A 56519-nucleotide genomic window follows, 5' to 3' on the forward strand; every position below is an offset into this window, starting at 1 on the left:
GCTCGGCTGGACAGGCCATGTCGAGCGCCTGATGTGGGCGTTCTGAGTTGAACTCATTGATGAAGTCATCGAACCTGGCCTGCTGCTGCAGGAAATTGGAGCCAGCCGGTTTGGTGGTTTCCTTCTTGAGAGTCAGGTGCATGCGCTCATGGCGCCCGTTCTGCTGCGGACAGCCCGGCTGGATGCGCTCGATGTCGATGCCCAGGCGCAGCCACCAGACCGACAGTTTGCTGAGATTGAACAGCGCGTTTGGGCTGGCAAAGGGAACGCCATTGTCGGTCCTGATGGCGCTGGGCAGGCCGAACTCTTTGAAAACGCTCTCGAACACCGTGAAGGCATAGGCTTCCTTGGTAGTCGACAACGCCTCGCAGGCGATGAGATAGCGGCTGGCGAAGTCGGTGATCGTCAGCGGATAGCAATAGCGCCGATCGGCGAGCATGAACTCGCCTTTGTAGTCGGCACACCACAGATCGTTGGGCCGATAGCCGTTTGAAAGTGGTGTTCCCATCGCCCTGTTGCGCCTTCGCTTGCGGCGCTCGACCAGGCCATGGCTGTCGAGAACCGCATGCACCGTCGAGATCGCAGGCCGGTGAACGTCAGGATACAGCCGGGCCAACCGTTCGCGTATCTTTGGCGCACCCCAGGTCGGCTTGTCTTGCTTGAGGCGCACAATCAGCTTCTCGATTTGAAACGGAAGCTGATTGGCGTGGCGGTAGGGTCGGCGTGATCGATCCGTCAGCCCCTCAAGGCCACTGTCATTGTAGCGTGTGAGGATCTTGTAGCCGGTCTTGCGCGAGATATCGAACTCACGGCAAAGCACCGCCATCTTCTCGCCGTCCAGCAGCCGGGCAATGAACTTCAGCCGCTCTTCCATGACGTTACACTCCTTCCAAGGCACCTTGCTCTCCTTGCAAAGGCCGAAAGTGTAACCCATGTCTCCGGAATGAACTGTCACCCATCTCTCGGGAAGGGCACTGAACATCAAGGGCTTGACTTCCTGGCGCCGCACCGACGGATTCCTGATTTCGGCCTGCCGGCTGTGCCGGCAAGCCTGCGCAACCGAGTTATGAACTTTCGGGGCGCACGGTCTCCACGCGCAGCGAGCCGGCTGGAAGCGGCTGCAGCAGTTCGGGTTCCGGCTTCGTCAGACTGAGCCAAGCCGCCCAATCGCCGGGCCGAAGCACCACGACGTGCCGACTGTGATAGGGCGCAATATCCGGTCCAGGCTCGGTTGTCAGCATGGTGAAGGTTGGCGGCTTGTTGCCGGCAGCTTCACGCCAAAGCCCTGCGATGGCCATGAACGGCGAGCCGTTGAGCGTGAAGCGATGCTTTGCCTTCGGATACTTCGTGCCCGTGAACTCGAAGAAGGCGGATGCCGGAACGAGGCAGCGTTTGCTGCCGGCGAATTGCCTGCCTTCGGAGCGGAAGTTGAACACTGGTCCGCCTTTCGGGCCGGCCGGCGGAAATCCAAACGTCATCGACGTCAGTTCAACGACGCCAGTGTCGCCGGCGGCGCGCATGATCGGGGCTGGATCGTTGATATGGATGTCATCAACCCGCGGCAGGTCAAGTTCGGTCTGATGGGTCGGGATCTCAAGTGCCAGCGACTCCAGCATCCGGCAATATTCAGCCCAGAGAATATGCTGCTCATAGTCGTTGCACATGGAAGGCTCCCGACCGGTCTGCCAGTTTACCTCACGCCAAACAAAGAGGCGATGGACCGCTCAACCCTCGCGGTCGCGCTCAACCAGTATATCGGCCTCGATCGCCGCGTTGACGAAGGCGGCGCGGGCATAGCGCGCCTCTTGAAGGCCTTCCAGAACGCCAAGGCAGGCTTTGCGGGCGGCGACGTGATAGCCGCCTGTCTTCACGGGCCATCGGTTCATCAGGATATCGGCGGCCTGCGCGACACGCTCCACCTTGTAGATCTTGTTTCTGGATCTGCCGAGCGCCACGCGAACCGGCTCATCGAAATGCTGATCTTGCATGCTTCCCCTCCCGAACGCGATCGCGAGTCAATTCGGGGAGGCAAGTTCGGTTCCACGGGAGCGATCTGCCAACGCAATAAACCCGCCTTCTGAAATCACTTTGCGCGCATAGGCCAAATGGCGGATTTGATTTGCTTGGTGATCCCCTCTCCTTGGGGCAAACTACCTGCCGGGGCTGCAGGAGGAGAAATGCGAGCACGCGCAGCTACGATCGGCGATCTCGAAAGTGTCTTCCGTGATCTGTCCACGCGGATGTCGGACGAGTATGTGGCCGCCGGCAAGGACAGCAAGGTCGCCTACGACAATCTGATGATGAATTTGAAGGAAGGCCGGGCGCACGCGCTGGTCGACGGCGACAAGACGGTGGCGATCGTCGCCTGGCACGAAAACAGCGACGCCGCCGACACGCTGTTTGCCGCGCAGGAGGGTTTCTTCAGCGCCGCGACGGTCCGCTTCTGCAGGCGCCACATCCGCCACATTCAGGCGCTGGCCGGCAACCTGCCCATCCACTCGCGCAGCTGGCTGCAGCGGGCCGACGTCGGCAAATGGTTCCGCGTCATCGGTTATGTCGAACGCGGCCGAGAGAACGGCGCCACTGTGTTCGAATTGCCGCCGGCACGGGGAGCGTCAGCTGCGCGGGCTGCCTAGGGCTGCGCACCCACGGATGCCATCACGGAAAAGCCCCCGCCAGGATGGCGATGGGCCAATATCGCCTGCAATGGGCTCATATCGGGGGCTCAGATGTCGGGGCTCAGATATCGGGCTGATCCAGCGCCTCGAAAATCACCCGTTCCAGCGGACCGAGATCCTCTTCGATCTCGCTGACCTCAAGGCCTAAATGCCGAGCATCCAGGGCAGCTCGCGTGGTTAGGGTTCGAGCCGTTGCCTTGTCGGCAGGCAGTTCGCCCGGCAGGTGCTCGTGGATCCAGCCCTGCAGGAAATCAACGCCGCGCTCGCTCATCGATTTATCCCTTCCGTTATCTGGGGGATCATTCCCCCAGAATGACCCCAGAAGCGACGATCTGAGCCGTCAGGCTGGTGAGCCTGCCTCGCTTCACGAGCGTCGGCTTTTGGTAGATTTTCTTCATGGCGGTGCCTTTCGCGACAAATCGCTCGTCGGCAACAACGTCCGTCGCGGGGCAGCGTTCCATGGCGGGCTGTCAGGTCGCGCCAAGCACCTCCCAGGCCGAACCTCAGCTTCAGGCGGGTCCCGGACCGCCGGCTGGGGATCGACCCAGAGCAAGATCCCGAAAAGTGGAATCCGGTTTTCGGAAAAGATCATGCTCAAACTAGAAGATAGGGCTCCATCCCGATTTCCATCGGGATGGACCGGGCTCTAGCCGCGAAACCGGTTTGCCAAGCGCTTCTTGAGCCCGCGCAACGACAGGCTTCGCCTGAGGGAAAACCAGGCGATGCGCCGACGCACTTTGCGCATGGCATCGGCGTGGATTGCGTCAACGCTGCGGCTTCCGTCCCCAAGCTTCAGTGGCGGGGCGGATGATGCCGACCGGATGATGCCCTGCAGCGCCTTTGCGTGCAGATCGGCGTATCGGCCGTAATTGGCGCCCGCATCCCAGCCGGGAGGCCGCGCCAGGACGGTCGGGTTGTTGTTGATCTCGAAGGTCTGAATGCGGCCGCCGATCATGCCGTAGTCGATGCGGCCATAGTCGATCCCGGCTAGCGCGAACACCCCCTTGATCTCGGCCGCGTGCGGATTGTCAGCGACATAGGCGCGGCTTTCAGCCCTGTCCGCCTCAGTGAAGCGGGTGCTTGGAAACTTGATGTACCAGTTCTCGTTGATGAAGCAGTGCTGCGGATAAATGGTAGAACCGACCTTGTAGGCCGAATATTTGCGGAAGCGCCCATCGGCCGAGGGGGCGGCGCCATATTCGACGATCATCAGGTCCGGGTCATGCCGGATAGGCTCCGGCAGGGCGGCGATTGCCACTTCCAGCGCTTGCGCGCTGTCCAACAGTCCGGTCAGCGGCGGATCGTGCCGGCTTTCCCAGCGCACGAACACCGGAAAGCGCGAAATGGCCTGGCGCTGATCGAGGCGATGGACATCGAAACCGTTGAGGCTGGCTCCCTTCAACCGCTTCAGCAGGTCAAAGCGGCCAAGCGCCTTGGCGGGGTTGTTCAGCAGGAGCAGGCCGGGATCCTGGGCAGCGACGCTGTCGAACAGGTCAGTCGCCGCCTGCATCTGAACCGGCGTGAGCCTTTCGAAATCGGTAAAAATGAACGTTCCCGGCGCGACCGAGCCAAGACTGCCGGTCTCTTCATAAGGGATTATCCGCAAGACATCGCCAAGCCCATGCGGGTAATAGCCAAGGAACACACCTATCGTGTAAGCGTGCTGGCGGGTACAAAGGTAATAGACCGGGCTGAAGCCCGCGGCAACGGTCATGGCCATGACCCTGCCCGCCGGTCATAGTTCGACGGGTGGTTGTGATTCAGGGTGAGGTAACCGGGGTTATTCACAAGAAAATGCATGGAGAATTTCCATCGGCCGACCACAGCTGGCGGCAAGTACGCGCCGGTTGCTTCAATGGTTCTACAGACATCTACGCGATCTACGATGAGATGCGCCAGCAGGCGCCTGTTTGGCAGGCGCCGTGGGGCGACGTCTACGTAACGAAATACGATCTTGTTTCGGCCTGTCTTGTCAACCGGCAGCTGTCGCATGTCCCGCCGAGCGGCGAAGCCGATACCGGCCGATCAGCCATCAATGACTGGCTGATGTATCAGGAGGGACGCGCGCACGCCGCTATCCGGCAAGCCCTGCAGCAGCCCTTTGTAGGCAACGGCACGGCAGTTCTGGCGCCCGTGGTCGACGAGGCCATCGACCAGCTCGTTTCAAAGGCGGATCTGTCCGGCACGGTCGACGTCGTCGCCGCCTTCACGCGCGCGGTGCCGGAACGCATCATCGGCCGGCTGCTCGGCGTTCCAGCCGAAGACATGCCGACGCTGCGCGCCTGGTCGGCGTCGATCCGCACCATCCTCGACACTGGTTTCGATGACGCCTTCGGCTCGGCGCCGAACGCCGCCCACGAAATGTCGGCCTATTTCGCCGAGCTGTTGCGCAGCCACCTTGCCGGCGCCGTAATGCCGCCGTTGCTGGTCGGATTGCCGGCGCTGGTCGATGCCGTCGGGCTGACGGTTGCCGGCCGCAACATCGCCTTCCTGGCTTTCGCCGGGCACGAGACCACCGTGCATCTGCTTGGCAACATGCTGTTCCATCTCGCCCACGCGCCCGCCCAATGGGCTGCCTTGCGGGCCGATCCGCATCTAGTTGCCACTGCGGTTGCCGAGACCCTGCGGCTTGAAAGCCCGGTTCAGAAAATCTGCCGCTGGCCGCTGCAGCCTATCGAACTGAACAATCAGCCGATCGATAAGGAGCAGATGGTCGTCCTGCTCGTCGGCGCAGCCAATCGCGATCCGGCCCGGTTCAGCCAGGCCGAGCGCTTCGACATCAGCCGTTCGGGCAAGCAGAACCTCGCCTTCGGCCGCGGCGCCCATGTCTGCATCGGCAAGGCGCTTGCCGAAATGGAGGGAAAACGGCTGCTGGAGGCAGTGCTCCGTCGCTGGAGCAGCATCGAACCCGCCTCTGGACAGCCGACATGGATGGACAATTCGTCGATCCGCGGGCTGGAATCACTCGTCTTGCGGCTGGCTGCCTGACCGGCGCGGGGTCAAGCCCCGGTCGCCTCCAGCGCGGCGATGAGCTCACTGTCGGCCTGCCGCAACAGCACCGGCGCCTTCATCCCCGCAATGCTTATACCGCCTTTCAGGCGATGGCGTTTCAGCCGGCCATAGAGATCCTCGACCGGCGTCGCCTGGACAGGGCCAAGCTGGCCGATCCAGCGGGCATATTCGTATTGCGGGTTGGCGGCGAGTTCGGCATCGAGCTTTTCGTTAAATGCCGCAGCGGCCGGTCCGGCTTCGAGGAAGAGACGGTAGTGCGGATGCGGCTCTGTTGCCGCAACGACCAGCGCATAGGCCTGCTGCTGGCCAAGCCCGATCTTACCGATGCAATGAGCGACGAATGCCTCGGTCAGCTTCTCGCCGCAGAGATCGGAGACCATGCCGGCGCGACCGACGAATTGCAGACGCGGCGTGTCGCCGTCGAAGCCGACGACCTTCACCATGTCCTGCGTGTCATAGCGATAAAGGCCGGAGCCGGTGGTGACGATCAGCCGATAGGCCTGGCCGATCTCCAGCCGCCAGGCAAAATGGCTGGTGCCGCCATCGTCGACAAATTCGAAGAAGCCGCTTCGCGCGGCAAGGATCGATCCGGGACCGTCGCCATAGGGAAATGAAACGGCGGCTTCCGTCGACATCAACCCTTTCGACTGGATGAAGGCGGCGGGGAACAGGGCCTGCAGTTCGGCGGCGAAACCTTTGCTCGATGCATCGGTCCAGCAGCTGACGGTGTCAAGCTGCGGCCAGATAACCGAGAGGTCGCCTTGTGGGTCACGGAGCGCTTTCTCCAGCGTTTCGATACGGGTGCGCACCGCGGCGGCGGGGTGCGTTGCCGTCAACATCGAAGTCAACTGGGGTAAGAGGATGCCGGCATCGCGCCGCATCGCGCGGAGGATTTCGGTGAAATAGGTAGGGCTCCACACCCAGACCAGGGCAAGATCCTCGCAGGCCAGAAGATGCAGGCAGGTCTGCCGCTGCCAGCTCTCGAAATGGGCGAGCAGCCGCAGCTCCATGGGCACGGCAGACAGGGCGATCAGGCTGTCGCGCAAGGCGCCGAAATAGGCGAAAGGCACGGGGCTGCCGACCCGGTGCACGCCGATGCGCTGATCCAGCGACCGGCCGACGGGGCTGAGCGCGAAATAACTGCGGCCTCGCGTGACGCCGGGCCGGCGGCGGATCAAGTCGGCAAGCCAGGGATAAAGGCAGTCGGTGAACGATCTCAACCCGGTGTCCGTATAGGGGATGTTCTTGGAGCCGCCCGAACTGCCGCCGGTCTGCTCGATGAACCGGATCGGCTCGGTTGTCAGCACCCCATCCTCGCCGCCGATCGCCCGGTGGATGTAAGGCTGGAGCGCGGCATAGTCGGCGATCGGCACCAGATCGCGAAACGCTTCCGCCGAACGGATTTCGGCGAACCGGCGGTCCTTGCCGAACGCGGTCGAACCATTGGCACTGATGAGACCAGCCAGGGTGCCGCGCTGGGCCGTTTCGACGCCGCTCAGCCCGGCGCGGAACCCGGCGTCGGTAGCCGCGGTGAGATCGGCAATCCGCGACCAGGCGTCAATGACCATCCGCCAGGCCTTCGGCAAAGCTGGTCGCCCCGTAGCGCTTCAGGTTGGCGATGTCGAATTCGGCCAGGCAGGCAAGCTCGACACCACGAAAATGCCAGGGATTGGCCTTGAGGAAGAAGGCCGCGTAGCGGTTGCGCGCGGCGGTTTCCTCGACGCCTGCCCATTCGTGCCGCAGATGCCCATGCGACTGGCCGAAATCGATCAGCCCGGTCTCGGGATTGAAATACTGTCCATAGCGCACTGCGGCGATCTCGTTGCGTATCCGCGCCAGACCGCTGGTATCTCGTCCGTCGATCGAGGGAAAGAAGTCGCGGAAAAAATTGGGCAGGATGCGGAACGTGCGGTGGCCCATCATGATGGAAAACCAGAACAGCCGGCCCTCGCCGATCCTTGCCTTGACGGCGCCGGCAGCGCGAAACCAGGCGCGCAGCAGCACCGGATCGCCCCAGCGTGATGAATCCAGAACCGTGTCGCCGGAAAAGAGATAGTGAACCGTGTCGTCGGCAATCTCCTGGCTTCCGACGAAAATGGTCGAGAAGCCGATGATCTCGTGCCGGCGTCGGATAAGGACGACGACCTCTTTTTCAGCGAGATCGCGATCGAACCGGTCGCGATCGGCAGCATCGTAGTATTTCTCGTAAAGGCGGAACATCTCGTCACGATCGTCTTTGCTGAGATCGCGCACCGGCATCGTTCCGGATTCGGTCGAACCGGCGTCATGCGCCACGGTTTTCCCCCCGTCAATCGATGCCATGCGTGCGACATACGGGACAAGGCAGCGACACTTCAACCGAAAAATGCCTTCGATCCACGGTAAACGATCCCACCAATTGTCGGCAGGTTGCGAAGCCAATGCGGGGCGTGGCATTTGTCGATGCCGATCATTGGGATGGCAAGCAGGACATGGCACGGCCACCAGACACCGCCCAACACCAGACCGCGAGCGCAGGCGTCAGCCTGAACCGGGCGCTTTCTAAACTCGGCCTGTGTTCGCGCAAGCAGGCCGAGCTGCTGATAGCCGAAGGGCGCGTGCGGGTTGGCGGCAAGGTGGTGCGCGATCCGTCGCTGCGTGTCGATCTCGGCCGCGACCGCATCGCTGTCGACGGCGAGCAGATCGTCGGCGAGGCAAAAGTCTACCTGATGATCAATAAGCCGCGCGGACAGGTCACCACGCGCGATGACCCGCAGGATCGTGGCACCGTCTATAACTGCCTGGTGGAACTGGAGTTGCCTTTCGTGTCGCCGGTCGGCCGCCTCGACAAGGCCAGCGAAGGCCTGTTGCTGATGACCAACGACACGCGCTGGGCCAACCGCCTGCTCGATCCGGCCTCGCATGTCGCCAAGACCTATCATGTCCAGATCGGCACCGCGCCCGACGAAGCGATGCTGGCGCGCTTTCGCGACGGAGCGATCGTCGACGGCGAACTGCTGACCGCAAGTTCGATCGAACTGCTGCGCAGCGGCGGCCGCACTGCCTGGCTGGAAATCGTGCTCGACGAGGGCCGCAACCGCCAGATCCGCCGCCTGCTCGGGGCATTCGACATCGAGGTGCTGAGGCTGGTTCGGGTGGCGATCGGCGGTTTGCAGCTCGGCGAACTCGCCAAGGGCAAGGCGCGGCATCTGACATCGGAGGAATTGGCGGTGCTCGCGCGTTAAGAGGCAGGCTTGCCGCGAAACCCTACTTCTGGTTCCACCTGCGTATCACCGGCTCGCTCAGATCGTGCTCGTAGCCGAGGATGCTGATACTGGCGGTGTCGAGCACGAAGTGCGCACCGCCCTCAGGCGGCAGGCCGAGCCAGCGCGCTGCCAGTACTCGCAGGAAATGCGAACTCGAAAACACCAGCACGTTGCCCTCGATGGCACGCAGTCCGGCGATGATCCTGTCGGCCCTGGCGCCGACATCCGCCGCCGACTCGCCGTCGGGACAGCCATCACGGAACAACTGCCAGCCGGGGCGCTGCACAAGAATCTCCTTTGTCTTTACGCCTTCGTAGGCGCCATAGTCCCATTCCTGCAGGTCCGGCTTCTTCACGGCGGTGGCGCCGAAGCCGGCAAGCGTGCAGGTGCTGAAGGCGCGCTGCGACGGGCTCGACCATACAGCCTTGAAGGACAGGCCCTTGAGCCGGTCCGCCACGCTGCGCGCGGCCGCCTCGCCCTTTGGCGTCAACGGTATGTCGGTACGGCCGGTGTGTTTTCCCGAAGCGCTCCACTCCGTCTCGCCGTGACGGACCAGATAGATTTCGGGATACGGATTGCTCATGCGCCGGCCTTTCGGTTTTACGCCGGCACTTTAGCCGGGAAGGCCCAGCCAGCACCAGCCGTTGCTCCGGCTGGCGAAAAGGAAAGCCGCAACCGGCGAAACCGGCTGCGGCCTTGAGGTCGAACGCCCTAGGGGTCAGGCGGGCTGCAGATCGCCCGACAGCGCGAGGTCGGCTTCCTCGGACAATGTGCCGGCCATGGCGGCGGCGAACTTGGTCTGGTCGAGTTCGCCTTCCCAGCGCGCCACCACGATGGTCGCCACTGCATTGCCGACGAAGTTGGTCAGCGCCCGGCATTCCGACATGAAGCGGTCGACGCCGAGGATCAGCGCCATGCCGGCGACCGGCACCGTAGGCACGACCGAGAGCGTCGCGGCCAGCGTGATGAAGCCGGCGCCGGTGATGCCGGCCGCCCCCTTGGAGCTCAGCATGGCGACGAGCAGCAGCAGGATCTGGTCGCCATAGGTGAGCGGCGTGTCGGTCGCCTGGGCGATGAACAAAGCGGCCAGCGTCATGTAGATGTTGGTGCCGTCGAGGTTGAAGGAATAACCGGTCGGGATGACCAGGCCGACCACCGAACGGTTGCAGCCGGCGCGCTCCATCTTGGCCATCAGGCCGGGAAGTGCCGCTTCGGACGACGAGGTGCCGAGCACCAAAAGCAGCTCTTCCTTGATGTAGCGGATCAAAGCGAGGATCGAGAAGCCGTTGTACCAGGCGACGGTGCCGAGCACGACCAGCACGAACAGCAGCGACGTCAGGTAGAAGGTGCCGATCAGAAAGGCGAGGTTGGCGATCGCGCCGATGCCGTATTTGCCGACGGTGAAGGCCATGGCGCCGAACGCGCCGATGGGGCGGCCTTCATCAGAATGGCGACCAGGCGGAAGATCGGCGAGGTCAACGCCTGCAGGAAATCGACGACCGGGCGGCCGCGCTCACCGACCAGAGCGAGAGAGATGCCGAACAGCACCGAGAAGAACAGCACCTGCAGGATGTCGCCTTGCGCGAAGGCGCCGGTGATGGTGTCGGGGATGATGTTGAGCAGGAAGGCGACGATGGTCGTGTCATGCGCCTTCTCGGTGAAGGTGGCGACCTTCGAGGGGTCGAGCGTCGCCGCATTGATGTGCATGCCGGCGCCCGGTTGGACGACGTTGGAGACGACCATGCCGACGACCAGCGCCAGGGTCGAAAAGACCAAGAAATAGATCATCGCCTTGCCGGCGACGCGGCCAACCTTTTTCAGGTCGGAGACGCCGGCAATGCCTGTGGTCACCGTCAGGAAGATGACCGGCGCGATCACCATCTTGACCAGCTTGATGAAGGCATCGCCGAGCGGCTTCAGCGAAGCACCGAGTTCGGGATAGAAATGACCGAGCAGGATGCCGGCCGCGATCGCCGTCAGGACCTGCACGTAGAGATGACGGTAAAAGGGTAGCTTGCCGCGCGGTTCGGCGGCAGCGAATGCTGGCTGCATGACGTCCTCCATGGCGCCCCGATCGAAAGCTCGACCTCCCGGGGCAAGTTGTTTCCGCAGCCTCGCGACTGCTGTACTGGTCACTGCAACTGCCGTGCCAGACTGAGCGGCATTACCGTATCCATTGATTTTGTTGGAGATCTTTGTCGACCGAGCTGGTGCGCCGCAACCGCAAGTGCGGACATCCGCATGACTGAATTGTGCTTTGTGCGAAATCATGCACAAATAGGGAATGCTGCAACGCCCTGCCGCGGTCCTGTCGCCGACGCCCGAGCAACTCGGCAAACGCGCGCGTCGCGCCTGGCTGCTGTTTGCGGCGATCGCGCTGGTGATCGTTGCCACGGCGCTCACCGGCGCCGGCCTCTACGCGCGCCGCGCCGAGGTCGCGGCACTGGCGGCGCAAGGCCGCACCGATGCCAATCTGAAGGTTGCGTTGCTGCGCGCCGTGCTGGAAAGCCCGCGGGGGCTGCCGCTGCTCTTGTCCGAGGACCAGCAGGTGCATGACGCCCTGCAGAACAAGGGCGCTGTCACGATCGACGTGCTCAACCGCAAGCTCGAAGGGCTGGTCTCCGGCACCAAGGCTTCGGTGCTTTACGTCACCGGCGTCGACGGGTTTGCGATCGCCTCCAGCAACTGGCGCGAAACAACCAGCTTCGTCGGCAACGACTATGGTTTCCGCGCCTATTTCTCCGGCGCCATGCAATCCGGAACGGCCGAATATTTTGCGCTGGGCAACATCAGCAAGCGCCCGGGCCTCTATATTTCGCGTCGCGTCGGCAATGCGGCGGCGCCGCTCGGCGTCGTCGTCGTCAAGATGGAATTCGACCAGCTTGAAGCCGACTGGCATGAGGCCAACCGGCCGGCCTATGTCAGCGACGACCACGGCGTCGTGCTGATCACCAGCGTGCCGTCCTGGCGCTTCATGACCACCGCGCCGCTGGCCGGCCCGGTGGCTGCCGCCATCCGGAGCAGCCAGCAATTCGGCAACGCGCCGCTGATCCCCTTGCCGATCACACGCCCCGAGGCATTGAGCCCTGACGTGTCGATGGTGCATGCGATAACACCGGGCGGCAGCGATGCCGAATATCTCAGGCTTTCGACACTGGTCCAATCGACGCCATGGCGGCTCGATTATCTCGTGCCGGTCGAAGCGCCGATCGCGGCTGCGGTGCGTGAGATGCGGCTGCTGGCGCTGGGCGTCGTGGTGCCGTTGCTGGCGCTGGCCGGCTATCTCCTGTGGCGCCGTCAGTCGGCGCAGATGCGCATCGCAGCCGAACAGGCAGCGCGCATCGAGCTCGAGCGCCGCGTCGTCGAGCGTACGCATGACCTCAGCCTGGCTCGCGACCGGCTGCAGGCCGAGATCACCGATCACCGCAGCACCGAAGCCAAGCTTCAGGTCATGCAGCAGGAACTGGTGCAGGCCAACCGTCTTGCTACCCTCGGCCAGGTTGCCGCCGGCGTCGCGCATGAGATCAACCAGCCGGTGGCAACGATCCGCGCCTATGCCGACAATGCGCGTGTGTTCCTGGAGCGCAAGCAGACCGCCTCGGCCGAGGAGAACCTTGGCGCGATTGCCGCGCTGACCGAGCGCATCGGCGGCATCACCGAAGAGTTGAAGGTCTTTGCCCGCAAGGGGCGCACGGCAGCCGAACCGGTCGAACTGCGCGGCGTCATCGAGGGCGCCGTGGTGCTGCTCAGAAGCCGCTTTGCCGGTCGGCTGGACGCACTCGATATCACGCTGCCGCCGGTAACGCTCAAGGTGATGGGCAACCGGCTGCGGCTCGAACAGGTGCTGATCAACCTGTTCCAGAATGCGCTGGAAGCGCTGGACGGCCGCGACGGCGCCAGGGTGGAGGTTTCGGCCCAGGAGACGGCCGAAGGCGTGGCGCTTGCCGTCGCCGACAATGGGCCGGGCATTTCGCCTGCCATCCTCAAGTCATTGTTCACGCCGTTCAACACCTCGAAGGAAAAAGGCCTCGGGCTCGGCCTCGTCATCTCGCAAGACATCGTCGCCGACTATGGCGGACGCATCGAGGTGGCGAGCGACCAGGCCGGCACGCGCTTTACCATTCACCTCGCCAGGGCAGCATGATGGACACCGCACCGGTCGTATTGATCGACGACGACAGCGAATTGCTGAGGGCCACGCGGCAGACGCTGGAACTCGCTGGTTTTTCCGTCTCGGCCTTTGCGGTGGCGAACGAGGCGCTGGCCGGGCTCGACGCCAATTTTCCCGGCGTGGTGGTGTCCGACATCCGCATGCCCGGCATTGACGGCCTGCAGCTCTTCGACCGCGTCTTCCAGCTTGATGCCGACATTCCGGTAATCCTGGTCACCGGGCATGGCGACATCGCGGTTGCGGTCAAGGCGATCAAGGATGGCGCCTACGACTTCATCACCAAGCCTTTCGCCGCCGACCGGCTGGCGCAAAGTGTGGCACGGGCGGCGGAAAAGCGCCGGCTGGTGATGGAGAACCGCGCCTTGCGCGAAAGCGCCGAACAGGCGCAGGACGGCCTGCCGCTGATCGGGCAGACGCCGGCGATGGAGCGGCTGCGCCGCACGCTGCGGCAAATCGCAGACACCGATGTCGACGTTCTGGTGACCGGCGAGACCGGCTCAGGCAAGGAGGTGGTGGCGGGCCTGCTGCATCGCTGGAGCCGCCGCGCCAAGGGCAATTTCGTGGCGCTGAATTGCGGCACGCTGCCGGATACGGTGATCGAAAGCGAACTGTTCGGCCATGAGGCCGGCGCCTTCACCGGCGCACAGAAGAAGCGCATCGGCCGCATCGAGCATTCGAGCGGCGGCACGCTGTTTCTCGACGAGATCGAAAGCATGCCGGCCTCGACCCAGGTGCAGATGCTGCGGGTGCTGGAAATGCGCGAGGTGACGCCGCTCGGTACCAATGAAATCCGGCCGGTCGACCTGCGCGTCGTCGCCGCCGCCAAGGTCGATCTCGGCGATGCCAGCCGGCGCGGCGCCTTCCGCGAGGATCTCTACTACCGGCTCAATGTGGTGACGATCTCGATCCCGCCGCTGCGCGAACGCCGCGACGACGTCGCCCTGCTGTTCTTCTACTTCGCCGAGCGTGCAGCCGCCCGCTTCCGCCGGCAAATGCCAGCCGTGCCTGCCTCAGTGCACCGCCATCTGAGCCAGCACGACTGGCCGGGCAATGTGCGTGAACTCGCGCATTTCGCCGAGCGTTTCGTGCTTGGACTGGAGGAAGCGGCGCAAGCGCCACCTTCCGCCCCGGCGGAGCCGGATGACGCCAGCTCACTGCCGGAACGGCTGGAACGCTATGAAGCCAATGTCATCCGCGAGGCGCTTGGCCGCAATGACGGCGATGTCCGGCGCACGATTGAAGCGCTCGGCATTCCGCGCAAGACCTTCTACGACAAGCTGCAGCGGCACGGCATCGTGCGCAGCGATTTTTCCAGGTAATTCATTTTCCAGGTAATTCAGGCGTGTGGACCCGAAAGCAGGGTAGATTTTGTGAACCGGCGCAAAAAAACCGTGGCAAGTCGGCATCAGAAAGTGTTGAAGACCGCATCGGCGGCCTTCGGCACGGCGCGATCCGGTTGCGCTCGGCAGATGTTGATGATTTGTTGCCGGTCAGCGGAGAATGAATGATGCGAGAACCTGTCGGTCAAGATGAATATGGATCGACCAATCCGTTCGATCCGGACGATCTGACGAATTTGAACGCGATCGGCCCGGCCATGGGCGGCGGCAATGACTTCGAGAAATACGCCGTTGCCGTGATCATCGTCTTCGGCGCGCTGATCATTGGCGGGCTGATGGCCGCTTCCATGACCTTTGGTCACCGGAACGGCTTCCTGTTTGCGCTTGGCGGCGCAACCGCGGCCTGGATATCGGGCAATGCGCTGCTCCTCGACCGTCCCCGCATCTACGCGGCGTTCGTCGTGATCGCGGCGCTGATGCTCGTCGGGTCGACGCTTACGCTCGTCCTCTGATCAATCTCTTGTTTTGATCAGTAGCCAATCGCCTCGCCGGATGCGGCGCGGCTGTCGATGGCGCCGTTGTAGCGGGCGCCGCCGCCCTTCTCGATTTCCGCCAGGCTCTTGCCGCCGACAAGAATGCCGGCCGCCTGACCCCAGGTAGAATCCGCGAGATCGAGGTGGTAGCCCATGCCGGCCAGCAGTTTTTCAGTGTCGGGCGACAGGCCGAACGGTTCGAAATAGATCGTGTCGGGCAGCCATTGATGGTGGATGCGCGATGCGTCGATCGCCTCCTGGATGTTCATGCCGTGGTCGATGACGTTGACGATGGCTTCCAGCGTGATGGTGATGATGCGCGAGCCGCCGGGGCTGCCGATAACCATGAACGGCTTGCCGTCCTTGGCGACGATGGTCGGGCTCATCGAAGACAGCGGCGTCTTCTTCGGCTGGATGGCATTGGCCTCTCCCTGGACGAGACCGTAGAGGTTGGGCACGCCGGGCTTCTGGGTGAAATCATCCATCTCGTTGTTGAGCAGGATGCCGGTGCCGTCGGCGACCACGCCGGCGCCGAACGAACCGTTCAGCGTATAGGTGACCGCGACCGCATTGCCGTCATCGTCGATGATCGAATAGTGCGTCGTTTCCTTCGACTCGCCGAAGCCCTTCGGCATCAAATCGTGCGAGACGCCGGCGCGGAACGGGTCGATCTTGTCGCGGGTCTCCTTGGCGTAACCCTTGTCGAGCAGTTTCGAGACCGGATTGTCGACGAAATCGGGATCGCCGAGCGCCGAGTTGCGGTCCACATAGGCGTAACGCATCGCCTCGACCATGACATGCACCGTCTCGGCCGAGCCGGCGCCAAGATAGGACAGCGGGTAGCCCTCCAGCACGTTGAGGATTTCGCAGATGATGACGCCGCCCGAGCTTGGCGGGGGCGAAGAGACGATCTCGTAACCGCGATAGGTGCAGCTCACCGGTTGCAGCTCGCGTACCTTATATTGCTCGAAGTCTGCCTTGGCCAGAATGCCGCCCCTGGCGCCGCTCGCCTTGACGATGGCGCCGGCGATGGCGCCTTTGTAGAAGGCGTCGGCGCCTTTTTCGGAGATGGCGGCGAGCGAGGCTGCAAGATCGCGCTGGAGGAGACGCTCGCCGGCGCCATAGGGTTTGCCGTCCGGCTTCAGGAAGATGGCGGCGGCGGCAGGGTCCTTCGCCAGCCGTGCGGCATTGCTTGCGAATGAAGCAGCGTCGCCCTGGTCGAGGATGAAGCCATCCTTGGCATAGGCAATTGCCGGCGCCATCAAATCCTGGCGTGGCAGCGTGCCATATTTTTCACGAGCCATCTCGAACCCTGCCACGGAACCCGGTACGCCGACCGCAAGGTAGCCATCAAGGCTGGCGCCCTTCACCGGATTGCCGTCCTTGTCGAGATACATGATCTTGGTTGCCGCCAGCGGCGCGCGCTCGCGGAAATCGAGGAAGGTCGATTTGCCGTCCTTGAAGCGGATGGTCATGAACCCGCCACCGCCGATATTGCCGGCATTAGGGTAGACGACGGCGAGCGCATAGCCGACGGCGACCGCCGCATCGACGGCATTGCCGCCCTTCTTCAGCACCTCGACGCCGGCTTCCGACGCCAGATGCTGGGCGGTGACGACCATGCCGTGCTCGCCCTTCGCCGGTTGAGGCGAGGCGGCATGGAGCGCGCCGGATGGCGCGAGCGCAATTGCGAGCGAAAGGGTGACGCCAATCAGCGTCCGGCGGGTCAAGGGCATGGCGGTGCTCCAAGTGCGGTGTGCCTAGAAGAGCTACATGGAGCGGCCGAGTCCATCATCAATATGAGCGAACACATATTGGTGTTCGCCTGCCGGCGGAGGCAAGCTGATCTCCCCCCTGTGGTGGAGATTAGCCAATCTCAAACAATCCCGCCTGAACCGCCCACAACCGCCGGCCGTTCCGCCGCGACCTTCGCCCGGTAGCCCGCCGCGCGATATGCGGCGACTGGATCGATGGCGCCGCCTGTGTTCAGCCGCGCCATGGCAAGGATCGGCTCGACATCGGTGCGGTAGGCAGCTTTCAGCGTCTGCGTCGCCATCAGCGCATCATTGCCGTCCTGGAAACCCTCGAGCGCCTTGCGGTCGACCAGCAGCGCCTGCGCATAGGCGCGCTGCACCTCGACTGCCGACAGCATCAGGCTTTCGATCGGGTCGGTGACGTTGTGGCTCTGGTCGAGCATGTGGGCGGGATCGAAACCCTCGGCGCCGGAAAGCTCTGCATCAACCAGTTCGTTGAAGACCAGGAACAGCCGATAGGGATCGATCGAGCCGGCATCGAGATCGTCGTCGCCATACTTCGAATCGTTGAAATGGAAGCCGCCCAGTTTCTTGAACTGGATCAGCCGCGACACGATCATCTCGATGTTGACATTGGGCGCATGGTGGCCCAGGTCGACCAGGCAGTAGGCCTTGTCGCCCAGCTCCTTGGCGATCATGTAATTGGTGCCCCAGTCCTGCACGACCGTGGAGTAGAAAGCCGGCTCGTACATCTTGTGTTCGGTGAACAGTTTCCAGTCGGCGGGCAGTCCGGCATAGATCTCCTTCATGGCGTCGAGATAGCGCTCGAAGGCTTTGGCGAAATTGACCTGGCCGGGGAAATTCGAGCCGTCGCCGATCCACACTGTCAGCGCCCTGGACCCCAGCGTCTTGCCGATCTCGATGCATTCGAGATTGTGCTCGACGGCCTGGCGGCGCGTGCCGGCATCGGCATGCGAAAGCGAGCCGAATTTGTAGGAGAGCGTCTGATCCCTGGCATCCGAAAAGGTGTTGGAGTTCATGGCGTCGAAGCCGAGGCCGAAGCGCGAGGCGGCCTGCTTCAGCCGGTTCGGATCGGCCTTGTCCCACGGGATGTGCAACGAGACGGTCGGTGTCGCCTGCGTCAGTTGGCTGATGACGGCGCAGTCCTCGATCTTGTCGAAAATGTCGCGCGGCTCGCCGGCGCAGGGAAAACGGGCAAACCGCGTGCCGCCTGTGCCGACGCCCCAGGACGGAATGGCGACGGCGAATTTCTCGACCTTGTCGCGGATGGCATCGATGGCGATGCCGCGGCGGTCGAGGCGTTCGCCGAGAGAGGCGTAGTCGCGCTCGAGGTCGGGTTTGCGCTGGGCGTTGTGGCTGGAGACGAGATCGGCGGCGATGATGGTTTCGGACAAGTGCTATTCCTCCCAATGCGTTCAGTCAGCGCTGCCCCTCATGCGGCCCTTCGGGCCACCTTCTCCCCTTATAGTGACGGGGAGAAGAGAAGCGCTCCGCTCTTAACTCAGCGCGTAAAGCTCTGCGCGTTGCCGGCGTCGACGTTGATGATGTTGCCGGTGGATTTGGCCGACATGTCGGAGGCGAAGAAATAAATCGCTTCGGCAATGTCTTCGGGAAACACCGAGCGCTTCAGCATCGAGCGCGAGCGGTAGTGTTCTTCCAGATCGTCGGTCGACATCTTGTAGGCGGCGGCGCGCTGTTCCTTCCACTCGCCGGTCCAGATCTTCGAACCGCGCAGCACGGCGTCCGGATTCACGACATTGACCCGGATCTGGGCTTCCGCGCCTTCCAGCGCGAGGCAGCGGGCGAGATGGATTTCGGCGGCCTTGGCGGTGCAATAGGCGGCGGCGTTGGGTGACGCGGCAAGGCCGTTCTTGGAGGCGACGAAGACGGCATTGCCGCCGATCTTCTGGGCGCGAAACAGCCGGAAGGCTTCGCGCGAGACCAGGAAATAGCCGGTCGACAATATGTCCATGTTCTTGTTCCACAGCGCCAGCGTTGTCTCCTCGATCGGCGCCGAGGAGGCGAGGCCTGCGTTGGAGACGAGAATATCAATGCCGCCGAACTCGACGGCTGTCTGGGCGAAGCCGGAAATCACCTGCTCCTCCGCGGTGACGTTGATCAGCACCGGACGGACGAAGTCCTTGCCATAGGCTTTCGCCAGTTCGTCGTTGGCGTTGGCAAGTGCGGTCTCGTCGATATCGGCCAGCACGACGCAGGCGCCTTCGCGCAGCAGGCGATTGGCGGTGGCGCGGCCGATGCCGCCGGCGCCGCCGGTGACCAGCGCGATTTGGCCGGCGAGCGACTTCGGCTTCGGCATGCGCTGCAGCTTCAAATCCTCGAGCAGCCAGTATTCGATGTCGAAGGCCTCCTGCGCCGGCAGGCCGACATAGGACGAAACGGTCGAGGCCCCGCGCATGACATTGATGGCGTTGACGTAGAATTCGCCAGAGATGCGGGCGGTGGCCTTGTCGCCGGCGAAGGTGAACATGCCGACGCCGGGCATCAGGTAGACCACGGCGTTGGGGTCACGGATCGGGGGCGAGTCCGGATGCTTGCAGCTGTCGTAATAGGCCTGGTAGCCGACACGGTACTCAGCAATATCGTCGGCGAGGCGCGCAATCACGGCTTCGACGTCGGGCTTCGCTGGGTCGAACTCGATAACCAGCGGGCGGATTTTTGTGCGCAGGAAATGATCCGGGCATGAGGTGCCGAGCGCCGCCAGCGGGCGCAAATCCCTGGAGTTGACGAATTCGAGCACGGCGGCGGAATCGTCGAAATGGCCGAGCTTGTGGCTCTTCTCCGAAATCAGGCCGCGGATTCTCGGCATCAGTCTCGCCGCGATGGCGCGGCGCTCAGCGGCGTCTAGCGATTTGACGACTTCGCCGCCGAAGATGGCGAGACCCTCGGAGCGGCGCTCGAACCATTCGATCGCCTGGTTGATGACCGAGATCGTCGTCTCGTAGCACTCCTTGGGTATGTCGCCCCAGGTGAACAAGCCGTGGCTTTCGAGGATGACGCCCTTGGCCTCGGGGTGTTCGACGCAGAATTTCTCCAGCCAGAGGCCAAGTTCGAAGCCCGGCCGCTTCCACGGCAGCCAGCCGATGGCGTCACCGAATATCTCCTTGGTCAACGCCTTGGAATCCTTGGCCGCGGCAATCGCGATAATGGCATCGGGATGCATGTGATCGACGAACGGCTTCGGCACATAGGCGTGCAGCGGCGTGTCGATCGAGGCCGCGCGCGGGTTGAGGTTGAAGGTGCAGTGGGGAAGATAGCCCACCATCTCGTCCTCATGCGCGACGCCACGATAGAGGCCTTTCAGCGCCTGCAGTTTGTCCATGTAGAGCGTGGCGAAACCGTCCAGCTTGATCGAGGCGCTGTCGCCGCCCGAGCCCTTGACCCATAGCACTTCGACTTCGGCGCCGGAGAGCGGGTCCTTCTGCCGGATCTTGGACGAGGTGTTGCCGCCGCCATAATTGGTGACACGCTTGTCGGAGCCGAGCGTGTTGGAGCGATAGACCAGAAGCTCAGGCTCGCTCAGCCCCTTGGCTTTCGCATCGTCCCAAAGGTTGGCAAGGCGCGAGCCGGAGCGCTTGTCGAGCATGATTATCCTCCCTGGGACGCAAAAGGCGCGGTCCATTTTGCCGGAAATGTCTACGCAAGCATCTCGGTTGTCAATCATAAACGATCAAGATCGATCATATTGCACTGCACAATGAAATTATATGATCGGAAATGATTGACACTGCTTGTTTTCTAGTGCCTCATGACCAGGCAGGGAGGAACCATGCACGAAAAAGAGCGCCACAGGATCATTCTGTCCGCCGTCCAGGAAAAGCCTGTGGTGACGGTGCAGGAGATGGTCGACCTGACGGACTCCTCCGAGGCGACGATCCGGCGCGATATCGCGGCTCTTCATGTGCAAAAGCGCCTGCGCCGCGTGCGCGGCGGCGCCGAAGCGATCTCGCCACCGCAGTTCATCGGCCTCGCCGGCCGGCCCTTTTCCGTCAACGAAACGCTTAATGCTTCGCAGAAGCGCGCGATTGCGCGCGAAGCGGTGGAGCTGTGCAAGGACGGCGAGCCGATCATCATCAATGGCGGCACCACCACCTTCCAGATGGTGCATTTCCTGACCGGACGCCGCATGCCGATCTTCACCAATTCGTTCCCCATCGCCGAGCATCTGCTCAAGCATTCGAAGAACACCGTCATGCTGTCGGGCGGCACCATCTACCGCGAGCAGAACATCATCCTCTCGCCCTTCGACAATGACGTGACGCGTAATTTCTACGCGCGCCGCATGTTCATGGGCGCTCAAGGGCTCGGGCCGCTTGGCCTGATGGAAGGCGACCCGCTGCTGATCCAGGCGGAGCAGAAACTGATCGACCAGGCCGACGAACTGGTGGTGCTGGTCGACTCATCGAAATTCCGCCAGCGCTCGAGCCTGATCCTGTGCGGGCTCAAGCGCATCGCCACCGTCATCACCGATGACGGCATCGAGGATCGCGAAGCCAACATGCTGGAGGCCGCGGGTGTGACGCTGATCGTCGCCCGCAAGTCGGCAAAGGAAGAATCCTCGCTGCAGGCCTGAGGCCAACCGCAGCGACGATGGAATGCAACGCTCAAGGGAGGAAATACGATGAGCTTTCTGAAGAAATTGATGGTGACGGCCGCGTTCTCGGCCGCCATGTTCGTGAATGCCGCCTATGCCGAGAACGTCAAGATCGCGCTGGTGGTGAAGTCGCTCGGCAACGGCTTCTTCGACGCCGCCAACAAGGGCGCCGAAGAGGCGGCCAAGGAACTCGGCGATGTCGACATCATCTACACCGGCCCGACCAAGGCGACCGCCGAAGCGCAGATCGAAGTGGTCAATTCGCTGATCGCGCAGAAGGTCAACGCCATTGCGATTTCGGCCAATGACGCCGACGCGCTAGTGCCGGTGCTGAAGAAGGCGATGGAGCGCGGCATCACCGTCATCTCGTGGGATTCGGGCGTCGCCAAGGAAGGCCGCCAGTTGCACCTCAACCCGTCCGACACCGGCCTGATCGGCGAGACCATCATCAAGCTTGCCGCCGACTATCTGCCGGAAGGCGGCGAAGTCGCCATTCTGTCGGCTTCGTCCACCGCGACCAACCAGAACGCCTGGATCGACGCGGCCAAGAAAATCCTGCCGGAAAAATTCCCCAAGATCAAACTCGTCGCCACCGTCTACGGCGATGACGATTCGGCCAAGAGCACCGACGAAGCCAAGGGCCTGCTGAAATCCTATCCGAACCTCAAGGCGATCATCGCGCCGACCACCGTCGGCGTCGTTGCCGCTGCCCAGGTCGTCACCGACGCGAACCTGATCGGCAAGGTCAATGTCACCGGTCTCGCGCTGCCGTCGGAGTTCAAGAAGTTCATCGACAACGGTTCCAGCCAGGCGGTTGCCCTCTGGAATCCGATCGACCTCGGCTACTCCGCCGTCTACCTCGCTCATGATCTGGCGGTGAAGAAGGAAGAGGCAAAGCCGGGCGCAACGCTGTCGATCGGCCGCGTCGGCAAGGTCACGCTCGACGACAGCAACTCGGCTGCGATGGCTCCGCCCTTCCAGTTCGACAAGTCCAACATCGAAAAGTTCTCCAAGATCTATTGATCTCGGACGTCTCGGACCAAGCGCGGCGGGACCAAAATCCCGCCGCGACTTTAAACGGACCTTGTTTCAGGGCTTGATACGGATATGGACACGACAGCCCAGCACGGCAATGCGAAGGAGGAGCCCACGGGTCCTGCCCCGCGCCTGACGCTGTCCGGCGTCTCCAAAAGCTTTCCCGGCGTGCGCGCGCTGCACAATGTCAGCCTGTCGCTTTACCCCGGCCAGGTTACGGCGCTGATCGGTGAAAACGGCGCCGGCAAGTCGACGCTGGTCAAGATCATGACCGGCATCTACCAGCCGGACGCCGGCACGATCAGCATTGACGGCCAGGCCGTCACCCTGCCCAGCGCGCATGCCGCCTTCGGCCACGGCGTCACTGCCATTCATCAGGAAACCGTGCTGTTCGACGATCTGAGCGTCACCGAAAACATTTTTCTCGGCCATGCGCCGCGCACGCGGCTAGGCACCATCGACTGGCGCACCATGCGAAAACACGCGCGCGAAGTGCTCGACACCATGCATGCCGGCCATATCGACGCCGATGCGCGGCTGAAAGACCTCGGCATCGCCAACAAGCATCTGGTAGCGGTTGCTCGCGCGATGTCGATCGATGCGCAGATCGTCATCATGGATGAGCCGACCGCAGCCCTTTCGATGAAGGAGATCGAGGAGCTTTTCCTGCTGATCGAATTCCTCAAGCAGGAAGGCAAGGCGATCCTGTTCATCAGCCACAAGTTCGACGAGATCTATCGGATCGCCGATCGCTACACCGTGTTCCGCGACGGCGAGATGGTTGGCGAGGGCCTTATCAAGGATACCGGCCAGAGCCAGATCGTGCGCATGATGGTCGGCCGCTCGGTCGATCACATCTTTCCGCAACGCAAGGCCGAGATCGGCGCGCCGGTGCTGTCGGTCGCTGGCCTTTCGCACCCGACCGAATTCAACGACATCGGCTTCGAACTGCACAAGGGCGAGATCCTCGGTTTCTACGGCCTTGTCGGCGCCGGGCGGTCAGAGGTGATGCAGGCGATATCGGGCATCACCCGCATATCGGGTGGAACGATCACGCTGGAAGGCAAGACGATCACGCCGAAATCGGCGGCGGATTCCATCGAAGCCGGCATCGTCTACGTGCCGGAGGAACGCGGCAAGCAGGGCGTGGTGATCGGCCTGCCGATCTTCCAAAACGTCTCGCTTCCCTCGCTCAAGCGCACCTCCAAATCCGGCCTGCTGCGATTGTCGGACGAATTCGCGCTCGCCCGCTCCTACACCGAGCGGCTAGACCTGCGCGCCTCGTCGCTGAGCCAGGATGTCGGCACGCTGTCGGGCGGCAACCAGCAGAAGATCGTCATCGCCAAATGGCTGGCGACAGCGCCCAAGGTGATCATCCTGGACGAGCCGACCAAGGGCATCGACATCGGCTCCAAGGCCGCCGTGCACGGCTTCATGGCGGAGCTCGTCGCGCAGGGCCTGTCGGTGATCATGGTGTCGTCGGAACTGCCGGAGATTCTGGGCATGTCCGACCGCGTCGTCGTCATGCGCGAAGGGCTGGTTGCGGCGGTCTACGATAGTAAGGGGCTGGACGCCGAAACGCTGGTCCGGACGGCAGCGGGGATCGCGGCATGAAGGCTCTCCTGAAATTCCGCGAGATCTGGCTGGCAGCGGCGATCGTCGTTTTGATTGCTCTGATCTCGACGCGCTTCCCGGCCTTTGCCGACCCCGGCAATCTCGCCCAGGTGTTCAACGACACCTCGATCCTGATGATCCTGGCGCTGGGACAGATGGTCGTCATCCTGACCCGCTCGATCGACCTGTCGATGGCCTCCAACCTGTGCTTCACCGGCATGGTGGTGGCGATGCTGAACGCCGCACATCCGGCGATCCCGATCCCGCTGCTGATCGTCATTGCGCTGGCCGTCGGACTGGTGCTCGGCGCCATCAACGGCCTGCTGGTGTGGCGGCTGAACATCCCTTCGATCGTGGTGACATTGGGCACGCTCACCATCTATCGCGGCGCCACCTTCGTCCTCTCCGGCGGCGCCTGGGTCAATGCCGACAAGATGAGCCCGGACTTCATCGGCTTCCAGCGCGCAGCTTTCCTGGGCATTCCGGTTCTGTCCTGGATCGCCATACTGGTCATCGCGCTGTTCTTCGTGGTGATGACGCGAACCGCGCTTGGCCGTTCGATCTATGCCATCGGCGTCAACCCGACGGCGTCGGTCTATGCCGGCATCGATGTCGGCCGAACCAAATTCATCGTCTTCTGCATTTCCGGCATGATCGGCGGGCTCGCCGGTTATCTCTGGATTTCTCGTTATGTCATCGCCTCGGTCGAGGTCGCCAATGGCTATGAACTCAATATCATCGCCGCCTGCGTCATCGGCGGCATTTCGATTGCCGGCGGCATCGGCTCGGTCGGGGGCGCGGTGTTAGGGGCGCTGTTCCTCGGCATCATCTCCAACGCACTGCCGGTGATCAACATCTCGCCCTTCTGGCAGATGGCGATTTCAGGCAGCGCCATCATCCTGGCCGTCGTGCTCAACGCGCGCGGCGAACGCCAGCAGGGGCGGATCATTCTGAGGAAGGCGGAGGCGGCATGACCGACACCCCCGCCCCGCGCCACATTCCCGACCGGCTCGACAAGCCGCTCTCTTCAGCGATCTTTTCCTGGGAAGCGCTGCTGGTCTTCGTGGCGGTCGCCATCTTCGCCATCAACAGCTTCGCATCGCCCTATTTCCTCGATGCCTATTCGCTGTCGGACCTGACCTTCAATTTCACCGAGAAAGGCCTGATCGCCTTCGCCATGGCGCTGCTGATCATTTCGGGCGAGATCGACCTGTCGGTCGCCGCCATCATCGCGCTCGCCTCGACCATGATGGGCATGGCGGTACAGGCCGGCGCCGACACGCCGGTGCTGGTGGCTATCGGCATCGTCGTCGGGCTCGGTTGCGGCGCCTTCAACGGCCTGTTGGTGACGAGGCTCGGCCTGCCGTCCATCGTCGTTACCATCGGCACGATGAGCCTGTTTCGCGGCATTGCCTTCATCATCCTCGGTGACCAGGCCTACAAGGGCTATCCCGAGAGCTTCGCCTTCTTCGGCCAGGGTTACGTCTGGTGGGTGGTGTCGTTCGAACTGGTGCTCTTCCTCATCGCGGCCGTCGCCTACTGGTTCCTGCTGCATCGCACCAGCTTCGGCCGCCGTGTCTTTGCCATCGGCAACAATCCGGTCGCGGCACAGTTTTCCGGCGTTCGCGTCGGCCGCATCAAATTCATCCTGTTTTGCCTGACAGGGCTGATGGCCGGCATCGCCTCGGTGCTGATCACCTCGCGGCTCGGCTCGACGCGACCGTCCATCGCGCAGGGTTACGAGCTTGAGGTCATCACGATGGTGGTGCTGGGCGGCGTCAGCATTCTGGGTGGCTCCGGCAGCATTGTTGGCGTCGTGCTCGCCGCCTTTATCATGGGGCTGGTGACCTTCGGCCTCGGCCTGCTGAACGTGCCCGGCATCGTCATGTCGATCTTCATCGGCCTGCTCTTGATCGTCGTCATCGCGCTGCCGATCGTCTGGCGACAGCTGCGTGGTAACAGCTGATGCCTGAGAAATACGCCTTCAAGATGCAGCTCAAACCCGGCATGAAAGCCGAGTACAAAAAGCGCCACGATGAGATCTGGCCGTCGCTGGTGGCGCTGCTGAGAGAGGCCGGCGTCGCCGATTATTCGATCGATCTCGATGAAGACACCAACATCCTGTTCGGCGTGCTGTGGCGGCGCGACGACCATGGCATGGCCGACCTGCCGAAGCACCCGGTGATGCAGCGCTGGTGGGCGCACATGGCCGACATCATGGAGACCAGCCGGACAACCAACCGGTGGCCATCCCCCTGGAAACAATGTTCCATATGGCATGAGTGCGCTGCGCCACATCGCCGTCATCGACATCGGCAAGACCAACGCCAAGGTGGCGCTGGTCGATCTCGTCACGCTGAGCGAAGTGGGGTTGCGCCGCATGGCGAACGCGCCGCTGCGGCAAGCGCCCTACCCGCATCACGATGTCGAGTCGCTGTGGAGGTTCATCCTCAACAGCCTTGCCAGCCTCAACCGCGAACAGCGTATCGAAGCGATTTCGATCACCACGCATGGTGCGACCGGCGTGCTGGTCGACGCAGCGGGCGAACTGGTGCTGCCTGTCCTCGACTATGAGTTCGACGGCCCCGACAGGCTGGCTACAGAGTATAGTGCGATCCGTCCGCCCTTCATTGAGACTGGGACGCCGCGCCTGCCGCTCGGCCTCAATCTCGGTGCGCAATTCTTCTGGCTTGAGAAGCGTTTTCCCACCGAATTCGCCAGGGCCGCCGCGATGCTGATGTATCCGCAATACTGGGCGCTGCGCCTGACCGGCGTTGCCGCCAACGAGGTGACCTCGCTCGGCTGCCACACCGATCTGTGGAGCCCTTGGGAGGCGGACTTTTCCTCGATGGTCGACAGGCTGGATTGGCGCAGGCTGATGGCGCCGGTGCGGCCGGCAAGGGACCAGCTCGGCCCGATCCTGCCGGCGCTTGCCGCGCGCACCGGGCTCGATCCGCAGACCCCGGTTTTCTGCGGACTGCACGATTCCAACGCCTCCCTATTGCCGCATCTTCTGTCCGACGAGCCGCCCTTCTCGGTCGTCTCGACCGGCACCTGGGTGGTATCGATGGCGGTCGGCGGCAGAGAGATTGCGCTCGATGCTGCGCGCGACACGCTGGTCAATGTCAGCGCGCTGGGCGACCCCGTGCCCTCGGCGCGTTTCATGGGTGGCCGTGAGTTTTCCCAGCTGACCAAGGACAAGCCGCAGGACTGCAGCGGCAGCGAGGTGCTGGCCGTTCTGACAAAAAAGATGCTGCTTTTGCCTTCTACCCAGCAGGGATCAGGACCGTTCCCGCACCATGCCGCGGCATGGCTTGGTGCCGAGGGCATCAGCAAAGGCGAGCGGTTCGCCGCCATTTCCTTCTATCTAGCACTGATGACGGCGACCTGCCTCGAGCTGATCGGCGCCGACGGCCCGACCACCGTGGAAGGACCGTTTGCTCGCAACCGGCTCTTTGTCGGCATGCTGGCGGCAGCGACCGCGCGCATCGTCATCGCCTCCGAGGCGGCCACCGGCACCAGCATCGGCGCGGCACTGCTCGCATCCGATCAGCCAGTGACGCACGGCAAGGGCGAAAGAATTGAGCCGCAGACCGACCCGGTCTGGGCGGCCTATGTCACCGCGTGGCGCGCGGCAGTCGACGCGCAAGGCTGATCACAAAATCCGCTTGCCAAAGGCCGACATGACGAAGTTGATGGCGTCGGCGCCGATCCGCGGCTCCAGACCGGCGGTCAGCCCGGAAACATCCATCGACAGCAGACCGCCGGACAGCGAGATCGCCTCCATTGCCTGATGCGTCTCGCGCACCGTCAGCCCGCCCGAGCCCGCAGCCCAGCCGGCGAATTCGGTCGCCGTCGGCGAATAGCTGAGATGGAAGCCTTGCGTGCCCGAGGTGGCGATGCGGATCGCCTCGTGCATGAGGTCGCGCATGCCCATGGCGTCGATGTCGGTCATGGTGAAGGCCGACGATGACGACATTTTCCGGCGACAGCTGCGGCTGCAGCGCGCCGGGCTTGTGATCGAGACCGAGCGCGCGGGCCAGCACCGAGACTTCAGGCATGTCTTCGGCCTCCTCGTCCTCGGGCATCAGGGCGGCGAGGGAATCGATCCAGATCAGGCCGAAGGAATGCGTGGCGCGCGCCGTTGCGGTCAGCGCCTTGTGGGCGATACGGCGATCTGCGCCGGCGGCGAGACGGACGAGGCCCGAGGGCGGCCGCTCGACGTCGGCGAGTTCGACCACGTCGAAATTCATTGCCTCCAGCCGCGCGCCGGTTCCCTCGCGGGCGATAATCCCGCCGGCTTCCGGTTCGGCCGAGATCGACACCATCTTGCGGCCGGAGAAATCCGCGACGTCGTGCATCGGCGCCTTCTCGACATATTCCGAGGTCATCGCCAGAAGCATGGCGCCATAATTCATGCGGAAGGCGACACGGTCGCCGACGGTAGGCCGCGGATCGGCATCCTGCACATCGAGCAGCAGATGGTCGCTGGAAGCGCCGAGCACCCTCACCCCCTTGGCGATCGGCGTCAGCCCTTCGACCAGCACGTCCTCGCGGCCTATATTGGCGATGGCGCGCAGCCGGTCGCCCTCGTCGGCGAAGACCGGCTGGTTGCCGAAGGCGTCGTAGCCGGATGTGCCGATCGGCCGCGAAGGCTTGAGTTTGACCTCGATGATGTCGCTGGTCAGCCGGCAGGCATCGGGTTCGAGTTCGGGCCACGGCACGTCGCGAAAGGTTTCGACACCGCCTTGCAGGATCGCCTCGCCCACGCGCAGATTGTTGATGCCGGGCGGCAGCTTGCCTTCGAGCAGCAGCGTCAGCGATGACGAGGCGCCGCCGGAAATGAAGTCGAGGCTTTTGCCGGACAGGCGCTCGGTTTTGTAGGCATGGGCGACGAGTTGGCCAAGGTTCTCCGGCGTCGGCATTATGGCGCCGAAGCAGCCGAGATTGGTGCCGATGCCGGCGATGCGCACGCCCTTGAATTGTAGGATCTGCTCGACGGTGGGGATCAGGTCGCTTGGCCAGATGCCTTCGCGGAGATCGCCGAGATCGATCATCAGCATGATATCGTGGACGCGGCCCATGCGCTCGGCAATGCGCGATATCTCGCGGATGGTGGTCAGTTCCGACTGCAGGCTGATGTCGACGGTGCGCACGACCTCCTCTACGCGCGCCATGGGCGGGCTGCGCAGCAGCATGACCGGCGCATTGATGCCGCTGTCGCGCAGCCGGCGGATGTTTTCGAAGCGCGATTCCGCGATGCCGGCAACACCGCCGCGCAGCATGGCCCGCGCCACTTGCGGCATGCCGCATGTGCCCTTCGTAACTCCGAACACCTTGATGCCGGACAGCGCGCAGCGCTCGACGATGGTGCGGGCGTTGCGCTCGATGCGGCCAAGGTCGATAGCGACTTGCGGTCCCGACATTTCGTCACTCAGGGTTTGTAGAATCTGTCAGCCAGATGCATCTTCCAGATCGTCGTACGATATTTGTCAAACTTTGCGCAGTGACGGCCTCAATGTTGGAAACCAGAGCAATTGTATGTGGGCACGTCTTTCGATCGGAGAGGCCGGTGACGCTGGTCGTTCATCATTTCGATGGTGAGTGGCAACTGACCTGCGGCGAACATGATCATCCCGCGGACTGTGGAGATTTCGAAGTTATCGGTCTCGGCCATTTGACCTCCAGGCAGGAAAACTTGGCACAGATTGGCCAGCTTGAGCGCGGATGGCTTGCCGAATGGGTGCACGGCGAATGGACTCGATGCCAACACGACGACTAGAGCTCCCTCAGTTCCCGTAGACCAGCCCTTGCGGGTCGATCTCCGGCTTGCGGCCGGCGACGAGGTCGGCCAGGAACTTGCCCGAGCCGCAGGCCATGGTCCAGCCGACATGGCCGTGGCCGGTGTCGAGGTAAAGGTTCTTGTATTTCGCCTTGCCGATGACCGGCACCGAGTTGGGCATCATCGGCCGCAGACCTGCCCACAACAGCGCCTTCTTCTCGTCGAAAGCGCCAGGGAAAAGGTCTTTGCCGGTGCTCAGCATAGACTTGAAGTCGCTGGGCTTGAAGCTGCGGTCGAAGCCGGTGAACTCGGCTGTCGAGGACATGCGCAGGCGGTTTCCGAGCCTGGAGTAACCAACCAGCCGGTCCTCGTCGGCGCCGCCCATGGTCGGTCCCTTGCTCTCGTCCTCCAGCGGGATGGTCGCGCTATAGCCTTTAACCGGATAGACGGGCAGGTCGATACCGTAGCGGCGGCCGATCAGGCCGCTCTCGGGGCCCATGGCGATGACGACGGCGTCGCCCGTCACCGGGCCGGCCGATGTCATGACCGCACGCACCCAGTCGCCCTCTATGTCGAGCCCCTCGATCGTGGTGTCGAACAGGAATCTGACGCCAAGCTTTTCGGCCGCATAGGCGGCGAGCCCGTCGACGAATATCCTGGAATCCCCGGTCTGGTCGATCGGCGAATAAACGCCGCCGGCGATCTTTTCCTTCACGCCCGCGAGCCCGGGCTCAAGTTCGACCAGCCGGTCGCGGCCCACGATCTCGATCGGCAGGCCATGCTTCGCCAGAAACTGGTAGTTGTCGGTGCCGGTGTCGAGGCTGTGCTGCGAGCGGAAGAAATAAAGAATGCCCTTCTTGCGCTCGTCATAGTGGATGCCGGTGGCGTCGGAGAGCGCGTTGATGCAGTCGCGCGAATAGAGCGCCAGGCGCAGTTTGACCTGGCTGTTGGCGCGCAGCCGGGCCACGGTGCACTGGCGCAGGAAACGCAGGCTCCAGGCGAGGAAATAAGGATCGAAGCGCAGCCTGACCTTGATGCCGAGATCATGGTTCCAGAGAGCGCGCAGGAAGGTCTTCAGCGCCGCCGGCGAGGCCCAGGCGGTGGCGTCGCCCGGCGACACCAGACCGGCATTGGACTGGCTGGTGCCGCGCGCCGGCGCCGGATGGCGCTCGATAACGGTGACCTCATGGCCGTCGGCGGCCAGATAATACGCGGCCGCGGTGCCGACAACACCGGCTCCAAGCACCGTTATCTTCATGCCACCCCCTCTTCGCGGCACAGCGCCTCCACGCCGCACCGCCATTGCTTCAATAGCGCTTCGCCGCGCGCCTTGCGAGCCCTCGGAAGTGCCCGGCTCAGCCTCGCGCGGAGTTCTTGCCGGTGAGGATACGCTCCCAGGCGAGCGCATCGGCGACGATCTGGTCGAGGTCGTCGCGTTGCGGGGTCCAGCCGAGTTCGGCGCGTGCAAGGTCCGAATTGGCAACCACGGCGGCGGCGTCGCCGGGGCGCCGGTCGCCCATCTTGACCTCGAAATCCCGGCCGAAGGCGCGCCGCACGCTGTCGATGACCTCGAGCACCGAATAGCCGTGGCTGTAGCCGCAATTGGCGACGAGGCTGCCGCCGCCGGCGCGCAGGCGCCGCAGCGCCAGCCGGTGGGCCGCGGCCAGGTCGCTGACATGGATATAATCGCGCATGCAGGTGCCGTCCGGCGTCGGATAATCGGTGCCGAACACCTGCATGAATGGGCGTTTGCCGAGCGCGGTCTCGCAGGCGACCTTGATCAGATGCGTGGCGCCAGGCGTCGACTGCCCCGTCCGGCCCCTGGGATCGGCGCCGGCGACGTTGAAGTAGCGAAGCGCCGTGTAGCGCAAGGGATGCGCAAGCGCTGCATCGCGCAGCATCCATTCGCTCATCAGCTTGGACAGGCCGTAGGGCGATTCCGGCGCCAGGCGGGCATCCTCGCGCACCGGCTCCAGGCCGGCGCCGCCATAGACGGCGGCGGTCGAGGAGAAAATGAAATGCGGCACGCCCTCGCGCACGGCGGTTTCGATCAGCGTGCGGGTCTTGGAGGTGTTGTTCTCGTAATAGGCGAGCGGATCGGCAACCGATTCCGGCACCACGATGGAACCGGCGAAGTGGATGATCGCGTCGACCTTGTTATCCCGGATGATCTGGCCGACCAATTCCCTATCGGCGACATCGCCGACGACAAGCTTGGCTTCCGGCGCTACCGCCCATTCGAAGCCCGTGGAAAGGCGGTCGAGAACGACGACGCTCTCGCCGGCATCCAGCAGTTCCCAGACCATGTGGCTGCCGATATAGCCGGCGCCGCCCGTTACCAAAACCGTCATCCGCGTCCTCTTTTACTCATGATTTATCGGAAACTGTCTCAATCACCGCCTTACTGGAAAGCCTGCGGCAAGGCCATTAGAAACGCCTGAATGTTAAATCCGTAACAGTCTCACCGGCCTGTGGCATCGTACGGAAACAAAATTGATCCACATCAAGGGAATAGGCCACGATCTGGCATCGTTAGGAACAGGCTTGGGGCGTGGCATTTTGACCAAAACGGCCCGGTGGACGACGAATGGGCCAACGATTATGATCCCGCGCAAAACTGGGAAGGCGACATGAACTATCAGCGGTTCTTCGAGGAAGCGATCGACCAGCTCCACGCCGAGCGGCGCTACCGGGTTTTCGCCGATCTCGAGCGCATTGTCGGCAAGTTTCCGCGCGCCATCTGTCGTTCAAACGGTCGCGCCGAGGAAATCACCGTCTGGTGCTCCAACGACTATCTCGGCATGGGCCAGAACCCCGATGTCATTGCCGCGTTCCAGAACGCGGCCGGCAAGATGGGTTCGGGCGCCGGCGGCACCCGCAACATTTCCGGCACCTCGAACCCGCTCGTCGAGCTCGAGCTGGAACTGGCCGACCTGCACGACAAGGAAGCGGCGCTGGTCTTCACCTCCGGCTTCGTCTCCAACGAGGCCTCGATCTCGACCATTGCGCGGCTTTTGCCCAATTGCCTGATCATTTCGGACGAGTTGAACCATGCCTCGATGATCGAAGGCGTACGGCGCTCGGGCGCCGAAAAGAAGATTTTCCGCCACAACGACGTCGCGCATCTCGAAAGCCTGCTGCAGGTGGCGGGCCGCGAACGCGCCAAGCTGATCGTGTTCGAGAGCGTCTATTCGATGGATGGCGACATCGCGCCGATCAAGCAGATCGTCGAACTGGCCGAACGCTACAACGCCATGACCTATATTGACGAGGTCCATGCCGTCGGCATGTACGGACCGCGCGGCGGCGGCATCACCGAGCGCGAGGGGCTGGCCGACCGCATCGACATCATCGAAGGCACGCTGGCCAAGGCGTTCGGCACGCTGGGCGGCTATATCGCCGGCAACAGCGCAGTCATCGACGCGGTACGCTCCTATGCGCCGGGCTTCATCTTCACCACGGCGCTGCCGCCGGCCATCGCCGCCGCCGCCACCACGTCCATCCGCCACCTCAAGCGGTCGCAAGCCGAGCGCGATGCGCAACAGCGCCAGGCGTCGCGGACCAAGGAGGTTCTGTCTGCAGCCGGCCTGCCGGTGATGGAATCGCCGACACACATCGTGCCGGTGCTGGTCGGTGACCCCGAACTCTGCAAGATGGCCAGCGACCGTCTGCTCGGCGTACACGGCATCTACATCCAGCCGATCAACTATCCGACCGTGCCGCGCGGCACCGAGCGGCTGCGCATCACCCCGACGCCGTTCCATACCGATGCGCTGATTGCGGGACTTCAGGACGCGCTGATCGAGACATGGGATGCGCTCGGCATTCCCTACGGCTCCGCCGGACGGCCCACTGTCGCCAAGAGCGACCGGATTGTGCCGCTGCTGGTGCCGAAGTCGGGCGGCTGAAGCCGCCGGCCATTTATCTCAAACCGTCCTCATCCATCCCGCCAAGCGATGTGCCGCTTCCTCGAGCTGGTCGAGGCGGCGGTGGAAGCAGAGGCGCAAAAACGCCTCTCCGCCAGGGCCGAAGGCGGTGCCCGGCGCCAGGCCGACATTGGCCTTGTCGACGATGTCGAAAGCAGCCCGGCGCGGATCGGTGATGCCGTCGACCGTGAAAAACAAATAGAACGCGCCTTGCGGCACGGTGAAGCGCGCTTTGCCGGTTGCGCCGAGAATATCGCAGACCAGGTCGCGCGCTTTCCTGGCGCGCTCCACCTGCTCGACGATGAAGGCATCACCGTGGTCCAGCGCCGCGACGGCGCCGCGCTGCATGAACTGGGCGACGCCTGAGGTCGAATACTGGATCAGGTTCTCGAACACCTGCTGCAGCTCGGGATGGGTCTTGATCCAGCCGACGCGCCAGCCGGTCATCGCCCAGTTCTTGGAAAAGGAGTTGACGAACAGGATGCGGTCTTCCGCGGTCGAAATGTCGAGGAAGGACGGCGCACGGCCGTGGCCGTAGTGGAACAGCGAATAGATCTCGTCGGCGATGATCCACAGACCCTTTTGGCGGGCGAGATTCAGGATCGCCTGCAGCGTTTCCTTATCGGCCGTCCAGCCGGTGGGGTTCGATGGCGTGTTGACGAACAGCGCCTTAGTGCGCGGCGTGACCGCGGCTGCAATCTTGTCGACATCGCAGGACCAGCCATTGCCCGACTGGTCGAGCGTGACCGCAACCGGGGTAGCGCCGGAAATACCGGCGGCGGCGGCGAAATTCGGCCAGGCCGGGGAGAGATAGACCACCTCGTCGCCGCTGCCGGCGACCGCGGCTAATGCCAACTGAATGGCATGCATGCCGGAACCGGTGGCGATGAATTCCTCTTCGGCGAAGCTCTTGCCGAAATGCCTGGCATAGTAGCGAGAAAGCGCTTGCCTCAGCTCCGGAATGCCTTTCTGCCAGGTATAGAAGGTCTCGCCATTGGCGAGCCCCTTGGCGGCGGCTTCCGAAATGAAGGCGGGCGTCGGCAAATCGCCTTCACCGGCCCAGAGCGGGATCATGCCCTCGCGCGTACGGCCGTAATTGACGACGGCGACAATGCCGCTTTCGGGGGCGGCCACCGCTTCGGCGCGCAAGCTATCGATCAGGGTCATGAACAGGTCCGTTTTGATGTCTGCTTTGATGCATGTCATTATCCAGAACCGCTGCGCACTTATGGGCGACATGCATTGGCGGATGCTCTTAGCAGATGCGGCAACAGAAAACCCCGGCCGCGAACGACCGGGGTTTTGGTCCAGAAATCTGGCCTTGTCTATTTCCTGGCGAGGAGATCGCGAATTTCGGTGAGCAGTGCGACGTCAGCCGGCGGCGGAGCCGCAGGTGCGGCCGGCTTCTCGCGCTCGAGCCGCTTGCGCATGTTGTTCACGGCCTTGACCATAAGGAAGATGATGAAAGCCAGGATGACGAAATTCAGCGCCACGGTGATAAAATTGCCGTAGGCGAACACCGCGCCTTCCTTACGCGCGTCGGCAAGATTGGTCGAATGCACTGTTGATGAGAGGCCTATGAAGTAGTTGGAAAAGTCGACGCCACCAAGTGCGCCGATGAAAGGCATGATGATGTCATTGACAAGAGAATCGACGATCTTGCTGAAGGCCGCGCCGATGATGACGCCGACCGCAAGGTCCATCACATTTCCTTTGGAAATGAATTCCTGGAATTCTTTCAGCATTCGACCCTCCTTGTCATGACGGACCGCGCTGCCGCCGTCCCTCCGGCGTCGGCCCGTGCGCACCATAACAAAAACCTGCGGTTGCAACAGAAGCAAAAGCTGGAAAACACCGCTTTCTCCTTACCTTGGGTCACGGTTCGACAGGGCGGCGTCGCGGCTATGCGCCGGAAAGCCGCGATGGACTTGACCTTAGAGCTGTGATTGCCTCTGGGCAGGCCGGGGTGAAAGCTGGCCGAGGAGGATTTTCGGGCCGTGCAGGGCTGGTTCATCGTCATCATTGCCGTCGCCTATGTGACGCTGCTGTTCGCCATCGCTAGCCTTGGCGACCGGCGGTCGACGGCGTCGGGACCCGGCCACGCCCGGCCCTTCATCTATGCACTCAGCCTCGCCATCTACTGCACCTCCTGGACCTTTTTCGGTTCGGTCGGCCTGTCCTCCGAGCGCGGCCTCGAATTTCTCGGCATCTATACCGGCCCGGTGCTGGTGTTCGTGTTCGGCTTTCCGCTGCTCAATCGCATCGTGCGGCTGGCCAAGAGCGAGAAGATCACCTCGATCGCCGACTTCCTGGGCGCCCGCTATGGCAAGAGCTTTGCCGTCTCGGCGATCGCCACGCTGATCGCCACCATCGGCGCGGTGCCCTATATCGCACTGCAATTGAAGGCGATCTCCGGTTCGGTCGGCCTGATGGTCGAGCATTATACGGGATCGCCGCCCTCCTTCGATCCCTTCGTCAGCGACATCTCGCTGGTGGTGGCCATGCTCTTGGCGCTGTTTGCGGTGCTGTTCGGCACCCGCCATGCCGACGCCACCGAGCACCAGGACGGGCTGGTGCTGGCGGTGGCGGTCGAAACCGTGGTCAAGCTCGCCGCCTTCCTGGCGATCGGCCTGATGGTCACCTTCCTGATCTTCGGTGGCCCGGGCGACATGATCGACAAGCTGGCCGAAAACAGCCAGGTGCGGCAAGCCATGGGCTACAACACCTCGCTCGCCACCTGGCTGGTGCTGACTTGCCTGAGCGGCTTTGCCATCATCATGCTGCCGCGCCAGTTCTACGTCACCATCGTCGAGAACCGCGGCGAGGCCGAACTGCGCACCGCGACCTGGGTGTTTCCGCTCTATCTCGTGGCGATAAACCTGTTCGTGCTGCCGATCGCCTTCGCCGGCCTGGCGCTGGTCGGCGCCAAAACCACCAGTGACCTCTATGTGCTGGCGCTGCCCTTGTTCGGCGGCCATGACTTCCTCGCCATGGCCGCCTTCATCGGTGGGCTGTCGGCGGCGACCGCCATGGTGATCGTCGAAAGCGTGGCGCTGTCGATCATGATCTCCAACGACCTCGTCATCCCGCTGTTCGTGCGCCGCCTGCTCAAGACCACGACCTCGGAGAATGAGGATTGGTCGACGCTGATCCTCAACGTGCGGCGCGGCGCCATCTTCATCCTGTTGTTCATCGCCTTCCTCTACTACCGCGAGAGCACCAACTCGGCGCGGCTGTCGTCGATCGGGCTGATGTCGTTCGCGGCAATCGCCCAGTTCGCGCCGGCGCTGATCGGCGGGCTGATCTGGCGCGGCGCCAATGGCCGCGGCGCGGCCCTTGGCATGGTCGCCGGCATCCTCGTCTGGGGCTATACGCTGCTTTTGCCGTCGCTCTCGGCAGCCGACGCGGACATCGTCGTGCAAGGGTTGTTCGGTTTCGAGGCGCTGCGGCCGCAGGCTCTGTTCGGCACCGTCGCCGAGCCGTTGAACCACGGCGTGCTCTGGAGCCTGTCGGTCAACACGCTGTTCTTCGTGCTCGGCTCGCTGTCGCGCGCGTCAGTGCCGCTGGAGCGGATCCAGGCGTCGATCTTCGTGCCGCGCGAATCCGGCCCGATGCCCAGCCTGCGCCGCTTCCGCACCGCCATCACCGTCAACGTGCTGAAGGACACCATCTCGCGCTACCTCGGCGTCGAGCGCACCGAGCGCTCCTTCCAATCCTTCGAGAAAAGCAATGGCGTCTCGCTGCACGGCAATGAGCAGGCCAGCATGGATGTCATCCGCTTTTCCGAGCAGCTGCTGGCGAGCGCGGTCGGCTCGTCTTCGGCGCGGCTGATCCTGTCGCTGCTGTTTCGCCGCAACGACCGCGAGTCCAAGGACGCCTTTCGCCTGCTCGACGACGCCACCGAAGCGCTGCAGCACAATCGTGACCTGCTGCAGATCGCGCTCGACCAGATGGAACAGGGCATCACCGTCTTCGACCGCGATTTCCGCCTGATCTGCTGGAACAGACAATATCGCGCGCTGTTCGACCTGCCCGACGAGATGGGCCAGGTCGGCGTCTCGCTCGACCGCATCCTGCGCCACCTCGCCGAGCGCGGCGATATTCCGGCCGACCAGCGCGTGGCGATGCTCAACCGGCTGACCAGTTTCGTCAGCCCGTGGCAGATGGAGTTGAAGACCAGCGGCCGCATCCTCGAACTGCGCTCAAACCCGATGCCGGACGGCGGAATCGTCGCCACCTATGCCGACATATCAGGACGCGTCGAACAGGATTTGGCGCTGAAGCGGGCCAATGAATCGCTGGAGCAGCGGGTCAAGACGCGCACCATCGAACTGACTAGAGTCAACGAGGAGTTGACCCGGGTCAATGAGGAGCTGGCGCAGGCGCAGATGCTGGCCGAGGAGGCTAATCTGGGCAAGACGCGCTTCCTCGCCGCCGCCGGCCACGACATCCTGCAGCCGCTGAACGCCGCCCGTCTCTACTGCTCGTCGCTGATCGAAAAGGCCGGCAAGGGCCCGGCCGGGGAGGCTGCTATCAACATCGAATCCTCGCTCGAATCGGTCGAGACGATCCTGGGCGCCGTGCTCGACATTTCCCGCCTCGACGCCGGCGCGATGAAGCCGGACGACAGCGCCTTCCGCCTGGACGGGCTGCTGCGCCAGATCGGCAATGATTTTCAGCCGCTCGCCGCCGAAAAGAAACTCGATCTGACGATCATAGCCTCGTCGCTCAGCGTGTTGACGGACCGCAACCTGCTGCGCCGGCTGATCCAGAATCTGGTCTCCAACGCCATCAAATACACCCCCCATGGCCGCATCCTGGTCGGCGTGCGACGGCGCGGCGAACTCGCCGAAATCCAGGTGATCGACACTGGCATCGGCATTGCCGGCGACAAGCTGAACACGGTCTTCAACGAGTTCACCCGGCTGGACGAAGGCGTGCGCGAGGCCGAAGGTCTCGGCCTTGGCCTGTCCATCGTCGACCGCATCGCGCGGGTGCTGCGGCTCGAGATCCAGATCTTTTCCAACCCGGGCAAGGGTACGCGCTTTTCCGTTATCCTGCCGGTTGCGGCGGTTGAGGCGCCGCGGCGCGAGGTCGAGCCGAAGGCGCCTGCCCGCACCGCGAATTCGCTGGCCGGCCTGCGCGTCATGTGCATCGACAACGACGCCCGCATCCTCGACGGCATGCGGCTTCTGCTCGAGGGCTGGGGCTGCAGCATCGGCACGTTTTCGGGTTCGGAGGATTTCGCGAAGGCCGATCGTCCCGACATCGTGCTTGCCGACTATCATCTCGATGGCAGAAGCGGCCTCGACATCATCGCCCGCCTGCGTGACATCCATGGTTCCGACCTGCCGGCCGTGCTGGTCACCGCCGACCGCTCCACCGAGGTCCGTGCCGCTGCCGCCGCGCTCGACGTGCCGGTGATCAACAAGCCGCTGAAGCCGGCGGTGCTGCGTTCGATGATGGCAAGGGTCAGGCCGCTGGCGTCCGCGGCCGAGTAGAGTTTCTATCTTTTTGTTTTACGCAATTCCCAAGGGAAAGCGCTACGCACTTTTCCTGGAATAGCTTTAGCCCGCCGGCTGCAGCGGATCGCTGCCGATCTTGGACAGCTGGATCACCGCCTGGGTGCGGCTGTCGACGCCGAGTTTCTGCAGGATGGCCGAGACATGCGCCTTTACAGTCGCTTCGGAGACGCTGAGCTCGTAGGCGATCTGCTTGTTGAGCAGGCCTTCGGCCAGCATGCCGAGGACACGCGTCTGCTGCGGCGTCAGCGCCTGCAGCCGCTTGATCAGGTCGGATATTTCGGGGTCGCGCTCGACGCCGAGGTCGATGCCGACGGGCGCGGCGATATCGCCTGCCAGCACCGATTGCACAGCGCTGCGGATTTCCTCCATGCTGGCCGATTTGGAGATGAAGCCGGATGCGCCGAGATCGAGCGCACGCCGGATGGTCACCGGGTCGTCATGCGCCGACACCACCACAAGGGGCACCGCCGGGTGGATGCCGCGCAGCGCGATCAAGCCGGACAGGCCGCTGGCGCCCGGCATCGACAGATCGAGCAGCACGAGGTCGACATCCTCATGGGCCACGACCAGCGCCTTGGCGCTTTGGAAATCGCCGGCCTCGTGAATGGCGGCGACATCGCCGACGCCGGCAAGCGCCTCTTTCAAGGCGCCGCGGAACAGCGGATGGTCGTCGGCAATGACGAAGGTGTAGCCCGACGGCAAATGTTCCTCCCCAAATCCCTTATTGATTATCGGCTTTTACGGGACCGGACGATTATGCGGCGAAGCGCTTTGTTTCAAGCGGCAATGGCCGGACGGGGCATTTCCCCGCCGGGCAGTTCAGGTCTTTTTCGAATTGAGATTGGCGCCGTCATCCTTGTCCATCTCCTTGACGATGCCCATGAAGCCACGCAGCATGCGCTCCATATAGCTCATCGTCTTGTCGAAATCCTCTTCGCTCGGCAATTTCGACTCGAGACGGGCCGACAGCGAATTCTCCAACCTGGCGACGCGTTCGTCCATGGCCTTCATCGAGGCCTGCAAACGCTCGACCTCGTCCTGGAAGGCGGCGCGTTCGTCGGCCGCCATCTTGCAGACGAGCTGGCCGGAGCGCTCCTCGCAGATCGACATGGCGCCGGTCCGGGTGTCCATGCGGACATAGCCGTTGGCCGATTTTTCCAGCCGGTAGCGGTCGGTCTCTTCGGACCAAGCCGATGCCGCAACCAGCGAGACCAGTGCGGCGGGGATCAGTATGTGCTGCAGACGCATGTTCCATCCTCCACGAGCCAGTATGCGCAACCTATCACAGCTTTGCGCCGTAAATGCGGACGAGTTGCCCTTCCCCGCATGATCGGTTCGGATTATAGCGCAACCATGTCTCAGATTATCTACAAGATCGCGCCCGAAGCGCTTTGGCGCGAGGCCGAGAAAAACGGCCGTTTCACCGGCGCTCCGATCGATATCGCCGACGGCTTCATCCATTTCTCCACCGCTGATCAGGTCAGGGAGACGGCGGCGAAGCATTTCGCCGGCCAGATGGATTTGCTGCTGATCGCCATCGACGGGGCGCTGCTCGGTGACGCGCTGAAATACGAGGTCTCACGGGGCGGCGCGCTGTTCCCGCATCTCTATGGCGTGCTCGATATGAGCGCCGTGCTGTGGGTGCGGCCACTGCCGCTCGGGGCCGACGGCGCCCATCAATTCCCGGCGCTGGAGGCCGAATGATCGTGTTCGATCGCATCGGCCAGAAACTGCTGTTCACCTTCGATCCGGAAACGGCGCATGGCATGTCGATCGCGGCGCTGCGATGCGGTCTGCCGGTCGGCGCGCGGACGGTGCGCGACGACAGGTTGAAGCTCAGCCTCTGTGGCATCGCCTTCCCCAATCCGCTCGGCATGGCCGCAGGCTACGACAAGAACGCCGAGGTGCCCGACGCGCTGCTTGGCCTCGGCTTCGGCTTTGCCGAAGTCGGCACCGTGACGCCGCTGCCGCAGGCCGGCAATCCGAAGCCGCGCATTTTCCGGCTGACTGAGGATGATGCGGTGATCAACCGCCTGGGCTTCAACAATGAGGGCCACGAGGCGGCGGAAAAACGCCTTGCCGCGCGCCAGGGACGCGGCGGCATTGTCGGCGTCAACATCGGCGCCAACAAGGACAGCGCCGATCGTGTCCGTGACTATGAGTTGGGCGTTTCCCGTTTTGCGAAATACGCCAGCTATCTCACCGTCAACATCTCGTCGCCCAACACGCCCGGCCTGCGCACCATGCAGGCGCGCGAACAGCTCGGCGAACTGTTGTCTCGGGTCATGTCGGTGCGTGCAGCAGCTTCGGCGCAGCCGCCCCTCTTCCTCAAGATCGCGCCCGATCTGGTCGAGGCCGAGCTTGAAGACATCGCCGCCGAAGTCAGCGAGAAGCAGATTGACGGCGTCATCGTCTCCAACACGACGCTGGCGCGAACCGGATTGCGTAGCGCCACCAGCGAGACCGGCGGGCTCTCCGGCAAACCACTGTTCGAGCGTTCGACCATCGTGCTGGCCAAGATGCGCAAATTGCTCGGGCCGGAGCGCGCCATTATCGGCGTCGGCGGCGTCGATTCGGCCGAGAACGCGCTGGAGAAAATCCGCGCCGGCGCCGATCTCGTCCAGCTCTACACCGGCATGATCTATGCCGGGCCGGCGCTGCCGGGGCGCATCCTTGCCGGGATGGTGCGATTTGCCGACAAGGAGCGGCTGAAATCATTGCGCGAACTGCGCGACAGCCGGCTCGATCAGTGGGCTGCCAGGCCGCTCTAAAACGCCGTGCGCAACCGGAGCCGCAGGATGGCCAGCAGGCTGAAGCCGCGCACCAGCAGGAAAACGTGCAGCGCCGCCCACAGGCCGTGATTGCCGAGAGACGGCGCCAAGCTGAACAATGCGGCGCTGAAGGCCAGGAACGACACCAGCATCATGTTGCGCATGTCGCGCGACCAGGTAGCGCCGATGAAGACGCCGTCCATCTGGAAGGCCAGCACGCCGCTCAGCGGTGTCAGTGCCGCCCACGGCAGATAGATGTCGGCAACAGCACGAACATCCGGCGACGTGGTGATCAACGAAATCAGGCCGGCGCCGCCGAGCCAGAAGATCAGCGTGGCGGTTCCGGCGAGGCCGAACCCCCAGAATAAGGTCAGACGTACCGCCCGGCGGAACGCCGTCTCGGCACGTGCGCCGATCGCGCGTCCCGCCAACTGTTCGGCCGCGGTGGCGAAACCGTCGAGAAAATAGCCGGCGACGAGGAAGAAGTTCATCAGCACGGCATTGGCGGCCAGCGTCAGCGTGCCGAACTGCGCGCCCTGGCGGGTGAACAGCGCGAAAGCGGCGAGCAGCGAGAACGAGCGGATCATGATATCGCGGTTGAGCGACAGCATGCGCAGGAAAGCGGGCATGTCGAGCAGGCGATGCCGCGGCAGGCGGGGTGCGGCCCGGAAGCGCCAGACAACGATGGCGAGACCCAGCAGCATGGCCAGACATTCGCCGGTGACGGTCGCCCAGGCCACGCCGGCGACGCCCCAGCCAAGCTTCAGGCCGAGCAGGATGCAAAGCACGATGTTGATGCCGTTGAGCACCGCCTGCAGCATCAGCCCAAGCCCGCCCTCGCCGCGTCCAAGGACATAGCCGAGGATGGCGTAGTTGATCAGCGTGAAGGGGGCGGCGAGCATTCTGATGTGGATATAGACGCCCATCGCCTCGCCGACGCGCGCTTCGCCGCCGATGAATTTCTGGCCGGCGATGGCAATCAGCGGCGCAAGGACGACAAGCACGATGCCGGCGGCGACCGCGATCAGCACGGCGCGCCAGAACACCGCCTGCTCCTCCAGTTCGTCGCCGCGCCCAAACGCCTGGGCGACGAGGCCGGTGGTACCGGAGCGCAGGAAATTGAAGGTGCTGAAGACCACGTCGAAGACCAGCGCCCCGGCCGCCAGGCCGCCGAGCAGGGCGGCATCGCCGAACTGCCCGACCACCGCCGTGTCGACGATGCCGAGCAGCGGCGTCGTCAGATAGGCGAGCGTCATCGGCACGGCGATGGCGAGCACCGAACGGTTGGTGACGGCGAAGGGTCTCGCGTCGGCTGGGATTGCACCCGTGTCCAGGGGACTGCTGCCTTGCTGATTGCGGCTTGATCGAACAGCCGATGTGCCCCATTTTCCGGCCACCGCGCAATCACTCTTGCCGTGACGGCCAACCGAAATGTTCTTCTGGCGCGAGCCCGCCGGATCCGAGTACTGGTTTTAAGCAATTCCCAAGGGGAAGCGCTACGCGCTTCTCCCGGGAAAACCGCTGCACACTTTTCCTGGAATTGCTTTAGCCATGCCCCTGCAGATCGTCCATCATCCCGACTACGATGCCGGCTTCGCCGTCAATCATCGCTTTCCGATGAGCAAATATCCGCTGCTGATGCAGGCCTTGCATATCAGGGGTCTGATCCATGCGGGGGCGCTGTCGATGCCCGAGCCGGCGCCGGCCTCCTGGCTGAAGCTCGCCCATGCGGCTGATTATGTCGACCAGGTCATCACGTGTTCAGTGCCTGAAAAGATCGAGCGCGAGATCGGCTTTCCCGTGGGACCGCGCGTTTCGCTCAGGGCGCAACTCGCCGCCGGCGGCACGGTGCTGGCGGCGCGACTGGCGCTTATCGATGGCATTGCCTGCAACAGCGCCGGCGGCAGCCACCATGCGCGGCGCGCGCAAGGCGCGGGCTTCTGCACCTTCAACGATGTTGCCGTCGCTTCGCTGGTGCTGCTAGCCGAAGACGCGGTGAAAAACATCCTGATCGTCGAACTCGATGTGCATCAGGGCGACGGCACCGCGGACATCCTGAAAGACGAGCCACGCGCGTTCACCTTTTCCATGCATGGCGAGCGCAATTATCCGGTGCGCAAGATTGCCTCCGATCTCGACGTTGCCCTGCCGGACGGCACCGGCGATGGCGCCTATCTCGAACGGCTGGGTGTCCTCCTGCCGGAGCTCTCGGCCAAGGCGCACTGGGACATCGTCTTCTACAATGCCGGTGTCGACGTGCATGCCGAGGACCGGCTCGGCCGGCTATCGCTCAGCGATGACGGCGTGCGTGCCCGCGACGCCATGGTGATCGGTCATTTCCGCGCGCTGGGCATCCCGGTCTGCGGTGTCATCGGCGGCGGCTATTCGACCGATGTCGCAGCGCTCGCGGCGCGCCACGCCATCCTGTTCGAGGTGGCGTCGGACTTTGCCTGAGTGGCCTTTGGTTTGAGCACAATCTTTTCCGAAAACCGGTTTCCACTTTTCGGGATCGTGGTCCGCTTCACTTCCGGTAGTTCGCGAGCCTGAGCAGGATGAACACCGGCACGACGATCGCGGCGCCGAGCAGGATATAGCCCAAGAAGCGATAGACCGCGTTGAAGCCGAGGTTCCAAAGATCGATGAAGAAACCCTGGATGCGGTAGAAGACGTCCATCGGCGTCCAGCCGAACGCATTCATGACCAGGCCGACCAGGAACGACACGACCAGCAGCTTGACGATCACCCTGACGGGCGAGTCACCGAGAAAGCGCGTCACTGTGGACAAGGGGCCTGCCTCCAGATTGGTTTGCCCGGATTCGGGGTACAAACCCACGAATACGCACTTGCTGCGCCCGCATCAAGGCGGGCGGACGGCGCAATCGGTCGGGTTTCCAACAGCCGTTTCCGAAGAGCTGTCCAAGGGCGATTGCCCGAAGCACGCCCATCATGATATCGAGAGGCCGACGCGGGTATGATGTAATGGTAGCTTGTCAGCTTCCCAAGCTGAACGCGAGGGTTCGATTCCCTCTACCCGCTCCAGTTCCTATCCCACTTCCCGCAAGATAAAATCGTGCAGCATCTTGGCTGCCGGCGACAGCACGCGGTTCTTCACCGTGATCAGGCTGTAGGGGCGGACCTCGATGTCGAACTCGGTCTGGACGACATCGATGGCGCCGGCGAGACCGTCGGGGTTCTGGATGAATTTTGCCACCTGGATCGACACCGGGGCGATGGCGTCGGACTGCGCCACCATGACCAGTGTGAGCAGCAGCGACGAGGTGTTGAGGATGCGGTCCGGCAGGGCGATGTTGCGGTTCAGGAAATTGCTCTCCATCGCCTGGCGCAGCGGCGACCCGCCCGACTGGAACACCCAGTCGAAGGCGGCGGTGTCCTCCAGCCTCACCGCCTTCCCATTGTTTAGAGGATGGCCGTTGCTCAGCGGGTGGCCTCGGCGCACGATCAGGCAGGCCTTCTCGACGCCGATGACGCGCGATTCGAACAGGCGCGGATTGAGGTCTTCGGGGACACGGGCGATGATGAAATCATGGCGCGTGGCGATCAGTTCGCGCGCCAGCACATTCGACGTCTCGACCTGCATGGTAATCTCGATGCGCGGATAGAGGCGGCGTATCTCGCGGATCGCCGGGACCGCCAGTTCGATCGCCGGCGCCGTCACCGCGCCAAGGAACACCGAGCCGCCCTTGCCGGCCTTGAGCTCCGATATTTCGCGGTCGGCCTCGCGCATTTCGAGCAGGATCGAGCGCGCGCGCCGGGCCAGCGCCTTGCCGTAAGGGGTGAGTGTGATGCCGCGCGGCAGCCTTTCGCAGAGCTTCACCTCGAGCACCGCTTCCATCTCGGAAATCATGCGCGAGGCCGCCGGCTGCGAGATGTTCATCACCTGGGCGGCAGCACTCACCCGACCGTGATCGTCGAGTGCTGCGATCATGCGCATGTGACGCAGGCTCAAGCCGCTACGCAGAAGTGTCTCGCCATCGCCCGGCAATTCATCGTAACCGCTTGAAATTCCCTGAGGACCTCGTAAAGCCGCCATGCCTTTTCCCGCTTCCGCCACTGTTCCAGCCCGGTTTAGTCATATACCGGTTTTGGTATAGCAACCACCGAAGATCGCATTTGACAGTTATGGCAAAGGGTCACACTTTCGCGCGTCCTCAAGACTTGACGGTCGATGACGAGCAAAATCGTATCGATTTAAATCTGAGGGCCGATTGGGAGGATACCGGAGATCGATTATGACGGCGGCGGCGCTTTGGCGCATCCGCCCGACTGCGCGGCCCGCGAAGCCCCGAGGTGTCGCGTCCATCAACCAGGGAGAGTTTTACGTGAAAATCATCAAGACACTGGCCGCCGTCGCGGCCCTTGGCATCGCTGCCATGACCTACTCGGCGCATGCAGCCGACAAGGGTCTTGTCGGCGTGCTGATGCCGACCAAGACCTCGCAGCGCTGGATCAATGACGGCGATGCCGTCAAGTCCCAGCTCGAAGCTCTCGGCTACACGGTCGACCTGCAGTACGCTCAGGACGACATCCCCAACCAGCTCAGCCAGCTGGAAAACGAAATCACCAAGGGCCCGAAGGCGCTGATCATCGCTTCGATCGACGGCACGACCCTGTCGGACGCGCTGCAGAAGGCCGCTGACGCCGGCGTCGTCGTCGTCGCCTATGACCGCCTGATCAAGAAGACCGCCAATGTCGATTACTACACCACCTTCGACAATTTCGGCGTCGGCGTGATCCAGGCGAACTCGCTGGTCAAGGGCCTCAAGGAGCGCTTCCCGAACACCAAGCCGTGGAACGTCGAACTGTTCGGCGGCTCGCCGGACGACAACAACGCCTTCTTCTTCTACAACGGCGCAATCTCGGTGCTGCAGCCGCTGATCGATGACGGCTCGATCAAGATCAAGTCCGGCCAGACCGGCATGGACAAGGTCGGCACGCTGCGCTGGCTCGCCGCCACCGCCCAGGCGCGCATGGACAACCTGCTGTCGGCCAACTACTCGGACGGCAGCCGCGTCGATGGCGTTCTTTCGCCCTATGACGGCCTGTCGCGCGGCATCACCGCTTCGCTGCGCGCCGTGGGTTACGGCACCGACGCCCAGCCGTGGCCGATCGTGACCGGCCAGGACGCCGAGACTGCTTCGGTCAAGCTGATCATCACGGGCGAGCAATACTCGACCGTGTTCAAGGACACCCGCGAACTGGCCAAGGCCACCGTCGAACTCGTCGACAAGGTGCTCTCGGGCGGCAAGCCGGACGGCCTCGATGAAAAGACCTACAACAACGACGTCAAGGTCGTCCCCTCGATCCTTTTGACGCCGCATGAGGTCGACAAGTCGAACTACCAGGCACTGGTCGTCGACTCCGGCTACATCAAGGCCGACGAACTGAAGTAATCCGTTTATAAAGACAGGGGTCCTGCCCGACGCAGGACCCCTGTCCGTTCACAAGCGACCCCGGTATTGTTTCTACCGGACTTAGTTTGCGTGCATGTCGTTGTCTCAAACCGCAAGCACTTTGGAGCGACATGCAACAGGAGGAGCTTGCCCTGATGACGACGATTTTGGAGATGCGCGACATCACCAAGACGTTCCCCGGCGTGAAGGCGCTGTCGAACGTCAACCTCAGCGTCGAAGAAGGCGAGATCCACGCCGTGGTTGGCGAGAACGGCGCCGGCAAGTCGACGCTGATGAAGGTCCTGTCGGGCGTCTATCCCGCCGGCACCTATGACGGCCAGATCATTTTTCAGGGTCAGGAATGCCAGTTCAAAGGTATCCATGACAGCGAACATAAGGGCATCGTCATCATCCACCAGGAGCTAGCGCTGGTGCCGATGCTGTCGATCACCGAAAATATCTTCCTCGGCAACGAAAACGCCCGATACGGCGTCATCGACTGGGATGCCAACGAGGCGCGCACCGCTGCCCTGTTGAAGAAGGTGGGCCTCAAGGAGGACCCCAAGACACTGATCACCAATATCGGCGTCGGCAAGCAGCAGCTGGTCGAGATCGCCAAGGCGCTGAGCAAGGACGTCAAGCTTTTGATCCTCGACGAGCCGACCGCGTCGCTCAGCGAGAAAGACAGCCAGGCGCTGCTCGATCTTCTGCTCGAATTCAAGCGCCAAGGCATGACCTCGATCCTGATCTCGCACAAGCTCAACGAGATCAACCGGGTCGCCGACAAGGTAACCGTCATCCGTGACGGGCGCACCATCGAGACGCTGGCCAAGAAGGATATCTCCGAAGACCGCATCATCACCTCGATGGTCGGCCGTTCGCTAGACGACCGCTATCCGCCGCGCGAGCCCAAGATCGGCGAAGTCGTGTTCGAGGTGAAGAACTGGTCGGTCTATCACCCGCTCCATGCCGAGCGACAGGTGATCAAGGGCATCGACATCAATGTGCGCAAGGGCGAGGTGGTCGGCATCGCCGGGCTGATGGGCGCCGGCCGCACCGAATTCGCCATGAGCCTGTTCGGCCGCTCCTATGGCCGCCGCATCACCGGCGAAGTGCTGCTCAAGGGCAAGCCGGTCGATGTCTCCTCGGTAAGCAAGGCGGTCCAACACGGCATCGCCTATGTCACCGAGGACCGCAAAACCTACGGCCTCAACCTTATCGACCATATCAAGCATAACATTACGCTGGCCAATCTCGACGGCGTGTCGCGCCACAGCGTGATCGACGACATGCGCGAGCTTGCGGTCGCCAACGACTATCGCAAGAAGACCAATATCCGTGCGTCAAGCGTCTATCAGATGACCGGCAATCTTTCCGGCGGCAACCAGCAGAAGGTGGTGCTGTCGAAATGGTTGTTTGCCGACCCTGACGTGCTGATCCTCGACGAGCCGACACGCGGCATCGATGTCGGCGCCAAATATGAAATCTACACGATCATCGCGCGCCTTGCCTCGGAGGGTAAGGCGATCGTGGTCATCTCGTCGGAAATGCCGGAATTGCTGGGGATTACCGACCGCATCTACGTCATGAACGAAGGGCGCATGGTGGGCGAAATGCCGGCGGCGGAAGCAAGCCAGGAAAAGATAATGCGCGCCATCGTCCGGGGAGAAGGAAAAGCAGCATGAGCACCGAAAGCGCCCCCGCCCCGCAGGGCAACGTCGCCGACGAACAGCGCCCGCGCATCGCCGTCTCGGCGCTGGCGACGAATTTACGCGAATACGGACTGATCATAGCCCTGATCGTCATCATGCTGTTCTTCCAGTTCACCACGTCGGGGACGTTGTTCAAGCCGGTCAATCTCAGTAATCTGGTGCAGCAGAACTCCTTCATCATCGTGATGGCGCTCGGCATGCTGCTGGTGATCGTATCGGGCTATATCGACCTCAGCGTCGGATCGGTCGCCGGTTTCATCGGCGCGCTGGCGGCAAACATGATGGTTATCTGGCAGCTCGGACCGCTGAGCAATCCGCTGGTGGTTTCGATCGTCTGCCTGGTCGCGGGTGGCCTGATCGGCGCCGCGCAAGGGTATTGGATCGCCTATCACCGGATACCGAGCTTCATTGTCACGCTGGCCGGCATGCTGATCTTCCGCGGCATTTGCCAGGCGTTGCTTGGCGGCGGCTCGTCGGTGGGTCCGCTTCCCGACGACTTCAAGATGCTCAGCTCCGGCTTCATCCCGGATGTGATCGGCCCACTGACGCTCGTCCCGCCGGTCGTGAACGCAGCCGGCAAGACCATCATGGGCAGCGGCGTGACCCTGCACATGACGACGGTCGTGCTGGGGCTGATCGCCGTGCTCGCCTATGCCTATTTCGGGGTCCGCACCCGGCGCAAACGAGAACGCCATGGTTATGAGGCCGAGCCCTTCACCCTGTTCGTCGTCAAGACGCTGGTCGCCAGCGCGCTGGCGCTGTTCCTGGTCTATGAGTTTGCCAGCTACCGCGGCCTGCCCGTGGTGCTGCTGGTCATGGGCGTGCTGATCACGTTGTTCGTCTTCGTCACCAAGCGCATGACCATCGGGAGGCGCATCTACGCCATGGGCGGCAATCCCAAGGCGGCGCAGCTGTCGGGCATCAACACCGAGCGGCTGACGCTGATGGTGTTCATCAATATGGGCGTGCTGTCGGCGCTTGGCGGCCTGATCATCGCGGCTCGTCTCGGCCAGGCGGTGCCGGCGGCGGGTCTCGGCTCGGAGCTCGATGTCATCGCCGCAGTGTTCATCGGCGGCGCCTCGGCGATGGGCGGCGTCGGCCAGGTTATCGGGGCGGTCGTCGGCGGCTTCATCATGGGCGTGATGAACAACGGCATGTCGATCATGGGCGTCAATGTCGACTGGCAGCAGGTGGTCAAAGGCCTGGTGCTGCTCGGCGCCGTGATCTTCGACGTCTACAACAAGAACAAGGCCTGACAAGCTTCAGGCGAGGCAAGCAGGAGGCATACGATCGCGGCGCAGCCGGCAAATTGTCGGCATAAGAAGTCCCCCGAGGGATCAAGCTCGCGAGCGCAATCCGGACGAAGAGTTCAACCCGTGGCGCGGCTAGGTCCGAGCCGCGCAGGTCAAGGTTTGCCAAGAGGCATCCAAGGCCAAGCACATGAGAGAGGATTTCATCATGCTAATCTCCCAGATCCTCGACGACGCCGAGACCATCCGCGTCGTCGCCCGCAATGGCGGCGGCAAGACCAGGATCATCAACGGCGCCCGCAGCGTCTATTCGCTGGCCATGGAAGCCGCGCGCACCGGAACGGGCCTCGCCGCGCTGATCGAACGCAAGGGGTTCGGTGAAGCGATAGACCTCGACGCCATCTACAAGAAGGGCCGGCTGGAGTCGCCGATCAATCATCCCGATCCTGCGCATCTGCATCTGACCGGCACCGGCCTGACCCATCTCGGCTCGGCGGCGACGCGCGATTCCATGCACAAGAAGCTCAGCGATGGCGGCGAGGAGCAGCTTACCGATTCCATGAAGATGTTCCGCATGGGGCTCGAAGGCGGCAAGCCGGCCAAGGGCCAGACCGGCGTGCAGCCGGAATGGTTCTACAAGGGCAACGGCACCATGGCGGTGGCGCCGGGCGCCGCACTGATGTCGCCGGCCTTTGCGCAGGACGCCGGCGAGGAGCCGGAAATCGCCGGCATCTATGTCATCGGCGACGACGGCGCGCCGTTCCGCGTCGGCTTCACGCTGTCGAACGAGTTTTCCGATCATGTTACCGAGCGGGTGAACTATCTGTTCCTGGCACATTCCAAACTGCGCAACGCCTCGTTCGGGCCGGAAATCCTGATCGGCGACCTGCCGGCCGACGTCAGGGGCTCATCGCGAATCTATCGCGACAGCAATTTGCTGTGGGAAAAGCCGTTCCTGTCGGGCGAAGCGAACATGTCGCACACAATCGCCAATCTCGAACATCATCACTTCAAATATTCGGCCTTCCGCCAGCCGGGCGACGTGCATGTGCACATGTTCGGCACGGCGACGCTGTCCTTTGCCGACGGCATCAAGACTCAGGCCGGCGACGTGTTCGAGATCGAGGCCGGGGATTTCGGCCTGCCGCTGCGCAACCCGCTGGAGATCGAGCAGCCGGTGAAGGTGGCGGTGAAGGCGCTTTGAGGCAGCATCACATTTGGGAGCCGGAATGAACGGAATGCGGCTTGTCATTGTGTTCACGGGCGTGGCCCTGTTCCTGACCCAACCGTCGGTGGCCTTTAGCGCCGGCCAGTGCAGCCCGAAGTCCTATCGTGAAGCCCGTTTGGCGATGACGAGCCGTCTTCTGGCAACCGGCTATTCGAAAGCCCAGGTGAGCTTTCTGATGCGCAACACGGATCACATGACATCAGCGCTTCGCACCGACAGGCTGAACAACAATGGCAAGGTCTGCGGCATCGACTCCGCCAAGGCCCATGTCCTCGGTTGCCTCGACAAGCAGTTGTTCCCGTTGAAGCGCGGCTCAAACGCTTCGCTCGACGAGGTCAAACTGACCGAAGGCTTTTGGGGCAGGAAACGTTTGGCCGCACGCGAACTGCTGTTTATCGGCCATTTTCATGCCTGCCTTGGCGCCGCGAAAGAGTATCTCTTTCGCGGCTGACTCCGGCGGGCCGGAAGTCAATAAATATCGAAATCGAAATACTTGGCCTGGATCTTCTTGTAAGTGCCGTCGGCGACGATGGCGTCTATCGCCGCATTCAGCTTGTCGCGCAGCGCCGTGTCTTCCAGGCGGACAGCGATGCCGGCTTGGGTCTCGGTGCCCTTGACGTCGCCGACAAGCTTGCAGCAGCCTTCGCTCGCCTTCTTCAGCCAGTCCATCAGCACGAACTTGTCGGAGATGACGGCATCGAGACGGCCGTTCTGCAGGTCGGTGATCGCCTCTTCCTGGGTGGGGTAGAGTTTCGCCTCGGCGCCGGCCTTGCCATAGGCGTCCTGCGCATAGTCGGCCTGGGTGGTCGAGGCCTGCGCGCCCACCGTCTTGCCGGCAAGGGCTGCCGGTTCGGTGGAAGTGAGGTCGCTGTCCTTCGGCGCCACCAGCGCCAGCGGCGTCGTGTAGTATTTGTTGGTGAAGGCGACCTGTTTCTTGCGCTCCTCGGTGATGCTCATCGAGGCGATGATGGCGTCGAACTTTTTCGCCTGCAGCGCCGGGATGATGCCGTCCCAGTCCTGGGTGACGATCTCGCACTCGACCTTCATCTGCGCACACAGCGCATTGGCAATGTCGATGTCGAAGCCCTCGATCTTGCCGTCCGCGGTGATGGTGTTGAAGGGCGGATAGGCGCCCTCGGTGCCGATCTTCAATTTCTCCTGCGCCTCAGCCAGCGAGCCGGCCGATATCACCAGCATGGCAGCGCTCGCTGCCGATATGATCCATCTTGAAATCTGCATTTCGGTTCCCCTTGCGCGCCGTTCTCTTGCCGGCCACCGAAAGGCAGCCAAGCATGGTGAGGCAGCGCAGGCAAGTATTTTGCCTGACGGTGATCGAAGGTTCAGCCGGCGGGGCGGAAATGCTTGGAGAGCTTGAGGCCTTGCGCCTGGTAATTCGAGCCGAGATCGGTGCCGTAAAGCGCCTGCGGCCGCTTCAGCATGTGTTCGTAGACCAGCCGGCCGACGATCTGGCCGTGGTCGAGGATGAACGGCACTTCGTGGCTGCGCACTTCGAGCACCGCCCGGCTGCCGGTGCCGCCTGAGGCCGAATGGCCGAAGCCCGGATCGAAGAAGCCGGCATAGTGAACACGGAATTCGCCAACCAGCGGATCGAAGGGCGTCATCTCGGCGGCGTAGAGCGGCGGCACGTGCACGGCTTCGCGGCTGACCAGGATGTAGAACTCGTCCGGGTCGAGCACCAGTTCGCCGGCGCCGCTCTTATAGAGCGGCTCCCAGAAATCGACGGCATCCTGGGCGGCGCGCTTGTCGACATCGACCAAGCCGGTGTGATGCTTGCCGCGATAGCCGACCAGGCCGTTCTGGTCGCCGTCAAGATCGATCGACAGCGCAATGCCGCCGCCGGAAATGTTGGGCGGCTCGGTCGCCACCAGCATCTCGGCGCGGTGCAATTCGTTCAGTTCTGCCTCCGACAACAGCGCGTTGCCGGTGCGAAAGCGGATCTGCGACAGCCTCGATCCGGCGCGTACGACGATCGGGAAGGTGCGCGGACTGACTTCGAGATAAAGCGGCCCGTGATAGCCGGGGGCGATCTTGTCGAACTCATGGCCGCGATCGGTCATCACCCGGGTGAAGATGTCGAGCCGGCCGGTCGAGCTCTTCGGGTTGGCCGAGGCCGACACGTTTGCGGGCAGCGCCAGGCTTTCGAGCAGCGGCACGATGTAGACGCAGCCGGTTTCCAGCACCGCGCCCTCGGCGAGACTGAACTCATGCAATTTCAGCCGGTGAAGCTTGTCGGCCACCAGATGATCGGGACCCGGCAGGAAGGAGGCGCGCACGCGAAAAGCCTTGTCGCCGAGCCTGAGATCGAGGCTCGCCGGCTGCACCTGGTCGACATCGAGCGCGCGCGGCGACTTCAGCGCGCCGGACTGAAACAGCGCGGAAATGTCCTGATCGGGAAGAATGCCTGTCTGCCGCAAAAGGCTGGCTCCGCTCCAAGGTCGGTCTCTTTGTGGCAGGTTCTTGCCGCAAAACCGCTGGATATTATTGCGGAACCTGCCTGGTACAAACCTCTTAATGAAGCCGGCAATTGACGCAAGCGCAGGTGAGGTCTAAAGGGTCGTTATCCCGTGGTGATTTGGCCGGTCGGCTTGCAGCCACGTTAAACAAGTCGCTAAAGGACCGTCGGGCCGCAAGGCCATATGGACCGGTTGCGACTTTCGCGGCCGGTTTTTTTGTGTCTGGAACAAAAGCGATGAGCACCAAGAAGCGTAACTGGAAACCTCAGACCGCACTCGTGCACGGGGGAACGCTGCGTTCCCAGTTCGGCGAGACGTCCGAAGCGATGTACCTCACCCAAGGCTATGTCTACGAGACGGCGCAGGCTGCCGAGGCCCGTTTCAAGGGCGAGGAGCCGGGCTTCATCTATTCGCGCTATGCCAACCCTACCGTCGACATGTTCGAAAAGCGCATGTGCGCGCTGGAGGGTGCCGAAGATGCGCGCGCCACGGCGTCCGGCATGGCGGCGGTGACGGCAGCGCTCCTGTGCAGCGCCAAGGCCGGCGACCATATCGTTGCGGCGCGCGCGCTGTTCGGCTCCTGCCGCTGGGTGGTGGAGACGCTGGCGCCGAAATACGGCATCGAGGCAACGCTGGTCGACGGCACCGACATCGCCAACTGGGAAAAGGCGGTGCGGCCGAACACGAAACTGTTCTTCCTGGAAAGCCCGACCAATCCGACGCTGGAAGTGGTCGACATTGCAGCGGTGGCGGCGCTCGCCACCTCGATCGGCGCCAGGCTGATCGTCGACAATGTCTTCGCCACGCCCTTGCAGCAGAAGCCCTTGCAGCTCGGCGCCCATATCGTCGTCTACTCCGCGACCAAGCACATTGACGGCCAGGGACGCTGTCTCGGCGGCATCATCCTGTCGGACAAGAAATGGATCGACGAGAATTTGCACGACTATTTCCGCCACACCGGCCCGAGCCTGTCGCCGTTCAACGCCTGGACGCTGCTCAAGGGCCTGGAGACGCTGCCGGTTCGGGTGCGCCAGCAGACTGAAAGCGCGGCCAAGATCGCGGACTTCCTGGCAGGACGGCCGGAAATCGCCCGCGTCATCTATCCCGGCCGCGCCGACCACCCGCAGGCCGACATCGTCAAGAAGCAGATGACAGGCGGATCGACGCTGATCTGCCTCGACGTCAAGGGCGGCAAGCAGGCGGCCTTCGCCTTGCAGAACGCGCTCGACATCGTGCTGATCTCCAACAATCTCGGCGACGCCAAGAGCCTGATCACCCATCCGGCGACCACCACGCACAAGAACCTCAGCGACGAAGCTCGCGCCGAGCTTGGCATCGGGCCGGGAACGCTCAGGCTGTCGGTCGGTCTTGAGGATACGGACGATCTGCTGGAGGACGTTGCGCAGGCGCTGAAGGCAGCCGGGTAGGCCGCGAGGCGTCACGCTCCCGACGAAGCCTCTTCCAGCTCGGCTGCCTTGGTGCCGATGATCATGGTGTTGCCGCGCCAATCGACGGCGCCGCTCAGCCAGCCGCGCGCCCAGATGGCGGGAAGCATCATGTCGCGGACCATCATCGCCGGGACCATGCGCAGCGACAGATGCCAGCCCTTGGCAGCGGCCAGCGCGCATTCGGGAATGTAGGCCGCCGTCAGCACGGCCAACACCGTGGCCGGCAGGCTGATGCCGGCACTTGCGGCCGCCACCAGCGCCAACGCCAACGGCACGGCGACGCCGGTCAGGATCTCGGGTGCGAAAAACAGCGGGAAGGTGACGCGGCGCAACCGCGCCCAGCGCGCCTGGCGCGACCAGATGTCGGCAAGTCGGCGCTGCCCCAGTGGTTGCTCGAAAGGCGAGGCAACGAGATTGACGTGCAGGCCCAGTCCGTTGACCAGCTTGGTTGCAGCAGCATCCTCGGCGATCTCGGCGGCCAGCGCGCGGATACCGCCATTGGTATCGAGCATCGGCTTGTTCCACAGCATGCTCTTGCCCTGGGCAAAGCCGAGGCCAAGCGCCTCGCCGGCATATTGCCAGCGCGCCTGCAGCGTGTTGAGGAACGCGCATTCGACCTCGGCCCAGAAGCCATCCGGCCGCGAGCCGATCGGCGTCGAGCAGATAAGCCCGGTATTGGTCCGCCAGGCCGCCATCAGGTGCTGGACGTAATCCCTAGGCATCAGCACGTTGGAATCCGCCAGAATAACCCAATGATAGCGCGCCGCTTCCCAGCCCTTGACGCAGTTGTTGAGCTTCGGGTTGCTGCTGACGCGGTCGTCGCCGATCAGCAGCCGGGCCGGCACGTTGGGAAACAGGACGATCGCCCTGTTTATCAGTTTGACGACCGGGTCGTCGGCGTGAGCGACGCAGAAGATCAGTTCGTAGATCGGCCAGTCAAGCGAGAAAGCTCGCTGCAGCGTCTCTTGTGTGAACGG

49 protein-coding genes, 1 tRNA gene, 2 pseudogenes and 1 riboswitch (2 of these 53 running past the window's edge) are annotated in these 56519 nt (G+C 63.1%); of the genes and pseudogenes, 26 read left to right on the plus strand and 26 right to left on the minus strand.

The features are described from left to right. The 3 genes from NL532_RS31030 to NL532_RS31040 all read right to left on the minus strand — a co-directional run. Positions 1-898, minus strand: the 5' portion of a protein-coding gene (locus NL532_RS31030; protein ID WP_023755075.1) for a helix-turn-helix domain-containing protein. The gene continues 290 nt to the left of window position 1, outside the view; 898 of the gene's 1188 nt are visible here — the first part of the coding sequence; it begins with the start codon at positions 896-898; its stop codon lies off the left edge, out of view. A gap of 166 nt (positions 899-1064) precedes the next feature. Then, entirely contained in the window at positions 1065-1664 is a 600-nt protein-coding gene (locus NL532_RS31035) for an SOS response-associated peptidase (protein ID WP_023755076.1), read from the minus strand. A gap of 60 nt (positions 1665-1724) precedes the next feature. Beyond that, on the minus strand, positions 1725-1988 hold the full coding sequence (locus tag NL532_RS31040; protein ID WP_023669675.1) for a DUF982 domain-containing protein: 264 nt from the start codon (positions 1986-1988) through the stop codon (positions 1725-1727). Positions 1989-2177: 189 nt separating this feature from the next. Between NL532_RS31040 and NL532_RS31045 the strand changes: the two genes are divergently transcribed. Continuing rightward, on the plus strand, positions 2178-2636 hold the full coding sequence (locus NL532_RS31045; protein ID WP_023696662.1) for a hypothetical protein: 459 nt from the start codon (positions 2178-2180) through the stop codon (positions 2634-2636). 103 nt (positions 2637-2739) lie between these two features. Here NL532_RS31045 and NL532_RS31050 read toward each other — a convergent pair whose 3' ends face one another. From NL532_RS31050 to NL532_RS31060, 3 genes are all read right to left on the minus strand, one after another. Continuing rightward, positions 2740-2949, minus strand: coding sequence for a DUF768 domain-containing protein (locus tag NL532_RS31050; RefSeq protein ID WP_023669673.1), 210 nt, complete (start codon positions 2947-2949; stop codon positions 2740-2742). Between the two features lie 28 nt (positions 2950-2977). Further along, entirely contained in the window at positions 2978-3139 is a 162-nt protein-coding gene (locus NL532_RS32360) for a hypothetical protein (RefSeq protein ID WP_023669672.1), read from the minus strand. 185 nt (positions 3140-3324) lie between these two features. Beyond that, entirely contained in the window at positions 3325-4392 is a 1068-nt protein-coding gene (locus NL532_RS31060; RefSeq protein ID WP_155923869.1) for a hypothetical protein, read from the minus strand. An 80-nt stretch (positions 4393-4472) separates the two neighbouring features. Here NL532_RS31060 and NL532_RS31065 point away from each other — a divergent pair, with 80 nt between their 5' ends. Beyond that, positions 4473-5666 carry a cytochrome P450 gene (locus NL532_RS31065; protein WP_023829787.1) on the plus strand — a complete coding sequence of 398 codons (1194 nt, stop codon included), beginning with the start codon at positions 4473-4475 and terminating at the stop codon, positions 5664-5666. A gap of 11 nt (positions 5667-5677) precedes the next feature. Here the strand turns inward: NL532_RS31065 and NL532_RS31070 are convergent, their stop codons facing one another. Both NL532_RS31070 and NL532_RS31075 read right to left on the minus strand, forming a co-directional pair. Next, positions 5678-7258 (minus strand): GH3 family acyl-acid amido synthetase, encoded by a 1581-nt coding sequence (locus NL532_RS31070; RefSeq protein WP_023829788.1) that lies wholly within the window; start codon positions 7256-7258, stop codon positions 5678-5680. Further along, positions 7248-7985 (minus strand): hypothetical protein, encoded by a 738-nt coding sequence (locus NL532_RS31075; protein ID WP_023829789.1) that lies wholly within the window; start codon positions 7983-7985, stop codon positions 7248-7250. The genes NL532_RS31070 and NL532_RS31075 overlap by 11 nt, the downstream gene beginning before the upstream one ends. A 176-nt stretch (positions 7986-8161) precedes the next feature. Between NL532_RS31075 and NL532_RS31080 the strand changes: the two genes are divergently transcribed. Further along, the gene (locus NL532_RS31080; RefSeq protein WP_023829790.1) at positions 8162-8914 is read left to right on the plus strand and encodes a pseudouridine synthase; all 753 of its coding nucleotides are present in this window, start codon (positions 8162-8164) and stop codon (positions 8912-8914) included. 22 nt (positions 8915-8936) lie between these two features. On the opposite strand, the gene NL532_RS31085 is transcribed toward NL532_RS31080, so the two are convergent. Together NL532_RS31085 and NL532_RS31090 are read right to left on the minus strand one after the other, a co-directional pair. Then, positions 8937-9518, minus strand: a complete 582-nt coding sequence (locus NL532_RS31085; protein WP_023829791.1) for a histidine phosphatase family protein — start codon at positions 9516-9518, stop codon at positions 8937-8939. A 135-nt stretch (positions 9519-9653) separates the two neighbouring features. Then, positions 9654-10987 (minus strand): annotated as a pseudogene (locus NL532_RS31090) (dicarboxylate/amino acid:cation symporter). Between the two features lie 232 nt (positions 10988-11219). On the opposite strand from NL532_RS31090, the gene NL532_RS31095 reads away from it, so the two are divergent. From NL532_RS31095 to NL532_RS31105, 3 genes are all read left to right on the plus strand, one after another. Continuing rightward, positions 11220-13079 (plus strand): sensor histidine kinase, encoded by a 1860-nt coding sequence (locus tag NL532_RS31095; protein ID WP_023829793.1) that lies wholly within the window; start codon positions 11220-11222, stop codon positions 13077-13079. Then, positions 13076-14425 (plus strand): sigma-54-dependent transcriptional regulator, encoded by a 1350-nt coding sequence (locus NL532_RS31100; RefSeq protein ID WP_023829794.1) that lies wholly within the window; start codon positions 13076-13078, stop codon positions 14423-14425. The genes NL532_RS31095 and NL532_RS31100 overlap by 4 nt, the downstream gene beginning before the upstream one ends. 185 nt (positions 14426-14610) lie before the next feature. Continuing rightward, entirely contained in the window at positions 14611-14958 is a 348-nt protein-coding gene (locus NL532_RS31105) for a hypothetical protein (protein ID WP_032885862.1), read from the plus strand. A gap of 17 nt (positions 14959-14975) precedes the next feature. Here the strand turns inward: NL532_RS31105 and ggt are convergent, their stop codons facing one another. The 3 genes from ggt to NL532_RS31120 all read right to left on the minus strand — a co-directional run bounded on the left by ggt (position 14976) and on the right by NL532_RS31120 (position 20358). Beyond that, positions 14976-16715, minus strand: a complete 1740-nt coding sequence (gene ggt, locus NL532_RS31110) for a gamma-glutamyltransferase (RefSeq protein WP_023829795.1) — start codon at positions 16713-16715, stop codon at positions 14976-14978. Between the two features lie 140 nt (positions 16716-16855). Further along, positions 16856-18148 (minus strand): L-rhamnose catabolism isomerase, encoded by a 1293-nt coding sequence (gene rhaI / locus NL532_RS31115; RefSeq protein ID WP_023829796.1) that lies wholly within the window; start codon positions 18146-18148, stop codon positions 16856-16858. A gap of 107 nt (positions 18149-18255) precedes the next feature. Next, positions 18256-20358 carry a bifunctional rhamnulose-1-phosphate aldolase/short-chain dehydrogenase gene (locus tag NL532_RS31120; protein WP_023829797.1) on the minus strand — a complete coding sequence of 701 codons (2103 nt, stop codon included), beginning with the start codon at positions 20356-20358 and terminating at the stop codon, positions 18256-18258. A 183-nt stretch (positions 20359-20541) separates the two neighbouring features. On the opposite strand from NL532_RS31120, the gene NL532_RS31125 reads away from it, so the two are divergent. The 7 genes and pseudogenes from NL532_RS31125 to NL532_RS31155 all read left to right on the plus strand — a co-directional run bounded on the left by NL532_RS31125 (position 20542) and on the right by NL532_RS31155 (position 27670). Then, positions 20542-21345 (plus strand): DeoR/GlpR family DNA-binding transcription regulator, encoded by an 804-nt coding sequence (locus tag NL532_RS31125; protein WP_023669662.1) that lies wholly within the window; start codon positions 20542-20544, stop codon positions 21343-21345. 48 nt (positions 21346-21393) lie between these two features. Further along, positions 21394-22389 (plus strand): rhamnose ABC transporter substrate-binding protein, encoded by a 996-nt coding sequence (rhaS, locus tag NL532_RS31130; protein WP_023669661.1) that lies wholly within the window; start codon positions 21394-21396, stop codon positions 22387-22389. 84 nt (positions 22390-22473) lie between these two features. Next, positions 22474-24015, plus strand: coding sequence for a sugar ABC transporter ATP-binding protein (locus tag NL532_RS31135; protein ID WP_286487861.1), 1542 nt, complete (start codon positions 22474-22476; stop codon positions 24013-24015). Next, positions 24012-24989, plus strand: coding sequence for an ABC transporter permease (locus NL532_RS31140; protein ID WP_023681925.1), 978 nt, complete (start codon positions 24012-24014; stop codon positions 24987-24989). Before NL532_RS31135 ends, NL532_RS31140 begins: the two co-directional genes overlap by 4 nt. Further along, positions 24986-25981, plus strand: a complete 996-nt coding sequence (locus NL532_RS31145) for an ABC transporter permease (protein ID WP_023681926.1) — start codon at positions 24986-24988, stop codon at positions 25979-25981. Before NL532_RS31140 ends, NL532_RS31145 begins: the two co-directional genes overlap by 4 nt. Beyond that, positions 25981-26297, plus strand: a pseudogene (gene rhaM, locus NL532_RS31150) (L-rhamnose mutarotase). Before NL532_RS31145 ends, rhaM begins: the two are co-directional and overlap by 1 nt. Then, complete coding sequence (locus NL532_RS31155) at positions 26294-27670, plus strand: FGGY-family carbohydrate kinase (RefSeq protein WP_023681928.1); 1377 nt, start codon at positions 26294-26296, stop codon at positions 27668-27670. Before rhaM ends, NL532_RS31155 begins: the two are co-directional and overlap by 4 nt. Here NL532_RS31155 and NL532_RS32500 read toward each other — a convergent pair. Beyond that, the gene (locus NL532_RS32500) at positions 27633-29441 is read right to left on the minus strand and encodes an alanine/ornithine racemase family PLP-dependent enzyme (RefSeq protein ID WP_245270364.1); all 1809 of its coding nucleotides are present in this window, start codon (positions 29439-29441) and stop codon (positions 27633-27635) included. The genes NL532_RS31155 and NL532_RS32500 overlap by 38 nt on opposite strands. 146 nt (positions 29442-29587) lie before the next feature. Here NL532_RS32500 and NL532_RS31165 point away from each other — a divergent pair, with 146 nt between their 5' ends. Then, positions 29588-29797, plus strand: coding sequence for a hypothetical protein (locus tag NL532_RS31165; RefSeq protein WP_031203497.1), 210 nt, complete (start codon positions 29588-29590; stop codon positions 29795-29797). Between the two features lie 7 nt (positions 29798-29804). Here the strand turns inward: NL532_RS31165 and NL532_RS31170 are convergent, their stop codons facing one another. Both NL532_RS31170 and galE read right to left on the minus strand, forming a co-directional pair. Beyond that, a complete protein-coding gene (locus tag NL532_RS31170; RefSeq protein ID WP_023829799.1) occupies positions 29805-31055 on the minus strand; it encodes a D-amino acid dehydrogenase in 1251 nt (416 codons plus the stop codon). Between the two features lie 97 nt (positions 31056-31152). Further along, complete coding sequence (gene galE / locus NL532_RS31175) at positions 31153-32148, minus strand: UDP-glucose 4-epimerase GalE (protein ID WP_023829800.1); 996 nt, start codon at positions 32146-32148, stop codon at positions 31153-31155. Between the two features lie 279 nt (positions 32149-32427). Between galE and hemA the strand changes: the two genes are divergently transcribed. Then, positions 32428-33705 (plus strand): 5-aminolevulinate synthase, encoded by a 1278-nt coding sequence (gene hemA / locus NL532_RS31180; RefSeq protein ID WP_286487862.1) that lies wholly within the window; start codon positions 32428-32430, stop codon positions 33703-33705. Between the two features lie 18 nt (positions 33706-33723). Here the strand turns inward: hemA and NL532_RS31185 are convergent, their stop codons facing one another. Together NL532_RS31185 and mscL are read right to left on the minus strand one after the other, a co-directional pair. Next, entirely contained in the window at positions 33724-34890 is a 1167-nt protein-coding gene (locus NL532_RS31185; RefSeq protein WP_023669650.1) for a pyridoxal phosphate-dependent aminotransferase, read from the minus strand. A 158-nt stretch (positions 34891-35048) separates the two neighbouring features. Beyond that, positions 35049-35468 (minus strand): large conductance mechanosensitive channel protein MscL, encoded by a 420-nt coding sequence (gene mscL / locus NL532_RS31190; RefSeq protein ID WP_023681933.1) that lies wholly within the window; start codon positions 35466-35468, stop codon positions 35049-35051. A 252-nt stretch (positions 35469-35720) separates the two neighbouring features. Between mscL and NL532_RS31195 the strand changes: the two genes are divergently transcribed. Beyond that, a complete protein-coding gene (locus tag NL532_RS31195; protein WP_023828428.1) occupies positions 35721-39224 on the plus strand; it encodes a PAS domain-containing hybrid sensor histidine kinase/response regulator in 3504 nt (1167 codons plus the stop codon). 66 nt (positions 39225-39290) lie between these two features. On the opposite strand, the gene NL532_RS31200 is transcribed toward NL532_RS31195, so the two are convergent. Together NL532_RS31200 and NL532_RS31205 are read right to left on the minus strand one after the other, a co-directional pair. Beyond that, on the minus strand, positions 39291-39950 hold the full coding sequence (locus NL532_RS31200; protein WP_023828429.1) for a response regulator transcription factor: 660 nt from the start codon (positions 39948-39950) through the stop codon (positions 39291-39293). A gap of 117 nt (positions 39951-40067) precedes the next feature. Next, on the minus strand, positions 40068-40496 hold the full coding sequence (locus tag NL532_RS31205) for a hypothetical protein (RefSeq protein WP_023726826.1): 429 nt from the start codon (positions 40494-40496) through the stop codon (positions 40068-40070). Between the two features lie 105 nt (positions 40497-40601). Between NL532_RS31205 and NL532_RS31210 the strand changes: the two genes are divergently transcribed. Both NL532_RS31210 and NL532_RS31215 read left to right on the plus strand, forming a co-directional pair. Then, a complete protein-coding gene (locus NL532_RS31210; RefSeq protein ID WP_023669645.1) occupies positions 40602-40952 on the plus strand; it encodes a DUF952 domain-containing protein in 351 nt (116 codons plus the stop codon). After that, the gene (locus NL532_RS31215; protein ID WP_023711402.1) at positions 40949-42019 is read left to right on the plus strand and encodes a quinone-dependent dihydroorotate dehydrogenase; all 1071 of its coding nucleotides are present in this window, start codon (positions 40949-40951) and stop codon (positions 42017-42019) included. Before NL532_RS31210 ends, NL532_RS31215 begins: the two co-directional genes overlap by 4 nt. Here NL532_RS31215 and NL532_RS31220 read toward each other — a convergent pair. Further along, complete coding sequence (locus tag NL532_RS31220) at positions 42016-43353, minus strand: MATE family efflux transporter (RefSeq protein ID WP_023696686.1); 1338 nt, start codon at positions 43351-43353, stop codon at positions 42016-42018. The two genes, NL532_RS31215 and NL532_RS31220, sit on opposite strands and share 4 nt — an antisense overlap. Positions 43354-43570: 217 nt before the next feature. On the opposite strand from NL532_RS31220, the gene NL532_RS31225 reads away from it, so the two are divergent. After that, the gene (locus tag NL532_RS31225; protein ID WP_023828430.1) at positions 43571-44473 is read left to right on the plus strand and encodes a histone deacetylase family protein; all 903 of its coding nucleotides are present in this window, start codon (positions 43571-43573) and stop codon (positions 44471-44473) included. 67 nt (positions 44474-44540) lie between these two features. Here NL532_RS31225 and NL532_RS31230 read toward each other — a convergent pair whose 3' ends face one another. After that, the gene (locus tag NL532_RS31230) at positions 44541-44804 is read right to left on the minus strand and encodes a DUF6460 domain-containing protein (protein ID WP_023696688.1); all 264 of its coding nucleotides are present in this window, start codon (positions 44802-44804) and stop codon (positions 44541-44543) included. 180 nt (positions 44805-44984) lie between these two features. On the opposite strand from NL532_RS31230, the gene NL532_RS31235 reads away from it, so the two are divergent. After that, positions 44985-45058, plus strand: a tRNA-Gly gene (locus NL532_RS31235). 4 nt (positions 45059-45062) lie between these two features. On the opposite strand, the gene NL532_RS31240 is transcribed toward NL532_RS31235, so the two are convergent. Next, positions 45063-46070, minus strand: coding sequence for a LysR family transcriptional regulator (locus tag NL532_RS31240; protein ID WP_023681942.1), 1008 nt, complete (start codon positions 46068-46070; stop codon positions 45063-45065). Between the two features lie 289 nt (positions 46071-46359). On the opposite strand from NL532_RS31240, the gene chvE reads away from it, so the two are divergent. The 5 genes from chvE (at position 46360) to NL532_RS31265 (ending at position 52071) form a co-directional block, all read left to right on the plus strand. Further along, the gene (gene chvE, locus NL532_RS31245) at positions 46360-47430 is read left to right on the plus strand and encodes a multiple monosaccharide ABC transporter substrate-binding protein (RefSeq protein WP_023681943.1); all 1071 of its coding nucleotides are present in this window, start codon (positions 46360-46362) and stop codon (positions 47428-47430) included. A 152-nt stretch (positions 47431-47582) separates the two neighbouring features. Further along, on the plus strand, positions 47583-49115 hold the full coding sequence (mmsA, locus tag NL532_RS31250; RefSeq protein ID WP_027049369.1) for a multiple monosaccharide ABC transporter ATP-binding protein: 1533 nt from the start codon (positions 47583-47585) through the stop codon (positions 49113-49115). After that, positions 49112-50398, plus strand: coding sequence for a multiple monosaccharide ABC transporter permease (mmsB, locus tag NL532_RS31255; protein WP_023669637.1), 1287 nt, complete (start codon positions 49112-49114; stop codon positions 50396-50398). The genes mmsA and mmsB overlap by 4 nt, the downstream gene beginning before the upstream one ends. A gap of 202 nt (positions 50399-50600) precedes the next feature. Next, complete coding sequence (gene araD1, locus NL532_RS31260; protein WP_023828431.1) at positions 50601-51596, plus strand: AraD1 family protein; 996 nt, start codon at positions 50601-50603, stop codon at positions 51594-51596. A 25-nt stretch (positions 51597-51621) separates the two neighbouring features. Continuing rightward, positions 51622-52071, plus strand: a complete 450-nt coding sequence (locus NL532_RS31265) for a hypothetical protein (protein ID WP_031195624.1) — start codon at positions 51622-51624, stop codon at positions 52069-52071. Between the two features lie 17 nt (positions 52072-52088). On the opposite strand, the gene NL532_RS31270 is transcribed toward NL532_RS31265, so the two are convergent. Together NL532_RS31270 and NL532_RS31275 are read right to left on the minus strand one after the other, a co-directional pair. Beyond that, on the minus strand, positions 52089-52859 hold the full coding sequence (locus tag NL532_RS31270; RefSeq protein WP_023681945.1) for an ABC transporter substrate-binding protein: 771 nt from the start codon (positions 52857-52859) through the stop codon (positions 52089-52091). Between the two features lie 101 nt (positions 52860-52960). Further along, entirely contained in the window at positions 52961-54055 is a 1095-nt protein-coding gene (locus tag NL532_RS31275; protein ID WP_023699517.1) for a 2'-deoxycytidine 5'-triphosphate deaminase, read from the minus strand. Positions 54056-54195: 140 nt separating this feature from the next. Continuing rightward, positions 54196-54273: riboswitch (SAM riboswitch) on the plus strand. Between the two features lie 57 nt (positions 54274-54330). Between NL532_RS31275 and NL532_RS31280 the strand changes: the two genes are divergently transcribed. Then, positions 54331-55521 (plus strand): O-succinylhomoserine sulfhydrylase, encoded by a 1191-nt coding sequence (locus tag NL532_RS31280; RefSeq protein ID WP_023669633.1) that lies wholly within the window; start codon positions 54331-54333, stop codon positions 55519-55521. Positions 55522-55532: 11 nt separating this feature from the next. Here NL532_RS31280 and NL532_RS31285 read toward each other — a convergent pair whose 3' ends face one another. Next, positions 55533-56519: the 3' portion of a ceramide glucosyltransferase gene (locus NL532_RS31285; RefSeq protein ID WP_023828432.1), read on the minus strand. Its footprint extends 165 nt past the window's final position; 987 of the gene's 1152 nt are visible here — the last part of the coding sequence; its start codon lies off the right edge, out of view; it ends in the stop codon at positions 55533-55535.

Source organism: Mesorhizobium sp. C120A (assembly GCF_030323105.1).
Taxonomy (GTDB): domain Bacteria; phylum Pseudomonadota; class Alphaproteobacteria; order Rhizobiales; family Rhizobiaceae; genus Mesorhizobium.

Bases quoted from the DNA above. Each gene is read 5' to 3' on its own strand.
- NL532_RS31040 (WP_023669675.1), bottom strand. From the start codon at position 1,988: ATGCAAGATCAGCATTTCGATGAGCCGGTTCGCGTGGCGCTCGGCAGA.
- mscL (WP_023681933.1), bottom strand. From the start codon at position 35,468: ATGCTGAAAGAATTCCAGGAATTCATTTCCAAAGGAAATGTGATGGAC.
- NL532_RS31060 (WP_155923869.1), bottom strand. From the start codon at position 4,392: ATGACCGTTGCCGCGGGCTTCAGCCCGGTCTATTACCTTTGTACCCGC.
- NL532_RS31215 (WP_023711402.1), top strand. From the start codon at position 40,949: ATGATCGTGTTCGATCGCATCGGCCAGAAACTGCTGTTCACCTTCGAT.
- NL532_RS31135 (WP_286487861.1), top strand. From the start codon at position 22,474: ATGGACACGACAGCCCAGCACGGCAATGCGAAGGAGGAGCCCACGGGT.
- ggt (WP_023829795.1), bottom strand. From the start codon at position 16,715: ATGCCCTTGACCCGCCGGACGCTGATTGGCGTCACCCTTTCGCTCGCA.
- rhaS (WP_023669661.1), top strand. From the start codon at position 21,394: ATGAGCTTTCTGAAGAAATTGATGGTGACGGCCGCGTTCTCGGCCGCC.
- NL532_RS32500 (WP_245270364.1), bottom strand. From the start codon at position 29,441: ATGTCGGGACCGCAAGTCGCTATCGACCTTGGCCGCATCGAGCGCAAC.
- NL532_RS31045 (WP_023696662.1), top strand. From the start codon at position 2,178: ATGCGAGCACGCGCAGCTACGATCGGCGATCTCGAAAGTGTCTTCCGT.
- NL532_RS31120 (WP_023829797.1), bottom strand. From the start codon at position 20,358: ATGCTCGACAAGCGCTCCGGCTCGCGCCTTGCCAACCTTTGGGACGAT.
- NL532_RS31270 (WP_023681945.1), bottom strand. From the start codon at position 52,859: ATGCAGATTTCAAGATGGATCATATCGGCAGCGAGCGCTGCCATGCTG.
- NL532_RS31095 (WP_023829793.1), top strand. From the start codon at position 11,220: ATGCTGCAACGCCCTGCCGCGGTCCTGTCGCCGACGCCCGAGCAACTC.
- NL532_RS32360 (WP_023669672.1), bottom strand. From the start codon at position 3,139: ATGGAACGCTGCCCCGCGACGGACGTTGTTGCCGACGAGCGATTTGTC.
- galE (WP_023829800.1), bottom strand. From the start codon at position 32,148: ATGACGGTTTTGGTAACGGGCGGCGCCGGCTATATCGGCAGCCACATG.
- NL532_RS31225 (WP_023828430.1), top strand. From the start codon at position 43,571: ATGCCCCTGCAGATCGTCCATCATCCCGACTACGATGCCGGCTTCGCC.
- NL532_RS31070 (WP_023829788.1), bottom strand. From the start codon at position 7,258: ATGGTCATTGACGCCTGGTCGCGGATTGCCGATCTCACCGCGGCTACC.
- araD1 (WP_023828431.1), top strand. From the start codon at position 50,601: ATGCTAATCTCCCAGATCCTCGACGACGCCGAGACCATCCGCGTCGTC.
- NL532_RS31050 (WP_023669673.1), bottom strand. From the start codon at position 2,949: ATGAGCGAGCGCGGCGTTGATTTCCTGCAGGGCTGGATCCACGAGCAC.
- hemA (WP_286487862.1), top strand. From the start codon at position 32,428: ATGAACTATCAGCGGTTCTTCGAGGAAGCGATCGACCAGCTCCACGCC.
- NL532_RS31065 (WP_023829787.1), top strand. From the start codon at position 4,473: ATGCATGGAGAATTTCCATCGGCCGACCACAGCTGGCGGCAAGTACGC.
- NL532_RS31240 (WP_023681942.1), bottom strand. From the start codon at position 46,070: ATGGCGGCTTTACGAGGTCCTCAGGGAATTTCAAGCGGTTACGATGAA.
- NL532_RS31155 (WP_023681928.1), top strand. From the start codon at position 26,294: ATGAGTGCGCTGCGCCACATCGCCGTCATCGACATCGGCAAGACCAAC.
- NL532_RS31125 (WP_023669662.1), top strand. From the start codon at position 20,542: ATGCACGAAAAAGAGCGCCACAGGATCATTCTGTCCGCCGTCCAGGAA.
- NL532_RS31210 (WP_023669645.1), top strand. From the start codon at position 40,602: ATGTCTCAGATTATCTACAAGATCGCGCCCGAAGCGCTTTGGCGCGAG.
- NL532_RS31170 (WP_023829799.1), bottom strand. From the start codon at position 31,055: ATGAAGATAACGGTGCTTGGAGCCGGTGTTGTCGGCACCGCGGCCGCG.
- NL532_RS31100 (WP_023829794.1), top strand. From the start codon at position 13,076: ATGATGGACACCGCACCGGTCGTATTGATCGACGACGACAGCGAATTG.
- NL532_RS31205 (WP_023726826.1), bottom strand. From the start codon at position 40,496: ATGCGTCTGCAGCACATACTGATCCCCGCCGCACTGGTCTCGCTGGTT.
- NL532_RS31140 (WP_023681925.1), top strand. From the start codon at position 24,012: ATGAAGGCTCTCCTGAAATTCCGCGAGATCTGGCTGGCAGCGGCGATC.
- NL532_RS31085 (WP_023829791.1), bottom strand. From the start codon at position 9,518: ATGAGCAATCCGTATCCCGAAATCTATCTGGTCCGTCACGGCGAGACG.
- NL532_RS31185 (WP_023669650.1), bottom strand. From the start codon at position 34,890: ATGACCCTGATCGATAGCTTGCGCGCCGAAGCGGTGGCCGCCCCCGAA.
- mmsB (WP_023669637.1), top strand. From the start codon at position 49,112: ATGAGCACCGAAAGCGCCCCCGCCCCGCAGGGCAACGTCGCCGACGAA.
- NL532_RS31035 (WP_023755076.1), bottom strand. From the start codon at position 1,664: ATGTGCAACGACTATGAGCAGCATATTCTCTGGGCTGAATATTGCCGG.
- NL532_RS31265 (WP_031195624.1), top strand. From the start codon at position 51,622: ATGAACGGAATGCGGCTTGTCATTGTGTTCACGGGCGTGGCCCTGTTC.
- NL532_RS31080 (WP_023829790.1), top strand. From the start codon at position 8,162: ATGGCACGGCCACCAGACACCGCCCAACACCAGACCGCGAGCGCAGGC.
- NL532_RS31145 (WP_023681926.1), top strand. From the start codon at position 24,986: ATGACCGACACCCCCGCCCCGCGCCACATTCCCGACCGGCTCGACAAG.
- NL532_RS31105 (WP_032885862.1), top strand. From the start codon at position 14,611: ATGATGCGAGAACCTGTCGGTCAAGATGAATATGGATCGACCAATCCG.
- NL532_RS31280 (WP_023669633.1), top strand. From the start codon at position 54,331: ATGAGCACCAAGAAGCGTAACTGGAAACCTCAGACCGCACTCGTGCAC.